We start from the raw sequence: 57,671 nt of genomic DNA on the forward strand, positions 1-57,671 counted from the left end.
CTGAACTTTTCCATGAGGGATACTCGGTCGCGTCTCAGACAAAAAGCCGGGGTGGTGAACCCCGGCCTTGTAGCTACAGCAACTGGCACGGTGCCTTGTGTGCACTGTCATTTGCTGTAGCCAAGCTGCTATCAATTCAGAACCGGCTTGCCGCTGGCATCGGTAATCTGCTTCCAGCTGGTGCGAATGACCGTCTTGACGTTGTCCGGCATCGGGATGTAATCCAGATCCAGCGCAGTCTTGTCGCCATTCTTGTAAGCCCAATCAAAGAACTTCAGTACTTCGGTGCCTTGTGCCGGCTTGTCCTGTTTCTTGTGCATCAGGATAAAGGTGGCACCAGCAATAGGCCAGCTGTCTTTGCCCGGCTGGTTGGTAAGCAACAGATAGAAGCCCGGTGCCTTCTTCCAGTCGGCATTGGCTGCAGCGGCACGGAAGGACTTGTCGCTAGGGGCTACAAAGCTGCCGGCTTCATTCTTCAGGTCGCCATAGGCCAGCTTGTTCTGCTTGGCGTAGGCATACTCGACATAACCGATCGAACCCTTGATGCGGGTTACATAGTTGGCCACACCTTCGTTACCCTTGCCACCCACACCGGTCGGCCAGTTTACCGCGGTATTGGAGCCAACCTTGCTCGCCCACTCGCTGGAAACCTTGGACAGGTAGTTGGTGAAGATGAAGCTGGTGCCGGAACCATCGGAACGGCGAACCACAGTGATTTTCTGATCCGGCAGCTTGACGCCCGGGTTCAGGCTGGCAATGGCCGGGTCATTCCACTTGGAAACCTTGCCCAGGAAAATGTCAGCCAACAGCTGGCCGGTAAACTTGACCTGACCGGCTGCAATGCCCGGTACGTTGATAACCGGTACAACACCGCCGAGTACGGTCGGGAACTGGGTCAGACCGGATTTTTCCAGCTCTTCCGGCTTCAGCGGCATGTCGGAAGCACCGAAATCGACAGTCTTGGACTGGATCTGCTTGATGCCACCACCAGAGCCGATGGACTGGTAGTTCATGTTGTTGCTGGTTGTTGCCTTGTAGGAAGTGGCCCACTTCGCATACAGGGGGTAGGGGAAGGTAGCGCCGGCACCGGTAATATCGGCAGCCATGGCGGCACCAGCAACGAAGCCGGCGGACAAGGCCAGCGAGGCGACCAGACGTACAGACTGTTTCATGCTTGCTCCTGAGTATTGGGGTAAGGGCCTGCTTAAGTGTTGAGGCGCATCCTATTCCTCCTACTTTTCAGAAATATTACAAGTCGTCGAAAAGCCGTATGCGAAGTTTTGACGCCATCGAGAGTGGGGTATAATCCGCAGCTCTTAGTACGGAGATGACCCAACATGGCTGGCAAGCTGATTATCGGCAACTGGAAGATGAATACCCGCGCACAAAGTGCCCAATCCCTAGTAGCGGCATTGCTGGCCGATCCGGTCTGCAATCAGTCCTGGGTCGGTGTTGCTGCGCCTGCCGTTTATCTGGCAGCGCTGGGGGTACAGCTGTCCGCGCATGCATTGCAACTGTCGGCGCAGGATGTCAGCAGCTTTGCCGACGACGGTGCTTTCACCGGTGAAATCTCGGCAGCCATGCTGCGCGATGTCGGTTGCCGCTATGCGCTGGTTGGTCACTCCGAGCGCCGCCAGTATTTCGGTGAAGCCAATCCGGCCTTGCTCTCCAAGATGAACAACGCCATGGCTGCGGGCCTAGTGCCGGTGCTGTGTGTGGGTGAAACCCTGGATGAGCGCGAGTCCGGGCAGTACCTGGAGGTGATTTTCCGCCAGCTGGCCATTCTGGCTGAAGTGAACGACGGCGAGTACGTCATTGCTTATGAGCCCGTCTGGGCAATCGGTACCGGCAAAGTGGCTTCGCTGGAGCAGATTGCCGAGATTCACACGGCTATCAAAACGTGGTGCTTGCAAAATGCCAAGCCCTCGGCTAATATTCGCGTCCTCTACGGCGGCAGTGTAAAGGCAGAGAATGCCGAGTCAATTCTGAAGACAGAAAATGTCGACGGAGCCCTTGTTGGTGGGGCATCTCTGGACGCCGGATCATTCAGGATGATTTGCCAGGCCGCAGGAAAATTGATATAGTATGGAACTTATTAAGACGCTTATTTGGGTTATAAACCTCCTTTCCGCAGTGACGATCATCGTCCTTGTTCTCATGCAGCATGGCAAGGGTGCGGATATGGGTGCAGCTTTCGGCAGCGGCGCTTCCGGAAGTCTGTTCGGTGCGTCTGGTTCTGCGAATTTCTTGAGTAGAACCACTGCAATAGCAGCGGTTGTATTCTTCTCCACGAGTCTCACTCTTGTTTATCTGTCGGGGGGCGGAAAAACAGATCTGGGTGTGATGGGTGGCAAAGTTGAGCAAGTTGCGCCGCAAATCCCGGTCGGGGCAACCACTGGCAAAGCTTCGGGTACTACATCAAAAATTCCGGAGTGACAGTAAAGTTATATAGTGCCGACATGGTGAAATTGGTAGACACGCTATCTTGAGGGGGTAGTGGCCGTAGGCTGTGTGAGTTCGAGTCTCACTGTCGGCACCACCATTCAAAAATAGGCCACCGGGATTCCGGTGGCCTATTTTATTTGGAGCCAAGGAGGGTAATTCCTCCTTTTTTTGGGGGTGTTCGGGAAATGCTGCAAAATTATTTTCCCATTCTGTTGTTTGTCATCGTCGGTTTGCTGGTCGGCGTGGGTCCTATCGTTCTTGGTAAGGTCCTCGCACCCAATCGTCCCGACCCTGAGAAACTCTCTCCTTACGAGTGTGGATTCGAGGCCTTCGAAGACGCGCGCATGAAGTTTGACGTTCGCTACTACCTCATCGCCATTCTGTTCATCCTGTTCGATCTGGAAATTGCATTTCTGTTTCCCTGGGCTGTTGTCCTGAAAGAGCTGGGTGCCTATGGCTTTGGTGTAATGGTGGAGTTCCTGGCGGTGCTTACGCTGGGCTTCGTCTACATGTGGAAAAAGGGAGCGCTGGAATGGGAGTAGAAGGTATTCTGGAAAAAGGCTTCGTTACCACGACAGCCGACAAGCTCATCAACTACACCCGGACCGGTTCGCTGTGGCCCATGACCTTTGGCTTGGCCTGCTGTGCGGTGGAGATGATGCATGCCGGTGCCGCGCGTTACGACCTGGACCGTTTCGGCATCGTTTTCCGTCCCAGTCCCCGTCAGTCTGACCTGATGATCGTGGCTGGTACGCTGTGCAACAAGATGGCACCGGCGTTGCGCAAGGTGTATGACCAGATGGCAGAGCCGCGCTGGGTCATCTCCATGGGTTCCTGTGCCAACGGTGGTGGCTACTACCACTATTCCTATTCTGTCGTCCGTGGCTGTGACCGCATCGTGCCGGTCGATGTCTATGTGCCGGGCTGTCCGCCGACTGCCGAAGCACTGCTGTATGGCATCATTCAGCTGCAGAACAAGATCAAACGCACCTCTACCATCGCCCGATAAGGTAAGTACTTATGGCCTCCAAGAAAATGGAAGCACTGGGATCGGTCGTCGAGCGTGTGCTGGGCGACAAGCTTGTTTCAAGCACGCTGGCCCTCGATGAACTGACCATCGTTTGCAAGGCGGCAGATTTGACTGACGTGGCCGCCATGCTGCGCGATCATGCCGAACTTTCTTTCGAACAACTGATTGACCTGTGCGGTATGGACTACAGTGCCTACCGTGACGAGCCATGGGATGGTCCGCGCTTTGCCGCCGTCTATCACCTGCTGTCGCTCAAGCACAATGTCCGTATCCGTCTGCGCGTATTTGCCGAAGACGACAGCTTCCCGCTGCTCGCCTCGGTCAACCCGATCTGGAACGCAGCCAACTGGTTCGAGCGTGAAGCCTTCGACCTGTATGGCATCGTGTTCGAAGGTCACCCCGACCTGCGTCGCATCCTGACCGACTATGGCTTTGTCGGCCATCCGTTCCGCAAGGATTTCCCGCTGTCCGGTCACGTTGAAATGCGTTACGACCCGACCCAGCAGCGCGTGATCTACCAGCCGGTCACCATCGAACCGCGCGAAATCACTCCGCGCATCATTCGTGAGGAGAACTACGGTGGCTGAGATCCGTAACTACACGCTGAACTTTGGTCCTCAGCACCCGGCAGCGCACGGTGTATTGCGTCTGGTTCTGGAGCTGGATGGTGAAGTCATCCAGCGTGCCGACCCGCATATCGGCCTTTTGCACCGCGGTACCGAGAAACTGGCTGAAAGCAAGACTTTCATCCAGTCGCTGCCGTATATGGATCGTCTCGACTACGTATCCATGATGTGCAACGAGCACGCCTACTGCCTGGCCATCGAAAAGCTGCTGCATATCGAAGTGCCGCTGCGTGCGCAATACATCCGTGTGATGTTTGCTGAAATCACCCGTATCCTGAACCACCTGCTGTGGATTGGTGCACACGCCATCGACATCGGCGCGATGACCATGTTCCTGTATGCTTTCCGTGAGCGTGAGGATCTGATGGACTGCTACGAAGCCGTTTCCGGTGCCCGTATGCATGCTGCCTACTTCCGCCCGGGTGGCGTATACCGTGATCTGCCGGACTCCATGCCGCAGTACACCGTATCCAAGATCAAGAACGCCAAGGAACTGGCGCGCCTGAACGAAGGCCGCAAGGGTTCCATGCTGGACTTCATCGACGATTTCACCAAGCGTTTCCCGACCTATGTCGACGAATACGAAACCCTGCTGACCGATAACCGTATCTGGAAGCAGCGTACCGTGGGTATTGGCGTAGTCAGTGCCGAGCGTGCCAAAAACCTGGGCTTCTCCGGCCCGATGCTGCGTGGTTCCGGCATCGAGTGGGATCTGCGCAAGAAGCAGCCCTACGATGTATACGACCGTCTGGACTTCGATATTCCGGTGGGCAAGGGTGGCGACAGCTATGATCGTTACCTGGTGCGCGTGGAAGAAATGCGCCAGTCCAACCGCATCATCCAGCAATGTGTTGCCTGGCTGCGTGACAATCCCGGCCCGGTCATCACTGACAACCATAAAGTGGCTCCGCCTTCCCGCGAAGGCATGAAGTCGAATATGGAAGACCTGATTCACCACTTCAAGCTGTTTACCGAAGGCATGCATGTGCCGGAAGGTGAAGCCTACGCGGCTGTAGAACATCCGAAGGGTGAGTTCGGTATCTATCTGGTATCCGACGGTGCCAACAAACCGTACCGACTGAAAATCCGTGCCCCGGGTTTTGCCCATCTGGCAGCCCTGAATGAAATGGCTACGGGTCACATGATTGCCGACGTGGTCGCCATCATCGGTACCCAGGATATCGTGTTTGGGGAGATCGACCGCTAATGCTATCCGCACAATCACTCGCCGCCATCGACCGCGAAGTCGCCAAATATCCGGCAGACCAGGCCCGTTCGGCGGTTATGGGCGCGCTGCGCATTGCTCTGGTGGAGCGTCGGGAAACCGGCAAGACACCGGAAGAGCGCTGCCTGAATACCGAGGTGATCGAATTCGTTGCCAACTACCTGAATATTGCTCCGGTAGCTGCCTACGAAGTGGCCACCTTTTACAACATGTACGACATGAAGCCGGTTGGCCAGTACAAGATCACGGTCTGCACCAACCTGCCCTGTGCCCTGTCCGGTGGCGTCAATGCTGCCGAGTACATCTCCAAGAAGCTGGGCGTCGCCATTGGCGAAACCAGCGCTGACGGCAAGTACACCTTGCTCGAAGGGGAGTGCATGGGTGCCTGCGGCGATGCGCCGGTCTTGCTGGTGAACAACCACAAGATGTGCAGCTTCATGACGCCCGAAGCAATCGACAAGAAACTGGCGGAGCTGAACTAATGGCAATCTTCGTCAATGGTGTGATTTTCGACGGCGTCGACACCTCTGCGCAGGACTGCTGGAAGCTGGAGGCCTACGTGGCCCGTGGCGGCTACCAGGCCCTGCGTCGCATCATCGAATCCAAGATGGCGCAAGAAGACGTGATCGCCGAAGTGAAAAATTCCGGTCTGCGCGGCCGTGGTGGTGCGGGATTCCCCACCGGCCTGAAGTGGAGCTTCATGCCGCGCTCTTTCCCGGGCGACAAATACGTGGTGTGCAACACCGACGAGGGTGAACCGGGTACTTTCAAGGACCGCGACATCCTGCGCTTCAATCCGCACGCGCTAATCGAAGGCATGATCATCGCCGGCTACGCCATGGGGACCAAGGCTGGCTACAACTACATCCACGGTGAAATCTTCGAAGAGTACGAACTGTTCGAAGCCGCACTGGATGAAGCCCGTCAGGCTGGTTTCCTGGGTCAGAATATCCTCGGCAGCGATTTCAGCTTCGATTTGTTCGCCCATCATGGTTATGGTGCCTACATCTGCGGTGAAGAAACCGCGCTGCTGGAGTCGCTGGAAGGCAAAAAAGGCCAGCCGCGCTTCAAGCCGCCGTTCCCGGCCAGCTTCGGTCTGTACGGCAAGCCCACCACCATCAATAACACCGAGTCCTTCGCCTCCGTGCCTTTCATCATCCGTGATGGTGCACAGAAGTTCCTGGAAGCGGGCAAGCCCAATAACGGTGGCACCAAGCTGTTCTCGGTATCCGGTCATGTGAATCGTCCGGGCAACTACGAGATTCCGCTGGGCACCCCGTTCTCGGTACTGCTGGAAATGGCCGGTGGCATGCGCGATGGCAAAAAGCTGAAGGCTGTGATCCCGGGCGGTTCTTCCGCCCCGATCCTGCCCGGCGACGTCATGATGCAATGCACGATGGACTACGACAGCATCTCCAAGGCCGGCTCCATGCTGGGTTCGGGCGCTGTCATCGTGATGAACGAAGACGTGTGTATGGTGAAGGCGCTGGAGCGTCTGGCCTACTTCTATCACGAAGAGTCCTGCGGCCAGTGTACGCCGTGCCGTGAAGGCACCGGCTGGCTGTACAAGGTGATCCATCGCATCGCCAACGGCGAAGGCCGTCCGGGTGATCTGGAACTCCTGGATTCGGTAGGCAATAACATGGCCGGCCGTACCATCTGTGCACTGGCAGATGCTGCCGTGTTCCCGGTTCGCAGTTTCACCAAGCACTTCCGCAATGAGTTCGAGTATCTGATCGAACACAAGAAGCCCTTGGTGGACCACAAATGGTGTTGAGCGATGCTTGAAATCGAAATCGACGGTAAAAAACTGACTGTCCCGCAAGGCAGTACCGTGATGGATGCCGCCCATTCCGTGGGCACCCACATCCCTCACTTCTGCTACCACAAGAAACTGTCCATCGCGGCCAACTGCCGTATGTGTCTGGTTGAAGTGGAAAAGGCACCCAAGCCGCTGCCCGCCTGCGCTACACCGGTGACCGATGGCATGAAGGTGCATACCCATTCCGACATGGCCAAGAAGGCGCAAGCCGGCGTGATGGAATTCCTGCTGATCAACCACCCGCTGGATTGCCCGATCTGCGACCAGGGCGGCGAGTGCCAGCTGCAGGATCTGGCCGTGGGCTACGGTAACTCCTCTTCCCGATATCAGGAAGAAAAGCGCACCGTGGTGGGCAAGGACATGGGCCCGCTGGTATCGGCTGAAGAAATGGCGCGTTGCATTCACTGCACCCGCTGCGTGCGCTTCACCGAAGAAATCGGCGGTTTCCAGGAAATCGGCATGGCCAACCGCAGTGAATTCTCGGAAATCATGCCCTATCTGGGTAAGACCGTTAATTCGGAAATCTCCGGCAACGTCATCGACCTCTGCCCGGTCGGCGCGCTGACTTCCAAGCCTTTCCGCTACACCACCCGTGCCTGGGAGCTGTCCCGCCGCAAGTCGGTCAGCCCGCACGATGGCTTGGGTTCCAACCTGATCGTTCAGGTGAAATCCAATGAAGTGATGCGTGTACTGCCGCTGGAAAACGAAGCCATCAACGAATGCTGGATCGCCGACCGCGACCGTTTCTCGTATGAAGGCCTGAATTCTGCCGAGCGTCTGCAAAAGCCGATGATCAAGTTTGACGGCAAGTGGCACGAAACCGACTGGGAAACCGCACTGGCCTACGTGGTCAAGGGCCTGAACGGCGTATCCGCCGATCACGGCAAGGATGCCATCGGCTTCCTCACCAGTCCGCACTCCACCACCGAAGAACTGTATCTGGCGCAAAAGCTGGCTCGCGCCTTTGGTGTCAACAATATCGACTACCGTCTGCGTCGCAGTGACTTCTCGGCCGATGCCGCCCAGCAAGGCGCGCAATGGCTGGGTTCCAGCATTGTCGAGCTGACCACGGCCAAGTCCATCCTGGTGGTGGGTAGCACTCAGCGCAAGGAACAGCCGCTGCTGGCTTCGCGCCTGCGTCAGGCGGTGAAGAAGGGCAGTGCGCTCAACGTCATCCACGTGACTGACGATGCGCTGCTGACTGCACTTAATGCCAAGCTGATCGTATCGCCGCTGGCGCTGGTCAATGCACTGGCCCAGGTGCTGAAGGCTGTGGTTGAGATCAAGTCTGCCCAAACCGCCGTCGATCTGGCTGCCGTTACTGTTGGTGCCGAAGCGCAAGCCATTGCCGCCAGCCTGAGCGGAGCCGAATCGGCTGCCATCGTACTGGGCAATGTGGCGCAACATCATCCGGCCTTTGCCCAACTGCTGAAGCTGGCGCAGGAAATCTCCGCGCTGACCGGCGCACGTTTCGGCCTGCTGGCTGAAGCTGCCAACAGCACCGGTGCTGAACTGGTTGGTGCCTTGCCGCACCGTGCAGCCTTCGGTGCTGCGGCGACTGCCGGTCTGAACGCTGCTGCGATGATTGCCGCGCCGCGCAAGGCTTACGTTCTGCTCAACACCGAAGTCGAGTCCGACAGCTACAACCCGCAAGCCGCAGTTGCTGCCATGAAACAGGCTGCCACCGTGATTGCACTGACTGCCTACAAGGGCGCTGGTCTGCTGGGTTACGCCGATGTGCTGCTGCCGATCGCGCCCTTCTCCGAAACTGCCGGCTCCTTTGTCAACATGGAAGGCAAGCTACAGTCCTTCAACGGTGTAGTGCGTCCGCTGGGTGAGACTCGTCCGGCCTGGAAGGTACTGCGTGTACTGGGCAATATGCTGGGCCTGACCGGCTTCGAGCAGAACAGTGCCGAAGACGTGCGTGCCGAACTGCTGGCCAAGGGTTCCATCGAATCTGCCTTCAACAACGCGCTGGGCGATGTGGCCATCAATGCTGCGGTGAGCACCGGTCTGGTACGTATCGGCGAAGTGCCGCTGTATCAGGCTGATGCCATCTGCCGCCGCGCTCCGTCGCTGCAGAAGACTGCTGATGCAGCTGCACCGGTTGCCACCGCTCACTCCAGCCTGCTGGCCAGCCTGAACGTGGCTGCCGGTTCGCAAGCCCTGCTGCGTCAGGGTGGTGGCGAGCTGAAGGTGCTGCTTGAGGCCGACGACAGTCTGCCGGCTGACACGGTGCGTCTGGCAACGGCTCACCCGCTGACAGCTGGTCTGGGTGGCATGTTCGATTCCATCGCGCTTTCACAGGGGTAAAACATGGAGTTCTTGCAAAGCATTCTCGGTAATGAGGCGGGGCTCACGGTGTGGACCTTGCTGAAAATCATCGCCATCGTGGCTCCGATGATGATTGCCGTGGCCTATCTGACCTACTTCGAGCGTAAAGTCATCGGCTATATGCAGATCCGTATCGGCCCGAACCGGGTTGGTCCGCTGGGTCTGCTGCAGCCGCTGGCTGACGGCCTGAAGCTGTTGATGAAGGAAATCATTCTGCCGGCGCAGTCCAGCAAGGGCTTGTTCCTGCTGGCTCCGGTGCTGGCCATCGGCCCGGCGCTGGCTGCCTGGGCGGTGATCCCTTTCAGCGATACGCTGGTACTGGCCAACATCAACGCGTCCTTGCTGTACATCCTGGCGCTGTCCTCGATTGGTGTTTACGGCATCATCGTGGCCGGCTGGGCTGGTAACTCCAAGTACTCCTTCCTTGGTGCCATGCGCTCTGCCGCACAGATCGTTTCTTACGAACTGGCGATGGGCTTCGCCCTGGTTGGTGTACTGATGGTGTCCAGCAGCCTGAACCTGGTTGACATCGTCAAGCAGCAAGCGCATGGCATGGCAGGTGGTTCGCTGTTCTCCTGGAACTGGCTGCCGCTGTTCCCGCTGTTCATCGTCTACCTGATCTCTGGTGTGGCCGAAACCAACCGTGCTCCGTTTGACGTGGCTGAAGGTGAATCCGAAATCGTGGCCGGTTTCCACGTGGAATACTCCGGCATGGCATTCGCCGTATTCTTCCTCGCCGAATACGCCAACATGATTCTGGTTTCCGCCCTGACTTCCATCCTGTTCCTGGGTGGCTGGCTGTCGCCCTTCCCGGCAAGCTGGGGCCTGCTGGGTGCTGGTGGCTTCTTCTGGCTGGCTGCGAAGATGGCGTTTGTGCTGTTCTGCTTCCTGTGGTTCCGCGCGACATTCCCGCGTTATCGCTACGACCAGATCATGCGTCTGGGCTGGAAGGTGTTCATTCCGGTTACCTTGGTGTGGATCCTGGTCCTGGGTATCTGGATGATGACCCCGCTGTCGCTGTGGAACTGAGGGGATAGGTAAAGAACATGGATACGATTCGCAACTTTTTCAAAACCTTCCTGCTGGTGGAACTGGTCAAGGGCTTGATGCTGACCGGGCGTTATTTCTTCGCCCGCAAGATCACCGTCCAGTTTCCGGAAGAGAAGACGCCGATCTCCCCGCGCTTCCGCGGCCTGCATGCGCAGCGTCGCTACGCCAACGGTGAAGAGCGCTGCATTGCCTGTAAGTTGTGCGAGGCGGTGTGCCCGGCAATGGCGATTTCGATCGAGTCGGAACAGCGTGAAGACGGCACCCGCCGTACCTCGCGCTACGACATCGACCTGACCAAGTGCATCTTCTGCGGTTTCTGCGAGGAAGCATGCCCGGTCGACGCCATCGTCGAAACGCACATCTTCGAATACCACGGTGAAAAACGTGGCGACCTCTACTACACCAAGCCGATGCTGTTGGCTGTGGGTGACAAGTACGAGGCCGAAATCGCTGCCAACAAGGCAGCCGATGCCAAGTACCGTTAAGGGGGCCTCATGAGCATGACTACGGTTATTTTCTACATCCTGTCCGCCATTCTGCTGTTTGCGGCGGTCCGGGTGGTCACTGCCAAGAACCCGGTACACGCCGTGCTGTATCTGGTTCTGGCCTTCTTCACCAGCTCCGGACACTGGCTGCTACTGCAGTCCGAGTTCCTGGCCATTACCCTGGTACTGGTTTATGTGGGGGCGGTGATGGTGCTGTTCCTGTTTGTGGTGATGATGCTGGACATCAATATCGAGCAATTGCGTGAGGGTTTCTGGCGCAATTTGCCGGTGGCGGCAACTGTCGGCCTCATCATGGCTTTCGAAATGGTACTGATCCTGACCAACCCGCACACCGGCCTGGCTGATTACAAAGCCGGTGCCGCACTGGCAGCCGATGCCAGCAATGTGAAGGTACTGGGTCGTCAGCTATACACCACCTACCTGCTGCCGTTCGAGCTGGCTGCGGTTGTGTTGCTGGTGGCCATGGTGGCTGCCATCGGTCTGACCCAGCGTAGCCGCAAGGATACCAAAGTGGTGGATGCCGGCGATCAGGTCAAGGTTCGCAGTCAGGACCGTGTACGCATCGTGAAGATGCAAGCCGAGAAAAACGTGGAAGCGGCCGATACTGCCGAGTCCGGTGAGCAACAGGCCTGACGGCCGAACAACATAAGGGAGGAAATGTGCTGACACTAACTCACTTCCTGGTGCTGGCCGCAATCCTGTTTGCCATCAGCGTGCTGGGGATTTTCCTGAACCGGAAGAACCTGATCGTGCTGTTGATGGCCATCGAACTGATGCTGCTGGCAGTGAATTTCAACTTCATTGCCTTCTCGCATTACCTGTCCGATACAGCAGGCCAGATTTTCGTGTTCTTCATCCTGACGGTAGCAGCGGCAGAATCGGCCATTGGCTTGGCCATTCTGGTGGTGCTGTTCCGCAATATGCGGACCATCAACGTTGAAGACCTGGGCAGCCTCAAGGGCTAAGGCAAACCGGTTACCAAACTACAAAGCACACAAGCATGGATATGAAAAGCTTATACCTGCTGATTGCGCTCTCACCTCTGGTGGGGTCCATCATCGCAGGCTTGTTTGGATGGGCAATCGGCCGCCGCGCTTCCCACGTCGTGACGATTCTCGGCGTGGCAGTCTCGGCAGCCCTGTCCTTCAAGGTACTTTATGCCTTCCTCACGGGGCAGGCTGAAGTTTTCAACGCGCCGGTCTACACCTGGCTGACGGTGGGGGGCTATGAGTTCTCCGTCGGCTTCCTGGTGGACTCGCTGACGGCAATGATGCTGGTCGTGGTGACTTTCGTGTCGCTGATGGTGCATATCTACACCATCGGTTACATGCAGGAAGACCCGGGCTATCAGCGCTTCTTCAGCTACATCTCGCTGTTTACCTTCTCGATGCTGATGCTGGTGATGAGCAACAACTTCATCCAGCTGTTCTTCGGTTGGGAAGCGGTGGGCCTGGTGTCCTACCTGCTGATCGGCTTCTGGTTCAAGCGTCCGACCGCCATCTATGCCAACCTCAAGGCATTCCTGGTGAACCGTGTGGGTGACTTCGGTTTCCTGCTGGGTATCGGTCTGGTACTGGCCTACTTCGGTGGCTCGCTGAACTACAGCGACGTGTTTGCTGCTGCTCCGGCGCTGGCACACAAGACCATCCAGATCATTCCGGGTACCGAATGGTCGCTGCTGACCGTTACCTGCATCCTGCTGTTCATCGGCGCGATGGGTAAGTCGGCACAGTTCCCGCTGCACGTGTGGCTGCCGGATTCGATGGAAGGCCCGACCCCGATCTCCGCACTGATTCACGCGGCGACCATGGTGACCGCCGGTATCTTCATGGTATCGCGCATGAGCCCGCTGTTTGAAATGTCGGATACCGCGCTGAACGTGGTGCTGGTGGCTGGTTCCATCACCGCCTTGTTCATGGGCTTCCTTGGCATCGTGCAGAACGACATCAAGCGCGTGGTAGCGTATTCCACCCTGTCGCAGCTGGGTTACATGACGGTTGCTCTGGGTGCTTCGGCTTACCCGGTTGCCATGTTCCACGTGATGACCCACGCCTTTTTCAAGGCCCTGCTGTTCCTGGGCGCCGGTTCGGTGATCATGGGCATGCACCATGACCAGGACATGCGCAATATGGGTGGCCTGCGCAAGTACATGCCGATTACCTGGTTGACTTCGCTGCTGGGTTCGCTGGCGCTGATCGGTACGCCGTTCTTCTCCGGCTTCTACTCCAAGGACTCCATCATCGAAGCGGTACAGCTGTCGCACCTGCCGGCAGCCGGTTTTGCCTACTTCGCGGTGATTGCCGGTGTATTCGTGACCGCCTTCTACTCCTTCCGCATGTACTTCCTGGTTTTCCATGGCAAGGAACGCTGGATGGAGAAAAAGGACGACCATCACCACGGTCATGACGATCACGACCATCATCATGGTCTGGGTCCGAACGACAAGCCGCATGAGTCGCCATGGGTTGTGACCCTGCCGCTGGTATTGCTGGCCATTCCGTCTGTGCTGGTGGGCTTCTTTGCCATCGAGCCGCTGGTGTACGGTTCCTTCTTCAAGGGTGTGATTGCCATCAACAGCGAAGCTCACCCGGCACTGGAAGAACTGGCACATGAATTCCACGGCGCTGTTGCCATGGGTGTTCACTCCTTTACCTCGCTGCCTTTCCTGCTGGCACTGGCCGGTGTGGTAACCGCTTGGTTCTTCTACATGAAGGCTCCGCAGATTCCGGCTGCCATCAAGCAGAAGTTCAGCTTCGTGAACCAGATCCTGGAAAACAAGTACTACCTGGACGAACTGTATTTTGCAGTGTTTGCCAAGGGCTCGCGTGCTCTGGGTACCTTCTTCTGGAAGGTGGGTGACATGCTGCTGATCGACGGCCTGGTGGTGAATGGTGCAGCCAAGCTGGTGGGAACCTTCTCCAGAGTGGTACGCAAGCTGCAGACCGGCTTCATCTACAGTTATGCCACGACCATGATCATTGGCGTGCTGGCTCTGATGACGCTGTGGTTCTCGCAGATCATCCTGCGCTAAGGCCCAGACCTCTGGAATTGGAATAACTACTTAGGTTTTGACTATGTTCACAAATCAGTTAAGTCTGGTGATCTGGGCCCCGATCGTGGCCGGGTTGCTGGTACTGGCTACGGGAGGAGACCAACGGGCCACCTTGGCTCGCTGGGTCGCCGTAGCCGGTGCCCTGATCAGTTTCCTGTTGTCCCTGCCGTTGTTTACCGGCTTTGATAACCTGAACGGCGGTATGCAGTTCGAGGAAGTGAAGCCGTGGATTGCCTCCTTCGGTATCCAGTACCACCTGGGTGTTGATGGCATTTCCATGCTGTTTGTCATCCTCAACAGCTTCACCACCTTGATGGTGGTGCTGGCTGGCTGGGAAGTCATCAAGAAGCGCCAGTCCCAGTACATGGCCGCTTTCCTGATCATGTCCGGCCTGATCAACGGTGCATTTGCCGCGCTGGATGCCATCCTGTTCTATGTCTTCTTTGAAGGCATGCTGATCCCGATGTACCTGATCATCGGTGTCTGGGGTGGTCCGCGTCGTGTGTATGCGTCCTTCAAGTTCTTCCTGTACACCCTGCTCGGTTCGCTGCTGATGCTGGTGGCCTTGATCTACCTGTATTTCCAGGCTGGTAAGACCTTCGACATCCAAGCCTTCCAGGCGATTGCCAAGATTCCGCTGAACGTGCAGATCCTGCTGTTCATCGCCTTCTTCCTGTCTTTTGCCGTGAAGGTGCCGATGTGGCCGGTACATACCTGGTTGCCGGATGCCCACGTGGAAGCGCCGACAGGTGGCTCCATGGTGCTGGCAGCCATCACCCTGAAGATCGGTGCTTACGGCTTCCTGCGGTTTGCCCTGCCCATCCTGCCGGATGCTGCACGCGAACTGTCGTGGATCATGGTCGCCCTGTCGCTGGTTGCCGTGGTGTACATCGGTCTGGTGGCGCTGGTGCAAACCGACATGAAGAAACTGGTGGCTTACTCCTCCATTTCCCACATGGGTTTCGTTACCCTGGGCATGTTCATGTTCACCGGTTCGCACCTGAACCAGTGGGCGGTTGAAGGTGCACTGGTACAGATGGTGTCACACGGTTTCGTTTCTGCCGGCATGTTCTTCTGTATCGGTGTGATGTACGACCGCGTGCACAGCCGCAACATCGCCGACTACGGTGGTGTCGCCAACAAGATGCCGATCTTTGCTGCCTTCATGATGCTGTTTGCCATGGCCAACTCCGGTCTGCCGGCGACTTCCGGTTTTGCCGGTGAGTTCATGGTGATCATGGGTGCGGTACAGGTGAACTTCTGGTATGCCGCACTGGCTGCCACCACCCTGATCTTCGGCGCTGCTTACACCCTGTGGATGTACAAGCGGGTGATCTTTGGCGAGGTGAGCAATCACCACGTTGAAGAAATGGCTGACGTGAACAAACGCGAGTTCCTGGTGCTGGTCGTTCTGGCCATTGCGGTGCTGGGCATGGGTCTGTATCCGCAAGGCTTCGTCGAGAAGATGCACCTGTCGGTGAATGACCTGATTGCGCATGTTGCGCAGACCAAGCTCTAAGCTAAGGCCATAAGGAAAACATAATGAATTGGGCTGATCTGAACCTGATGCCTGCATTGCCCGAACTGTTCATGTCCGGGGCAATTCTGGTCATCCTCATGCTCGATGCCTTTATCTCGGACGCAAAGCGTGGCATGCATTACGGCCTCGCCTTGCTGACGTTGGCAGTCTGTGCCGTATTGCAGGTGCAAACCTACCCGGTGGTGCCGGTACATACCTTCTCTGGCATGTTTGTCAGTGATGCCTTGTCCAGTCTGGTAAAGCTGGCCATGTACGGCAGTACCGCCATCGTGCTGGTATACAGCCGCCAGTACATTGCTGACCGCGGCCTGTTGCGCGGCGAGTTCTTCTCCCTGGCACTGTTTGCCTTGCTGGGTATGAACTTCATGGTGTCCGCATCCAGCTTTGTGTCGCTGTACATGGGGCTGGAGCTGCTGTCGCTGTCGCTGTATTCGCTGATTGCGCTCCAACGCGATTCGGTGAAGGCAACTGAGTCGGCCATGAAGTACTTCGTCCTAGGCGCGCTGGCTTCCGGCTTGCTGCTGTACGGTATTTCCATGATTTACGGTGCTACCGGCACGCTGGATCTGGCGCTGGTTGCCAAGGCTGTCAAGGCGCATACCGCCAATGACATGCTGCTGGTATTCGGCTTGGTATTCATCGTGGCTGGCCTGTGCTTCAAACTGGGTACCGTGCCGTTCCACATGTGGGTGCCTGACGTTTATCAGGGCTCGGCCACTGCCGTTACCCTGATGATTGGCGCTGCGCCGAAGCTGGCTGCCTTCGTCTTTGTCCTGCGCATTCTGGTGCAAGGCCTGGAGGCCATGGTGGCTGACTGGCAAGCCATGCTGGCACTGGTTGCGGTTCTGTCGATGGCTATCGGTAACATCACCGCCATTGCACAGACCAACATCAAGCGCATGCTGGCTTACTCCACCATCTCGCACATGGGCTTCCTGCTGCTGGGCCTGCTGGCCGGTACGCCGGATGGCTATGCCGCAGCGCTGTTCTACTCCCTGATCTACGTGCTGATGTCCATGGTCAGCTTCGGCATCCTGATGGGCCTGTCCCGTGCCGGTTTCGAATGCGAAACCCTGGATGATCTGAAGGGCCTGAACAACCGTAACAGCTGGTATGCACTGCTGATGCTGCTGACCATGTTCTCCATGGCCGGTGTTCCGCCGCTGGCTGGCTTCTATGCCAAGTTTGCCGTGATCAAGGCCATCGTGGACATCCATCTGTACTGGCTGGCCATTGTTGCGGTGATGATGTCGCTGATTGGTGCCTTCTACTACCTGCGTGTTGTGAAGACCATCTACTTCGACGAAGCACAGGATAGCTCGGCCATCGTGATGCGCGCTGACATGAAGCTGGTGTTGTCGGTGAATGCCATCGCCCTGCTGGTGCTGGGTGTAGTGCCGGAACGTGTGATCGTGCTGTGCCTGCAGGCGATGAAGCAGTCGCTGGCAGCAATCTAAGCGAAAGCCCTGCATATGCAAGCCAGTGTTGCTACTTTGCTGATCGTTGCCTTTCTGGCGGCAAACCTGCCGTTCCTGACTTCGCGTCTGGTAGGGCTGCTGCCTGTGGCCAACAAGCATTTTGGTTGGCGTCTGCTGGAAATGGTGGTGTTGTTTTTGCTGGTTGGTCTGTTTGCCCGCTTTCTTGAGGCCAAGCAGATGCCGGTTCAGCAGCAGCACTGGCAGTTTTATGTCACGACAGTTGCCTTGTTTCTGGTGTTTGCTTTTCCCGGTTTCGTCTATCAGACGTTCTGGAAAAAGCGCAGTAGCTAAGCAACTTGGCAGTGCAAGAAAACCCGGCTCCGGCCGGGTTTTTTCATGCCTGAAATCCCTGCTTGACCCGGGGCTGAAGCCACTCGGCAACCCGGTATGGCCAGATACAAGCTTGTGGCAAGAGAATGGGAGGGGCCAGGGAAGGAGAGAGAGCCGGGAATGGGCGAGTAAGGGGCGAGGGCGGTGCCGGCATGGTTATGGCCGGCAGCCCTGATAAGTGGCTCGTTGCGACTGCAGACGGGATCAGGGATAAACAAAACCCGGCTTGTGCCGGGTCATGTTGCCAAGTGTGCCGCCTACCAGGTCAGTAGACGCGCGCTTCGCCTTCAGGACGGTTTTTGAAGCGCTTGTGCAGCCAGAAGTATTGCTCGGGAATCTCGCGGATGCGCTCTTCCAGAAAGGCATTCATGCGGCGGGTATCGGCCACGACATCCTCTGTTGGATAGTTTTCCCATGCCGGGTAGAACTCGAGCTCAAAGCGGTTACCCACTCTGCGGGCAATCAGCGGAACCACACGGGCACGTGCCAGTTTGCTGATGCGTGACAGCCCCGTAATGGTGGCGGCATCCTTCTCGAAGAATTTCACAAACACTGAATCACGCACCCCAAAGTCCTGATCGGGCAGGTAGAGGAAAGGGGTATGTTCCTTGCGCATGGCCTTGATGATGGAGCGCAGGCCTTCATTGCGCGGCACGATATAGCAATTGTTGTAGCGCTGGCGGCCAGCATAGATCTGGGCATCTAGCGTATCGTTCTTTTGCTGTGAATAGACGCTGACCAGCGGTAGTACCTGGTTCAGTGCGAAAACGCACATCTCGAAACCGACAAAGTGGGGATAGAACAGGATGACATCCTCGCCCTTAGCGCGCAGCTCCTCAACAATGTGCAGATTCTTGATGGTGACCAGCTTGCGGATGCGCTCGGCAGAACTCCACCATGCCACACCATACTCAAGTGCAAGACGGATCATGTAGCCAAAATTGGCCTTGATCAGCCGTTCGCGCTCTTTTTCTTTCATCTCCGGAAAGCAAAGCCGCAGATTGGTAAGGCCAACCTTGCGGCGATCGGCAGCCAGATGATAAGCAAGCAGGCCAATGGCATCAGCCAGCATGCCGATGGCCCACATGGGCAGCAGGCGAATCAGCCATAACAGGGCAAAAGCAATCTTCATGGGTTTCCTTGCTGATGGTCCGGCGGAGTGACGCCTGCCGGGCATTTGTAACGGTTGTAGCTCCACAGGTACTGGCTGGGGAAGCGGCGGATCAGGTCTTCCACTGTCTGGTTCAGCAGCGCACAGTCAGCGTCCTTGTCACCACTGAAAGGCTGGGGCATGGCTTCGATATGCACGACAAAGCCTTCACCGCGGGGCAGGCGCTCACCGACGAAAAACAACACTTCCACACCGGCAACCTGTGCCAGCCGCGGCACCAGGCTCATGGTGTAGGCGGGTTTGCCAAAAAATGGAGCCCACACCCCTTCGCCGTTGCCGGGAACCTGATCGGGCAGAATGATGGTGGCTTCACCTGATTTCAGTGCTTTCATCAGAATGCGCACACCTGCACCGGTTGCTGGTGCGGTCTTGCCCTTGCCACGGGCGCGGCCCGCCTGCATGACCGGCTCCAGCCAGGTGAGCTTGGGAGGACGGTACATGGCAGTCAATGGAAAGGGCAGACGCGAGCTGATATAACGACCAGCAATGTCATAGCTGCCCAGGTGCGGGGTGACAAAAACAATACCGTGACCTGCCTGTAAGGCATGTTCAACACGCTCCCAGCCGTGACAGGCTTTTACCAGCGCGGCGATGTCTTCGGGCTCCCGGCACCAGGCTATTGACAATTCCAATGCACCTTTACCGGTTTCCAGTGCAGATTGTTTGACTAGTCCTTGTAAAACCTGATAATTTTCACAGATTTTACTCGACGCCAGATTACTTCTCATCCGCTCTGCGTAGCGGGGCGATGAAAGGTAAGTAAGCCGCCCCAGAATGGCGCCGAGACATTGCAGCCAGGACAGCGGCAAACGCGCCAGCAAGGACAACACGAGTTGGACCAGCTTGGACATGGTTTAGTCAGTGGTGATCGTAAAGCGGCCTATTTTATCATCACACTGTTTTGCTTTATTCGGGAATCAACAAACAAATGAGCGAATATCTGTTTACGTCGGAATCGGTATCGGAAGGTCATCCGGACAAAGTAGCCGACCAAATCTCCGATGCCATCCTTGATGCCATCCTGCGCGAAGACAAATACGCTCGCGTGGCAGCCGAAACCCTGGTCAACACCGGCCTGGTGGTGCTGGCTGGTGAAATTACCACCTCGGCCAATATCGACTACATCAAAGTTGCACGCGAAACCATCAAGCGCATCGGTTATGACAGCTCCGAGCTGGGCTTCGACTACCACGGCTGCGCCGTCATGGCCTGCTACGACAAGCAATCGCAAGATATCGCCCAGGGCGTGAATGAAGGCGAAGGCCTGGACCTGAACCAGGGCGCAGGCGACCAGGGTTTGATGTTCGGCTATGCCTGCGACGAAACCCCGACGCTGATGCCTTTCCCCATCTACTATGCCCACCGTCTGGTACAGCGCCAGGCCGAGCTGCGCAAGGATGGCCGCCTGCCGTGGCTGCGTCCGGATGCCAAGAGCCAGATTACCTGCGTTTATGATGGCGAAACCGGCCTGCCCAAGCGTATCGACACCGTGGTGCTGTCCACCCAGCACAGCCCGGAAATCGACCACAAGACGCTGACCGAAGCCGTGATCGAAGACATCATCAAGCCGGTACTGCCGCCGGAAATGCTGACTGCCGAAACCAAGTATCTGGTTAACCCGACCGGTCGCTTCGTCATTGGCGGCCCGATGGGCGATTGCGGCCTGACCGGTCGCAAGATCATTGTCGATACCTACGGCGGAGCCGCCCCGCACGGTGGTGGTGCCTTCTCCGGCAAGGATCCGTCCAAGGTAGACCGCTCGGCAGCCTATGCCGGCCGTTACGTGGCCAAAAACATCGTGGCTGCGGGCCTGGCACGCCAGTGCCAGATCCAGGTTTCCTACGCCATCGGCGTGGCCGAGCCGACCTCGATTGCCGTGGATACCTTCGGCACCAACAAGATCCCGAACGAAAAGATCGTGGAACTGGTGAAGAAGCATTTTGACCTGCGCCCGAAAGGCATCATCCAGATGCTGGACCTGCTGCGCCCGATCTACGGCAAGACCGCTGCTTACGGACACTTCGGCCGTGAAGAGCCGGAATTCACCTGGGAACGTACCGACAAAGTGGAAGCCCTGCGCGCAGACGCTGGTCTGTAAGCCGGCAGAAGCTTAAAGCAAGGTAAAAGCACCGGGTGTGACCCCGGTGCTTTTTTTATGCACTGAAACCTAACATAGCCCTCGCGGCAGCCAAAAAAAGAGGGCGCCGAAGCGCCCCTAAGTCCCTTACCACAAAATCTGTCTAAGCGCGTGGCTTACTCCACACGTTCGCCGTGCAGTACCACGTCCAGGCCTTCGCGTTCTTCGTCTTCAGCCACACGCAGACCAACAACCACGTCAATGATCTTCAGCAGGATGAAGGTGATGATGCCGCAGTACACCACGGTGACTCCCACGCCGATAGCCTGAGTCGCCAGGCTGCCCTCAGCGCCGCCAATGCTCTTCACCGCGAGCACACCTGTCAGCAGGGCACCCACGATACCGCCCACACCATGTACACCGAATGCGTCCAGGGAATCATCATAGCCCAGCATGTGCTTCAGGCCAGTTGCACCCCAGAAGCAAACTACACCGGCAACGGCACCGATAATCAGCGCACCCTTTACATCCACAAAACCAGCAGCCGGCGTGATGGCAACCAGACCAGCGACTGCGCCGGAAGCAATACCCAGCACCGACGGCTTTTTCTTGTGAATCCACTCAGCAAAGGTCCAGGCAAGAGCTGCCAAGCCAGTTGCAACCTGTGTGGTGACCATCGCCATGCCGGCACGGCCATCGGCGGCAGCTGCGGAGCCAGCGTTAAAGCCGAACCAGCCAATCCACAGCATGGATGCACCGATCAGGGTCAGAATCAGGTTATGCGGCGGCATGGCTTCCTTGCCGAATCCAATACGCTTGCCCATTACCAGGGCGCAAACCAAACCAGCAATACCAGCATTGATGTGCACCACGGTGCCGCCAGCAAAGTCCAGCACGCCTTGACCACTCATCCAGCCGCCCGGACCCCATACCCAGTGGGCAACCGGTACATAAACCAGCAAAGACCACAGTGCAGTAAAGATCAGCAGCGCAGAGAATTTCATCCGTTCAGCAAATGCGCCGGTGATCAGTGCCGGGGTAATGATGGCAAAGGTCATCTGGAACATCATGAACACCGATTCCGGAATGGTACCGGCAGCAGGGTGAACCGCTACCTTCTTGGTATCGGCGATGTAGTCCATGCCATCCAGGAAGACACGGCTCAGATCACCCAAATAGGGATTACCAACGGTGAACGCCAGGCTGTAGCCAACAATGGCCCACAGCACAGTCACCAGTGCCGTGATGGCAAAGCTTTGCATCAGGGTTGCCAGCACGTTCTTCTTGCGAACCATGCCACCATAGAACAGTGCCAGGCCCGGGATGGTCATGAACAGCACCAATGCAGTGGAGGTCAGCATCCAGGCGGTATCGCCGGAGTTGATCACCTTGAAATCGGCCAGGGCCGGACCAGCTGGTGCATCCGCCAGTACCGGCAGTGCCAGTGCTAGCAGGCTGCCACCCAATGCAGCAAGTTTCTTCTTCATTTGATTTCCCCTGTATGGCAATGGCGTCGCTTAAACCGCGTCGATACCGGTTTCACCGGTCCGAATCCGTACGATTTGTTCCAGTTCGAAGACAAAAATCTTGCCGTCGCCAATTTTACCGGTACGTGCCGATTTTTCGATGGCCTCAACAACCTGGTCCAGCAGGCTGTCGTCAATGGCGATCTCCAGTTTTACCTTGGGCAGAAAGTCCACTACGTACTCAGCACCACGATACAGCTCGGTATGGCCCTTCTGACGGCCGAACCCTTTGACTTCCGTGACGGTAATCCCTTGTACGCCGATGGCGGATAGTGCTTCACGTACTTCATCAAGCTTAAATGGCTTGATCACGGCGGTGACCAGTTTCATGTTCACTCCTTTGCAATGGATCCAGATGTATGTTTGCGTTGCTGAAGTCACTAGTGCACAAACTGTGCCAGCTTGCTATCTGCTTGTTACATAAGAATTTTCCATATCAAAATCCGTATTTGCATGGTGAAACTACGTATCGGCACCATGACAGAGCATTTATGATGATTCCTTTGCACTGCATTGGTGCGGCGGGTGAAACTGCAGCTGCAAGGGGATTTTGCTAAACTCAATAAGGAATATTGTCCCCAATCCAAGGAGCATCGAAATGTTGAGCCAGAAAATTTTTGAAGAAATCAGCAGCAAGATCAGCGATACCATCGCCGCCAGTCCGGCCAAGGATATAGAGAAGAATATCAAGGCCATGATGGCTTCCACCTTTTCCCGCATGGATCTGGTCACCCGTGAAGAATTCGATGTGCAACAGGAAGTCCTGGTACGTACCCGCGAAAAGCTGACTGCTCTTGAAGCGCGTCTGGCCCGACTTGAGTCTCAGGTTTTCCCCGAGGAGGCGCAGGCAAAGTCTGAAGCACAGGCCGAGCTTGGCCATTCCTGATTACGCATGTCATTGGCTCTTGTTGCAAGTCGTGCCCTGGCCGGCTTGCACGCTCCAGAAGTGGCGGTGGAGGTCCATCTGGCCAATGGACTGCCGCAGTTCACCATCGTTGGCTTACCCGATACCGAGGTTAAAGAGAGCCGTGACCGGGTACGTGCCGCCATCATCAACTCCGGTTTTGAATTTCCGGCGCGCCGTATCACCGTCAATCTGGCTCCCGCTGATCTGCCTAAGGTGTGAGGTTTCGTGCTATATGAGACTGCGCCAAATTATTTGAGAATAGGACTTTAAAGGATGCAACCAAGCTCCTTGGAGCAACGCTCACTAATGCGGCTTGAAGGCTTGTGGAAAGTGGTTTACCACGGAAGCCTGCATGACTGCGTAGCTAAGGAGAAGGCCCCGAGGCTTTCAATTTTCTTTGGCAAGCTTGCAAACCAAGTTGCGCCATCGACGCCAGCTGATTTTAAAACAGTTGGGCAGCCTATCGAGATTCCCGTCCCTGTTGGCGAGTTGATGCGCTTGCCAATCAATGTCGTCGTGAATAATTGTCGTTTGGCGATCGATCCTAAACTCCCTCTACCTTCAGAAGAGATAGGCGATTTTAATGTTGAGCTTGAGGCTGCCAATATTCGGCTCATCGATCGCTTCTCCTTATCTGAGAATGGGAGCTTTCTTATTCCATTGCGTGAGGGTAAGACGCCTGCTCCTGGGAATGAAAATGCAAAGTCTTATTATGTTGCTATTCAAGCCCACGGAAATCCTTACTACTTGATGGTTCCGTGCAGTGAAGTGTTTCGTTTTTTCTACTGTACCTCCAGTAGGATGGCGAATACCATTCTTTCCACAAAGATTCTTGACCCCAATCGGTACATTATCAATCCAGCCCATACTAACGTGGATAAGAAAAATCCTCGGGTTGCGGCTGTATGGTTACGGCAATGGATGCTGAATCAAGATCGCCGCCATATAGCTCGGCTATTTTTTACCCCAGGGGCATTTGACGAAGCAGCCAATATTTTTCTAAGGGCCGCAGGCCGTTGCCCTGAGGATGGGAAGTATTTTGAGCGCGCATTAATAGCTTTTCCACCTGCTCATGGAAGGATGAATTTAAAACTTATCTACCGTACGAGCATGGTTGATGGCTATGTCAGCTACTTCGTTACTCGAATTCTTCGCTCGGACTGGGCAATGGACTTTGACGCGATTCATTTTGGCCGAGACAATGACAATGAGCGGGTTGCGTGTGATGAAGAGCGAGAGGGGTTAGAGGAGCAAAGTAGGTCTGGACCGCCAGCAGTGCCGGAGGTTGGTACGGAGATCACCTCGTTAGTTGATGAAGGTGCGGATGCTACGCTTACTCAGATGGAGCTGGCTGATGCTGATTTTGCCGCCCGCTTCCCAGAGCTGGAAAAAATCCCTTCACCCAAAATCCCAAAGCAAGATCAGGTCAGTAAAGGAAATGATGATCGCCGTCGCGTAGTGGTAGAAGGAGGATCATTGCTGGAATTTTGTGAGGAGACCGAAAAAAAACTGGTTTCTACTATCTTGGTCGCGATTAATAAGGGCGATGAGATCCAATCAGAGCAAGAGGCGAATTTGCCCCTGGAGAGCTTGTCCCCTGCTCCTCATACGAAGTTGGATGAAATTTTGCTTTTGCTAGACGAGGCTGAACGCGCTGGCAATGTAAAAGTTGATTACAAGTCTGTTCTAGGCAATCGTGTCATATACCGCTCAAGGATTCTTAATCGATTGCCACGTGAGCACGAGGGTAAGTCACCACAATGGCTTTTTTTAGATCCCTCTCGAAAAGAAACACGTCCCGTGCTGGTGGCTGCATTGCGCTATGGTGGTCAGCTGCGTTATTTAATTGACTTCATGCACCCCAAAGAAGCTAGTGGCTCCTCAATGCTTGTACTTTGGGATCCAGAGGGGTATCCCTTACCTAGGCGCTCCCTAAGCCTCGCGATTGATGGATGTATCAGTAACATCTCAGTCAGCCTGAAAAATTGCGTTCTTGTTACGCCTTGTTGTGGTTTTCGGATAAAACATAGTAAGGGTACTAGCACTGACTATAAATATCTCCTCGACAAGATATTTGAACCTGGTCGCGATGAGATGCATTTGCTGATTAATCCTCCTCCGAGGAAAAGGAAGCAAAAAAGGGTATAAACGTTAGGGCGTTTTGATAGAAGGTCAACTCACAATCCACCTAGGGTTGCAAAATTTTAATGTGCGAATATTACTTGTAGCAGGCCATAGTGTTGGTCAAGTCTGACCGGTTTTATCTTCAGAAGATGGGCTTAGTTAAATAAGCGAATCTCAACTGAATAAAATAGATTCTAGCGCTGTGCACATTCCTATCTTTTATGGTGAGGCTAGCTTGCCAGCCACTGGATGGGCACTACTCGAGTGGCTTCTCCTCGGCCTTGTGTGTACGAATGCGCAGGGCAATCCCGATGCCCGCTATCCACCAAGTGAGGCCCATCACCTGTTTGACCAATCTGCCAACCATTTTGATTTGTCTTTGGCATATCTGCGGCTTAATATTGATGTATTCATGATCGCAGTGCGCCGCATTTGAAGAAACGCTGTGGAAACTGTGCGGATTCGCAAGCTTCAGAGAGCCGGCTGCCTGCATCACGGTGAAGGCTTCTCCCGATTGGTCAAAACATGCAAAAGAAGATGGTTGTTTGGGATGTGGCAAGGACACTTACAAAGCTGGAAGAGCTGGTCGAGCCTGGTGTTGTCGGGTTCTATCGCAGTGTCGAGGTCACTGAGATACTCGGGGTTCAAGATAAAACATTCACAAACTTTCTGACACTTGCGGTTGCTGAACCGCTTGAAGCGCCTTCGGAGATTGATTGGCGGTCAGTTCTTCTAAACGGAAGAAAGCGACATAGGCTGCAAGGAACAGGGTGGGACGTTGGTATAGTGCAGTATCGCCTCCCGCTCGCGGTATTCCTGGCGAAAGTCGCTGAATTTGGGGCATCTGGTCAATGGAAGCCCACACCTGCTCAAGTCCAGACGGGCACCCTGGTCGCAGTTCCCCCTCAGTTTGTGCCATCCGACGGGCAAGACCATCACCCGTGGAACGGGGTTCTCAAGAACAACTTCTTCGAAGGTTCCCATGTACTGGAACTGTTTGATACCACTAAGCCGTACTTGCGGTCCTTGTTTGATGACTCGCGCAGGCTGACCAACCTTGCGAAGATTGTTGAAGGGTATCTGCCGATAAAGGTTGATGGGATGTCGGACCGTCTTGGTAACGTCATCATCCAACTACCCGTGACGGTGATGTCCACCGGGGTACGTGGCTCTTCCGAAGGCGACCATTCGGTGGTCGCTGCGTGGCATCCTGATGTCCCCCCTCGCAGCCTTCGGATTGCTGCAGAGATTTGGAAGGACGCTACAGTGACTAGCTTCGATTCGGCTGTAATTTCTGCAGGCGAAGCGAAACTTCAACTCAACGCGCCGGGTGGTGGGGCGCGCACGCACATCTGGGATGAGGAAAAGCGCATTCTTCTGAGCGCTACACCTCCAGTAACCTTCCTCACGAATATGAACTTTTCTGTGTCAATCGAGCATCAGGGAAACACAGAGGTCAGACGCGAATTCTTCCTACTAGACTCCACAGGCAAGCAGGTTGCCCAGTCTCTAGAACTTATAAAAACTGTCGAGCCACAAAGAGTCATCGGAAGTACCCCTGAGAACCCTCGGGAGCCGTGGGTTTCACAACGTGTTTTCGGCGAATCTGTGTCTAGCCTCAAAGCGCGTAAAGAATTTGTCCAGTACGGCCTCGACGAAACCAAGAAGCAAGAGGCTGCAAACCCCCAAGCCAGTGAGGTAAACACAGACGAGGGCGAGGTTGCTGATAGCGAGGACACGACACCGGAGGTGATGTCGCGAAAACTCGCAAGGCGTATGGCGGCACTTGAAGACCTACGGTGGCTGATGGAGAAACACGGTAAAGAAGGCGTCTGGTTGTGGGACCCGTTCCTGAGCGCCGACGATGTTTTGCGCACGCTGTTCTTCTGCCCCCACAACGGTGTGCCGCTCAGGGCGTTGACCGCTGGCAAGAAGCCTCCAGGAACTGAACAGAAACTCAATATTCAAGAAGGAACATCTGCGCGCGAAATTAACCGGCTAGCACGCGAGCGAGCAAAAAAGGAAAGGAAGGAACAGGCTGAACAGCTCACGGCGGCAAAGGGGAACTGCCATGGCCTGCAGCTCGAATTTCGCATACGTGAAGGAAGCGCTGGATGGGGATTCCACGACCGATTCATCATCTTTCCAAGAGCACAAGGCTCTGCGCTGGCGTGGTCTCTTGGCACGTCGATAAATAGCTTCGGCGACGAACATCACATTCTTCAGAAGGTATCACATGGTGAGCCTATCGCTCAGGCCTTCCTGGACCTGTGGGGACAGCTCGAAGGGAAAAGGTACCTAATCTGGAAGACCCCGGGAGATGAGGGGCAGGAGCAATAATGAGCGATATGTTGGACGAGGTGTTGAGCGGGACAGTCGAAATGCCTGCCGCTGTGGCCAGAGCTTTGGATTCCATGCAGGAGCTCTACGCTCAGTCGGAGCCTTTCAACTCAGAGGAGTTATGGTATGAGCTTGATGAGACGCTTTGGCGGGGGGCAGAAGCGGGAGGTCAGGAGGAGGAAAGGCAAAACCAGCAGCGGCAGCGTGCCCTGACCTGGGCGTGGCAGGAGCTTAATACCTGGGCCCCTGAGCCTCCTTACGGGTTGTACCGCTTGCAGATAATTCTAACGACCTTATTGATATCATCACCCTCCGACAAGGAGGCGGTGGAGGCGATACCGCAGGAAATTATTCACCCCCCACTTTTGGATGGTCTGGTAATGCTCTTGAAGGCTACATCCATGGGTAACCAAAATCATCGCAACCATCCCGATGAGAAGCTGTTGCGCGATGAAACGCTGGCCGCAGGCCGTATCGGTGACTATAGCAAGCTTGGAAATTTGATTCGTCATCTAACAACGGAGCTGCCTCCCGATTTTCATCTAGCCGTTATGCTCCTCTGGAGGTTTGTTCCCGAGAGGCTCGCCCGCCATATCGAAGAGAGACATGATGTATTCTTCTCTGTTGCGGTTAGAGACGTACTCGAAGAAGATGCCCTCCAGTTTGCTCTCGCGGTTAACGATGTCACCTTTAAATTCGTTTGCACTTTCCAGCTGGCCAATGAGCGAGTCACGGATGCACCAGAAGGCTCAGTAGATGATATCTGCGCGCTGTTGCTTCAAGTTGCAGACACTGACTTGTGGGGGGCGTGGCTACGTGACTTTGCTCGTTATCCGCATGCGGATACCCTTGCTGAGGTGGCCCTCTCTAAGGCTCTTGTGCAGTTGACCCCGGTTCACTGGTCAGCATATGTGGACGCGGTTGAGCTTTGGGCCTTTGCAGGGACTGCAGTTCCTGTCGCCAAGATTCTAGTCCCCTTCTTTCATCAGTTAGGAGAAGAGAAATCCGCGGATATGTGGAGACTCGCGTTCGAACGATGGAACAAATGGGACTACGACAGTGATAAGCAAGAAAAGCATCTGTTCGCCCCTTCCGCATGCTCATTTGATTTTCCGGTTGCAGTGTATTACGCGTTTCTTCCCTTGGATGAAAACCTGGCTGAAGAGGCCCGGCTGAAAGAGGAGATTGCGGCCATTGAGCAAAAATGGTTCACCGATTTTTCCACGCTTGTGACCGTTCGTAATCGTCTCTCCTCTCGGTTGCGCTTGGTTCAACATGGCTTAGCCATTCGAAACCCACCGGCTGATGGTGCTTCCCCACTACCTCCTGGCATCGAACCGGAAAGTACGTTTGCAGAAGTTCGCTACCGATTCTTAGACGTAAGCGGCCCAAGGAGACGCGGAAGCTAGAAGCGATGCGATTTACAGTTACCACTTGCCCGCACTTAGCAGATTGCTAGCTTTTGCTTGAGGCTGCAACAAAGGCAAGCCCCATAGCGACGTCAATCTTGTCTATCGGCGATGGAGGTTGCGTATGTTAATTTTTCTCGATACCGAATTTGCCGACTTCGCCGACCGTGAACCGATCAGCATCGGAATGGTGTCCGAGGATGGTCAGCATGTTTTTTACGCAGAACTGCAAGATTTTGATCGTGATCGCTGCAGTGCTTTTGTGCGTTCGACTGTGTGGCCCCTGCTGGGCCAAACTCATGGTGCTATGGTCAAGAAAATCGATCTACCAGATAGGTTGCGTACATGGTTTGCCACCTTGCCCAGAAAAGTGATGATCGCGTGCGATAGCGATTTCGACCGCGATGTATTAGGGACTGTGATGGGTGGGCAGTGGCCGGGCAATCTGGTTGGATGGTTTGACCTGCGCCCATTGATCGATACCACCGTTTTTGACCAAGCGGTGAACGCTTTCCATACCCGAGCCGATAGGCCCTGGCATCATGCACTACATGATGCTCATGCTCATCGCGTTGGCTGGCAAGCATGGATGGATAAACGCCGACGCGACAATCTCAGGCAGGGGTGAAAGGCTGCGGACTTTCTCAAGTTTGTATATCCCCCTACCAGGGATATTCGAGCGAGATGACTTACTGGCTAGTCATGCCCAGTAAGACTACAAATGCTGTAAAAGGAGTTTATACTTGGCCGTAGTCCATTGTATTTCGCTTGACTCGCTCGAATAAATCTTGTGTCCACAATCGATCAGCGAAAGACTCCGAAATCACAACCCCCTTCGTATTTGATTACTTTTTGAGATGATTTCCTACAACAATCTTGGATTGGGTAGATTGAGTGCGTCCCGATCTTTTTCTATTTTCAAATTTTCTCCTGATCTCTAGTTGATAAATGCAAACTACATTCAACGATAATTTATTGTTCGCATTAATCTCATTGCAGTATCCCCAAAAGCTTCGACTAGATAGTCCCTTCCTGCAATGTCAGCGTCTATTTGGCGAGCCGGAGAAGTTCTCCATCACACAGATCCATCGATTGGAGGTGGTGGCGCACTCATCCTGGCCGCTCCGTTGGGTCAAAGCATACCGTTTAGAAATCGATGTTCAGCTAAATAAAGAGCAGCGAATTACATATTTGACTTTAAATGGAAGTAAGGCGCAGTTAGAGGCTATTGGGGAGGTAATCGGTGCTGCGTTTCAACTGCTGGGGCAGAGGGCGCTTGAGTCTCTTAAAAAGACTATAGATACGGTGCTAAAGAGTGGGCGCGAGCTTTTTCAAGAGGGGTGCTATTGCCGAGGCTCTACGATGGCAGCTTGGCAGGCTTTGCATAAGGCTACATGGCCGAAACAGGCAAATCTGATCATTGAACGACTTCAGAGTAATGCATTGTTCAAAGACCAAGATTTGGTATGGGCTCTAAAAATACAAACCGAAGCAGCTAGAGATTTAGTGTTCACAGAGTTGCCTGCTGAATTGAAGGCACACAATAAGGCCTTCATCGACGAGGCCATCAAAACCTACGGGCCAGTCCTGTTCTCAAAGCTGGAACAAGGGCTTTCCGACGAGCAGATGCGGGCAGCTTTGATTTTTGATGATGCAAACGTTTCAATTGCCGCCGCAGGCTCGGGGAAGACCTCGGTGATGGTCGGTAAAATTGGTTATGCCTTGATGTCAAGGCTCTTTAACGATAATGAAATTCTGGCACTGGCATACAACCGTAAAGCTGCCGACGAGCTTCAGGAGCGTATCGACGAACAGCTGGGGGAGGTGTTAGGGCGCAGGGTTCGAGTAAAGGCGGATACCTTCCATGCGGTGGGCAAAGCGATTTACCAAGCATCTTTGCCGGAGGGTATTCGTCCTGAGGTAATACCGTTGGATGCGAAGCGTCAAGCTGATGGAGAGGAAGATGATCAGCCGGGGCGAAGGCTATTTCGTAAGGCGCTTGATGGACTGATCGCTGCAGACTCTACTTTTGTTGAGTTGCTGGTTGAGTGGGTAGCGTATTACCGACATCCAGAGCCGGTAATGGAGGCGTTCGGTGAGGCTGAGGTTGCAGAGAATGAAGCCCGTTACGAAAAGGTATGCAAGAAAGCAATTCGCGCAAAAGTTGCTAAAAATAAAAGCTGGGCTCCTTCTATTCCAACGTTGAATCCAGCTTTAAGTGTTCGTTCGGGCGAAGAGGCTAAAATTGCTAATTGGTTATACCTGCACGATGTTCCTTTTAGGTATGAGCCAGAATTTAGAAAAGATTGGCCGGAACTAATGGATATGCCACTTACTAGCACTGGGGGGCGTCGCCCTTACTTGCCAGACTTCGTATATACATCAACAGAGCATTCTTATCCAATCTTTCATGAACATTTTGGTCAGGATAAGAACAGGAAGGCTCCCACTTGGATGGGGGGTGAAAAATACGATAGGCGGGCTGACTTTAAGCGAGGTGTTTTCGAGGAAAAATATGGATGGCTGCGTCGACAAAGTAAGCTCATGCCGTTTCTCGAGACGTCTAGCGCGCAGTTCCATGATGGAACCATTTTTGAGCATCTTGAGAATGCGTTGACAAAGCGCAAGGTGCCAGTGCAGCCGGTTACGGCAGAAAAACGCCAGAAGGTTCTCGCCCAGTTCCGAGAAAGCAACGAGCTGGAGGATCTTTTATTGAAGTTTGTTTCTTTGTTCCGAGATTCAGGCCTAAGCTTTGCGGAATTAGAGGAGAAGGCTGGAGATGAGCCCCATCGTGTTCGGTTATTCCTGAAGCTCATTCAGCCCTTGGTGCAAGCCGTGGAGCAGACATATCAGGATGCAGGGGCGATCGATTTTCCCGATATGATCAACAAAGCCGTTCATATTCTTCGCACGACCCCTGAAAGCGTTCCATTTAACTATAAATTCATTCTGGTCGACGAATTTCAGGATATCGCTAAGCTGCGCTCAGATCTTGTTCAAGCCTTACTAGACAGATTCCCGGTAGAGTCGATTCTCTTTTGTGTCGGAGATGACTGGCAGGCTATCAACCGTTTCGCCGGAGCCGACATTCGAACCTTTTTGTCTTATATTCCTGACGAAATGCGTAAGCGTGATGGGGCGGTTAGCCATAGGTCGGATCTGCCTGTGAAGCCAACAAGATCTACACATGTCAAAAAGCTTTCCAAAACCTTCCGTTGTGCACAGGGGATCGCTGACGTATCGAAGCAATTGGTGCTGCGCAATCTCGCGCAGATTGATAAAGAAGTCTGCGCCGAAATTTATAAGAGAATCGAGGGCGCGGTACGGGTGGTTGGCCACGATGATTCGGGCGATGCAAGAACGGCGGCTCTGGTGAGTGAGCTAGAACGAATTGCATCTTTGCCGTCCTTGATTGATAAGGATGGCCAGGCTCGGCCAACGGGGGTGTTCATTCTTACGCGTAATCGCAAGGAAACTATGCGCCCGGATGGTTGTGATTCCAAGACCTTGAAAGCATTGGCGGAGCGGTTTACGCCTCTTCTTCATATTGAGCATGAAACAATGCATGGCTCGAAAGGGCTCGGGCGGGATTTCGTAATCATCGTGGGGATGGAGAGCGGCTATAAGGGGTTTCCTGGCGAGTTTTTGCCGGATCCCCTTTTCGAAATGTTACTTCCTGCTTTGGAAAATACCTTGGAGGAAGAGCGGCGGCTACTTTATGTAGCGCTGACCCGAGCCAAGCAGCAAGTGGTTTTGCTAACAGTTAAATCTCGCCCTAGCGAGTTCATTGTGGAACTGGAGGGGATGGATCATCTCTCAACTCGCTTTGAGTGGGTGGGCATGGATGGACCTCGAGAGCTGTGTTCTTGTTGTAAAAGAGGGTGGGTAGTGCTGAATAAGTGGGGAAAGAGAGGATGCACTCGTTACCCGTACTGTGGATATCAACGAATAGAGACGAACGTTTTGCCGGTTCAAACTGACCAGTGTAATGTCGAACATTGACCATAGGGTAACTGATATCGCAGTGGTCATTGTGAGCAGGGCTGATATGTGACCTTTACTCTGGGGCTGTACGTGACTACGTGGTGGTCAGACTTGGCTGGCGCCGCGGTGCGACATACTAAGCACAAGCAGTTTCTGGAGAAGGTAAAATATGGATTTGACGTACGAGCAGGCTGTCAACTTCTACAGACGCAACTATCGGGGGGCATGTGCTTACCACCTGTCAGACGATAGCGAAAAAATCATTCTAGTGGACGCGGTCAAGCACCGATGCCGGTTCTGCGGGCGGTCGGCTCCCGATGTTAGTTTCAGGCTTGTGGCACATGCTCTCCCTGAGTTGCTTGGCAACAAGAAGCTGTTTAGTCGTTACGAGTGCGACACTTGTAACACATTTTTTGGGGAGGGCATCGAGAACGACTATGGTAATTGGTCGAAGCCAATGCGTACACTCACGGGACGAAAAGGAAAAAATGGCATTCCTACCCACAAGGGTGGTGGCGAAACCGGTTGGCGGATTGAGAGGAAAAATAACCACTTCTATATTAATGCAGGAGAAGACGAACACAATCGGCCATTTGTCGCGAGAGAGAATCATCGTGTGATCGATTTCGCCCTGAAATGCGATCCTTATCGACCGATGTCCGTTCACAAGGCTTTCGTCAAGATGGCCCTGTCAATTTTGCCCGAAGCTGAGTTGCCGAATTTTCGACAAGCTCTTGCCTGGATTATGAACTTCGACCATCTGGAGGAGGTGCCGATCCTTGCTCCGGTGTTAGTGAGCTTCACTCCGGGGCCTGCTCGGATAGATGGGATCACGGTTGGTGTGATCTGCCGAAAGGAGGATGCGCCGGACATCGCCCCTTACGCATTTCTCATACTGACTTACGGCCATGAGAGCTTCCAAGTCATCTTACCGTCGCCGGAGCGCGACGCGGCCATCGAAGGCGAGGAACTCATTTTGCCACCGTTTCCCCAGCAGCCATCACAGGATGGTCTTCTCCAAGTCTTTTCACATGACCTTCGCGATACCGAGCTCGTGACAGAAGCTGTGGTCCAATGCACGTTCGAATTTGAGTCTGCCCAAATCTCTAGCTCTCCCTAGCTACGCCGGATAAGGATCGTAAGCGAATGCCTGCAGCCATGCCGGCCTGCGCCAGCTTCGGCCGAATTGTTCGCGTATCTGATGGAAGCTTCCCTTCGGATGCCTGGTCCGCAGAAACGGTGACGGCCGTACCACGCTGGCTTGCACGCCCTGATGTGAGAGACTCGCATCGCCCCGTTGTTGTAAGACATGTAAGTAGTGGTTCTGAGGTAGTTGTTAGAGTGGAGCTGTTGTTGAGGTCGTCTGTCTACCGTCGGCAGGTCAGTGAAAGTGGAAGCCATGCCTATGTGCTAGCATGACTGCTATCAACCTGGAGCGATCGGTCGAGGGGTGAGCTGGCCTCAAAATGCCGAAGAGGGCGAACAACGTCTTGATCAAACTATCGCTAAACGTCCAAGAAGACTCATGTCATCCAGAACATATACCGAAGAAGAAGTTCAAGACCTTACTGACCGTGTCTTTCTCCTGAAGGAACAGTTGGAAGCGGGCAAGGTGCAATTCGTCAACCAAGAGCTAGCAGACGGATTTCGTCGTAGCTATGAGGCCATTCGGCTTCGCCCCGATGGCAAGGTCGACCCTACATCCCTCGATGGACGCATCCGCGCATCAACCCTTGCGTTGATCGCGATGAAGCAGCGAGAAGATGCCAAGAAATGCTTTAGCTTGGCCCAAGTTCAAGAAGAGTATTTCGCCTTCCTCTTCCGGGAGTTCGGCTGGCTGTATGACCAGATGAAGAAGGCCCAGGTAACACCGTCGGCCGCAGCCGAAATCACCGCGCGGCACGACGACATGATGCAGAACCTTTCCGAGGTGTTGCCAGAGATGGTCGATGCCGTTCGGGAGTTCTGGTCTTCAGTAGGCGAAGTGGCTGGCTATCACCTTCAAGATAGCCGGCAGCTCAAGGCCGTCTTTGCAGGGGACATTTTCCCTGCCCATTGGGAAAACGCTGTATCAACGGCAGGACTCTATGTCGATACGATCATCCTGCCATGCCCCATTACTCGATTGGGCACGATGCTGAAGGCTGCTCCCTCTAATCGGATAGTGGAGATGGTCATCAAGCACGTCCTCACAGCGATGACGTACAGAGACATTGCGCTTGCTGATGTTGACCCTCCAATTGCGATGATCGTCCCCAATCCTGATGACGCTGACGATGAAGATCGCAATGGGTTGATCCTTCGTACCACTCCCGCCATATGCGCCCACGCAAAATACCTCTTCGAGCGAACCTTTGAAGGTCTCGAAGAATTTCGGGAATTCTGTGTCCATCTCAAGACGGTAGATCAGGTGATGAAGGAGCTGAAGGGCCCAGATCGCTTGGTCTTCGATACGGAGTGGGGGAAAGACCCCGTTCAGCAGCTTTCGATGTCGCTCAAAGAAAATTTCCATTTTCTAGGGATGGATGGGGCGAACGCGGGTCTCCACGTCTTCGCTTCAAGTATCGGGAGAATGCCGCAGGCAATGGGAGCACAGCAGGCAGCTAACCACTTCGGTGGGTCGCCTTTTATCAACGCAGAGACCTCTTGGTTGCACTTTACCTGGCTGATGGAATATCAAGGAGTGCCCCGAGAAGACGACCTGACCAACCGTCATAGCATGCACGTGGTGCGCGCATTAGTGTCTGAGGCGGCCAACAATCTCGAATGGCTTGGCAATGTTCCTCCCGAAACCGTGTTGGAGATCCGCAAGCGCGGCTTGGCTGATGAATTGCGTGAATTGCTAGGGAACGGCGTATCGAATCTTATCGGCATTAATCCGGATAACTATTTCCGCACAGCCGATCAAGTCGTGGACAATCTGGACTCAGCATTCCGCAAGCATCAGCAGGTGCTGATGGAGTCGCGGAAGAAGAAGCTGAAGCTCTATGGCATTGACGTGGGCGCATGCGCAGCGAGTGGTGCCGTGGCCGTTGCAGCTGCATTGACGGGAAACGCGACCTTGGGTGCGATCTCTGGTGTTCTCGGTATTGCCGGTCTTCCAAATATCAAGGGCATCAAGACGAAGTTCAAGCAGATCTCGGCTGAAGACAAGGCTCGCCGAGAATCACCCACGGGCCTACTGTTCAGACACGTCAAACGTCGTTGAGTAACGCCAAGTCGATATCCGATCGTAGTTGCATGCCGCGCCCAGCTGGTATGCTTCTGCGATGGTGAGGTCCTTGCTTGGTTAAGATAAGGTATCTGGGCGTTCAGTCTGGATTTTGATTCTCACCCTCCCAAACAGACGAATAGCCATGACAAATCATTCGATTGCTTCTAGCGGCGTAAAAGTAACGCATGTTCGTGTTTCCAATTTCCGGTCGCTGACTAATATTGAAGTCGCTCTTGAAGATCTGACAGTACTTGTTGGTGCAAATAATGCAGGGAAAACCAGTTTCCTTGATGCAATGTATGCAGCAATCGGCGCAGGACGAAAGTCACTTGGGCAGGATGATATCCATGTGGCTACTGGTGAGGCATTGCCTCCGTTAGAACGCCAAGTTGTGATCGATATACGGGTTCGGCCTGTTGATGGGGCTGGTAACGAGGTCGATAATTTCCCAGCGGGTAGCTACTGGGTAGGCTTATGGGGGCCTGGCATTTCCCAGGATGAGGAATTCCGCGATGTGATGGCATTTAGAACAACTCTTTCATGGAGTTTGGTCAAGGGTGATTACGTTCTAGATCGGAAGTTTCTCAAAGAATGGAAGCCTGCCTTAGAGTGGTTAGCGTCTGAGATGAGCGATAAAACGGTCACTACAGCGCAAATAGAGCCACTGGCACTTCATTACATTGATGCAAAAAGAGATCTGGATGACGATCTGCGCAGGCAGGGGTCCTTCTGGCGGCGTTTAACGGACAACTTAGGCCTCTCTGCAGCTGACGTTGCGGAGTTTGAGTCCGTGCTCTCCAGTCTGAATCAGGAAATTGTGAGTAGAAGCGAGGTGCTCAAGCATCTCAAGGATAATCTGGTCGGGATGAGTTCAGTGGTTTCAGCCGATAGTGCCGGAGTAGAAATTGCCCCTGTTGCTCGACGCTTACGCGATTTGTCAAAGGGTGTCGACGTCACATTTGCCACTATGGGGGCCCAAGCATTTCCGTTGACTCGGCACGGGATGGGAACACGCAGTTTAGCCTCTTTGCTTGTATTCAGAGCATTTTCTTCTTGGCGCTATCATTTAGCCGCTAAGGATGGTGACCATATTCATACCTTGTTGGCGCTAGAAGAGCCAGAGTCACATTTACACCCACAGGCGCAGCGAGCACTTTTCTCGCATATCAAATCTATTCCTGGGCAAAGGATTGTAAGTACGCACTCACCATACTTTGCGGGGCAAGCCAAGCTGGAGGATATCCGCCTATTTACGAAGCATGCTGGCATCACATCTGTAGCTAAGCTGGACCTGTCGCAAATAAAAGTCGACGATCGCAGGAAGTTGGAGAGGGAAGTGATTGCTTCTCGTGGAGATCTTCTCTTCGCGCGTGCGCTGGTACTATTTGAAGGGGAAACGGAAGAGCAAGCTTTGCCGCTTTGGGCAGAAACTTATTGGGGAGCTAGCGTTCACGAGCTCGGTTTCAGCTTTGTAAGCGTTGGTGGGCAGAATTATTTCCCATTTATTTGGCTGGCAAATAGTTTTGGTATTCCTTGGTTCGTATTTTCTGATGGCGAGGCTAAAACGATTGCTGCGCTTCGTGGTGAAGCAGGGAGAGCAAAAATTGCTGACATTGCTGCAGTTCGTAATATTTTTGTACTTCCGAATGGCAATGATTTTGAAGCGCAGCTTTTAAGTGACGGGTATCTTCCAGAAATTGAAGCGGTATTCAATGATATTGGTGGTGCTAATGCCTTAGATGAATATATTTCTGATCTACATGGTAAGCCGGGAAAAAAGGTAGATGGCGTTCAGCCGATCCGTGACTATCACAGTGATGGAGGACGTACACGTGCGGCGTTAGACATGATGAGGGACAAAAAAACCCGACATGCAGCACCTATCGCGTCTAAGATTGCCGCGCTTCCGGATAAGCAGCGGCGTATACCTCCAAAGGTATCTGAGTTTTTCGATGTGATTACCCTACATTTTGGTTTGGCATGCGCCATTCGACATTAGGATTACGGTATGAGTAAAGCTCGACTTTCTGACTCACAGCAACGCGTGGTTGATCACCAAGATGGGGCATTATTAGTCGTCGCGGGCCCAGGTTCGGGTAAAACGCGGGTGTTGACGGAACGCGTGCGGCGTCTCTTAACGAAAACTGCTGGTCACTTCCGCATCCTAGCATTGACGTTTACCAATAAAGCCGCCAACGAGATGACCGAACGTCTCAACGATCTCGGGGCATCACGCCAGCGAGCTTTTATTGGGACATTGCATGGCTTTTGTCTTGATGTTCTGGCTGATCGAGGCAAGCTCGTGGGCGTCGAAGTATTGCCGCAAATTTTTGAGCAATACCAAGATCGTAAGCAAATTTTGGTACAAGCAGTTGAGGCTGACCCTCTGCTGTCTGCCGAGCTTGATCTCTTAGATAGCAAAGGCAGAAATCAGCTGATTGACCAGTGGTTAAAAGCTATTTCGACGATCAAAGCACAGCCCATCACCTATGCAGATACTATCGAGCCACTGATGGAGCGGATCGTAGAGGCATATAACGCTGGATTGCGAGCTTGTGGGGCGTATGATTTTGACGACCTTTTGCTATTAACGTACCGGCTATTCACAGACTTCCCTAAGGTCGCTGATTTTTATCGCCGGCTTTATCAATACATTTGCATTGATGAGGCCCAGGATCTTAATGAGGCTCAATACGCAGTTATCAAAGCATTGTGTGGGGATGGTTTTAGAAACGTCATGATGGTTGGTGATCCAAAACAATCCATCTATGGGTTCAATGCATCGAGCCCTGAATACCTAAGTATGTTCAAAACAGATTTTGACGCTGAAGAGGTCGAATTAGCGGAGAATTTTAGGTCGTCACAGGCCGTCGTACGTGTCGCTCAATCATTGGACCCCCGATACATGATCGCCGCACAGCTGCCTATCGCCGGGGTTGCTAAGCTGTTGGTTGGTCAAAACGAAGAGGACGAGGCGAAGCAGGTGGTCGATACCATTGTGAGCTTGTTGAAAACGGGGCACCCCGACGTTGAGGCCCCCATTGTTCCGGCAAGTTGTGCTATTTTGGGACGAACACGCTTTGCTCTGCTTGCAATCGAGCGTGAGTTAAAAGCTCAGAATGTTCCATTCTTTAAACGATTGTCATCCTCCCATGAGAACGAGTCAAAGACAGTGGAGGAGTTTCAGCTTGCTTTGCGCGTTTTTGCAAATCCGAAAGACGCGCTGCATCTAGCCGCTTTGGCAAAGAAGTGGAGTTGCTCTTTTCCTGCTGGAAGCACTCCTACATCGCAGGCAGAAGTCGTTGATTTATTAGTGCGTGTAGCAACTGTGGCGAGTGAGCCGCGATGCAGAGCAGTAGCAGATGCTTTGCGTGTGGTTTATGAACAGGCACAAAGACTGGACCTCATGCCGGGTGTACGGGCTTTGAAATCGTTTGCAGATAACTTGCCTGAAGACGATCGAAGATCCATCTATGAAGACCTAGTCGTTTTAACGCAAGAGTGGGATCAGTACCTGCGGTCGGATAATGGAGGAGCTCGGTCGATTGGTGGATTCATGAGCAATATGGCTTTGGGCAGCACTCGGCAAAACAACCAGAACGGGGTAGCTCTGCTGACCGTGCATTCTTCAAAAGGCTTGGAGTTTGATGTGGTGTTTGTAGTTTGCATGGCGGATGGTGTCTTTCCTGACTATCGGGCACGAGGAAAGATTAAAGAAACTGAGGAGGAAAAGCGCAATGCATTTGTTGCTGTCACTCGATCTAAACGGCTTCTATATTTCTCTTATCCTCGCCAGCGAGTGATGCCTTGGGGTGATACTAAGCTCCAATTCCCATCACCTTATTTGCGAGCGGCAGGGCTGCAAGTGTAACCACAACCTGGCCTTACCAGGGGTCATTATTTTGCGTACCAACATACCACCGGCCGAGCCAGCGGTTGACCTGATTTGGGTTGGCCGGCCAGTGTCGTTTTTCTAAGTAAGCTCGAACGCTGGCTTTTTCCTGTTGTGAAATTGGCATGTGTTTATGATCTTTCAGAAGATATAGGTGCTGATCGATCCAGAAGGGAATGAGTCGACCTCCATAATTTTTTAGGTAGGAGTAGTGCAGCTTTGCGGTTCGTAACGCCCAGATGAGCCGGTCTGGCCATTCCTGAAGGAGCCAGTGCAGCAACCTTAAGATATAAATTCGATCAGCCAGCCTGAGTGTGCTGAAGGTGTATTGCGGAGATTTGCTGTTTGGTGGGAGGTCGAGTAAGCCCATTGTGGAGGCCACTATCTGGTGCAGCCTCTTATTCGGCCGATCCGCGAGTAGATGAGCCAGCAAAAAATTCAATCCGGAGTAGTAGCTTAAAGCCCAAATGGGTTGCTGGTTGTGCAATACCCATTTGTTACTTACGCCTATGGCCAGATCCTTCAGCCAAGATAGTAGGTCATCATCCAGTAAGGTCGTTGCTGGGCGGCTCTGTCGCCAGTCTGCCCCGCAGTAAGAACAAAAGGAGGTTGGGGCCCTGACTGGTAGAAGCAGTTGCCCTGCATCCGCCAGATGTATCACGATAGGTCTGCGGCAGTCTGGACAACTCTCATGAAGCACGCAGTTGTGAATTGGGCACACCGTTACGTAACTGATACGCCACGTAAGGCGAAAATATGGGGAGGTTTGTTCTCTCAGGCAGGCTGGGCAAAACTGCAGAGCGTACCCCTTAACCTGCCGGCCACGCGACAGGGAGCTTAGTAGACCATGGGCGATACCGCCGGTGCCTGGCTTTTCAAACAAGATGCCGGTGAATGCTGTTAGTCGGTGTGCCTCGATTTCTTCTCCGGGTCGTCCTGTCAGTTGAGACAAAGCATGAAGAACACCAGAAGGAAAGATCAAGTCAATGTTTCTTCCCCAGGGGCTACCGGGGAATTTCCAAAATCGTCTTTTGAACGTGTGCAACTTTTCGGCATTCATCCACGCCATGCGTACCAGCCAAGAACTCAGTAGTTCGTCTGGATAGGGCGAGACTTGAATCGGTAGGTGGTGTCCAGGGTTCTTATAAAAAGGTCCTTCTTCGTCAGCGAACGTACCGGTTTCGAACGGAAGGGGCATGCCATCCAATGGCTTGGATCTGCTCATGGCTCACCATGTCTTCAGAGATGCGTTCGGAACCGGTGCGTATGGCCTTCTCGCTGAGCTTGTGCAGCAGCTTCATCAATTCGCCGATGGTTCCCTCGCTCTCATCGTAAAGCCGAGTAGCGATCTTGGGAACATGCAGTTGACTGGCGTTGGCCAGCCCGAGTTTCGGCTCAATCGTCGCCAGTAGCCGTAAGTAATCCTCATCGAGTGACCATTTGGGTAGGAATCGCGGTTCAAAGCGGTTGGCGACCTGAGGATCAGATTGCAACACGTTGAGTGTTTCCGGTGTGCCGGCAACGATGATGGGGATTTGCAGCTCGTTACCCAGATATTTGATACTGTTTAGGAAGCGACGCAAACGACGTCCAGTGCCGGCGAGTGTGTGCTGGAACTCGTCCAAAATGATCATGCGGGTGTCAAGGTTGGAGAGCAGAAGGCGGATCCGCTGCAGCATGGATTCGGCAGGTTCACGTGTGCCCGCTTTTGAAAACAGCTTTGCCAGTATGTCGGCGTATAGACGACCCTCGTCAGGCTCAGGGGGCGATTGGAGCATCAGAATCGGCAGCGTGGGTTTGGCCAGGAAATTGGCCTCATCGGGCTGGTGGCGCCGGTAGAAGGTTTTGAGCAGCATGGTTTTGCCGTTATTAGTTTCGCCAATCACGGCTAGGTTGGGCATCCTGTGCATCTTCGGATGCTGGAACACGTCTTCCATTTGCTGGAGGATGGATTGGGCACGAGGGTAGCCAATCCAGAAGGGTCGTTTGAGTTGAGCGAGCCGCTCGTCAAGCGTCAGTGGTGGCGTGTTCTCCAAGATCAAAACTCCTCTACATCGTCGTAAGGCTTAATCTGGCCGATATCCAAGGACGGCAAAACAGGCGTCAGTGCAGCTTCTTCGCTGTGGCTTGTGGTCTTCGCCAGCGCCTTTTGACGGGCGGTGCGTTTGGCTTGAGCGATTCGCGAGCTCTTGGTCTGGCTGCGGGCCTCCTCTTCGATACGCTGCATCTCGTCAAATGCGGTAAAAATTACGTCCTGATCTTCGGCTTTCTTTCCCTGGTCCTTTAGGTAGCGTTTAATGGCGCGTAGCTCCCACAGACTAATTGAGGGGAAGCGTGGGTTTTGGTAAGGGATGCGGAAATAGCGTTTGGCTTCCGGGTCAAAGAACAACACGTAGCTAATGTCGCGCGGGTCGCGTCGGATAATGAATTTGCGCGCTTCTCGTGTTTTTTTCGGATCCGATGAGCCAATCCATCGAGAGAGCACATCAGCCTGGTAATAGATGCCATCCCACGATACGCCGTAAGGCTGCACACTCCGCAGTTCATGTGGCAGAAAATCGATGCGCAGTTGCTCCGCATCGCTTGGTAGTGGTGGGAGGCCGGTACCAGGCTGTTGGCCATTGCCATAGAGTCCTTCTTCAAAACGGGTAACGGGCGGCATACCCAGTTCGCTATGAATCCTATGGTGATAGGCGCCAAGCACCATATTGGCGAACCATTTTTCAAACTCGCTCAAGGTCATGGCGGCGTTCTGCTCGGGTTTGTATTCTCTCAGCTCTGCGACGTGTGAACGTGTTGTGCCTGGCAAGGCGTGAATTTCTGCCATTAACGTTCCCATAAGGCGCTCGATGTGCCCCCCATAATTGGGTTGTCTGACTGGGCGAAATTGCAGGTCAATCTCGTATTCGTTGCAGGCCATTTTGAGCGTGTTGCCGCGGAACTCCTTCGCGTTGTCTACGTGAATTACTCGCGGCAAGCCCTGACATGGCCATGCGTACGATAGGCCGTAATGGTCCAAGAAGGCCTGCTTCCCAAGCACCGCGTTCGCTATACAAAGACCGGTACCAAGGGTTCCAGGCGGGTCAAAAGAGATGTAATAACCGGCAACCATGCGACTGAATACATCGATGGCCACCGTGATGTAAGGTCGCCGGATCGGTAAGCGGTGAGCATCATCCACTAAGATGATGTCCACCAGCGTATGGTCAATTTGCAGCACCGCATATGGGTAGTCCGCACCTGGAAAGCGGCCCTTGATTGACCGGAATTTCCGCGCACTTTGCTTGCCTTCCCGGGCCGCAGCTAACGTTGCAGGCGTGAGCTCCTTTAACCGGCGGCGGAAGGTGCTGAGATGCGGAGTTGTCACGCCGGCTTTGCGGCATGCCGTCGTTACCTTTCGGTAGGCTTGGGTGGGTGTTAACGCCTGCTCAGTCAGGAACACATCACGGATCACCGTCTTCATGATGGCTTCGGCTTGGCCGGTTGTGCGAGTTTGGCCTTGATCTGATCGTTCTTTCCGTACCAGAGATGAGATGGTGCCGGTTTGATTGAAACGGCTGATCCAGCGGTACAGCGTGGCAGGGCTAATGCCCGCCGCTTGTCCGGCAGCGCTGACATCTGCCTTGGTGCATCTTTCTCGCGCGAGCAGCGGGGCAATCACCTTGTAGTGATGCATAGCTTGGCTCCAGTCTTCCTCATCCAAAATCGCGAGATCAGTGCGCGGTTGGAGCTGACTTACGCGGATTACATCAGTAAGGTCTTTTAGAGATAGTTGGCAGGTTTCGTTGCTTTGGATATCTACGGCCTCTATTTGTTGGCGGCTGAGCATGCGCCGCACGCACAAGGTCCGGCCGCCAGTCTTGATGATGGTGCCACTTTGTAATTGGTCAATTACCATGAGGGCAGCTCCACCTGGTTGGCTGTAAGGATGCTTTGGATTCGGCTCTTGTAGGAGCCCGTCAGTGTCATGGCTAAATGCATGCCGTCTTCTCGTGCCCAAATTGGGCTGTACATGGAGAGTGGGAGGCTGAGATCAACACCGATGCTATTGCAGCGTACTAGGTGCCAAAGATAGGGAATCAGCTCTGCTTGTGCTTGCCTGCCATTCGTAATGTTATCCAAAAGGCCCTGTGGGGTAGTACGGCCTAGTTCAAATAAGTGGGTCCGCAGCAGTGCATGCTTTTGCCCCATGACGCTCCGATCGATGAATTTAAAGCGCTCCTCTTTGAACTGCAGCAGGAATTTGATGTTGTTCAGGTATGGTGTCTGAATGTATCGTTCGGTCACAATACGGAAGCGGCAGTCATATTCACGGCACCATCGAATAGCAGCTTTGAAGCGTGGCTTCAGCAGGGGCCAGTCTCTTCTGAGCACTGCTTCCGGTTTGACCTCAAATAACGTGGGCTTTAAGTGCGGATGACGAGCCATCATGGGCGTGGTGTACTCCACCAAAACATCGGGCGTGTAGCGCCGTTGTTTCCCATGGTCCTGCCAGCGGATCGTAATTGGCTGACTTGCAAAACGGTTAATGCCCCAATCGAACTCCAGCATCAACAGAAAGTCCTGTTCCAGCGTGGACTCAAACGCTTGTGGGCCTACCCCTTTGGAAGACGCGACACGTCCGCTGAGATAGCGGTGACGCGGCGTAATATTGCGTGCAGGCATTATCGAGCTCCAGTCAAAGAACTCGGCCAACCCAGTACGTATGTAGTCCATAGGAAGAGTATAGGTGGCCTGATTCTCAATTTCTGTGAAGTTATTCGCAATTACAGTGAAACCTCACATAAGGGCTCTGGCCGTTTTGACCTTCCCATTGCCATTGGCATACTGGCTGCAGCAGGTCAGATCCAATGTCCCCAGCTGACTGATTATGAATTCGCAGGAGAATTGGCATTAAGCGGGCAACTGCGTGCCATTCGTGGTGCACTGGCGATGTCCTGCCAAGCCAGTCGTGCCGGGAAGTTCTTCATTCTTCCTCGCGCAAGCGCAGCAGAGGCGGCATTGGTCAGGTCTGGCCAGGTTTATGCTGCCGATAGCCTGCTGCAGGTATGCGCCCACCTGAATGGTGTGCAGCCTTGCGATATGGCCGTGGTCAACCTGGCAGATAACTCAGCCGTTTATCCGGATCTGGCAGATGTCAAAGGGCAGATGGCAGCACGCCATGCGCTAGAGGTTGCAGCTGCCGGCGGACACAGCCTGCTTTTCATCGGTCCTCCCGGTACAGGTAAATCCATGCTTGCGTCCCGCTTGCCCGGAATACTTCCTGAGATGAGTGAGGACGAGGCGCTTGCTGCCGCAACGATACAGTCGCTGGGAACGCAGGGTTTCAGGCCGGAGCAATGGCGGCAGCGCCCATTCCGGTCACCGCACCATACGGCCTCTGCTGTTGCCTTGGTGGGTGGCGGCTCTGATCCGCGCCCCGGTGAAGTCAGTCTGGCTCATCATGGCGTACTGTTTCTGGATGAATTGCCAGAGTTTGAACGCAAGGTACTGGAAGTATTGCGTGAACCTTTGGAGTCGCGAGTAATCAATATTTCCCGAGCCAGCAGGCAAGCCTGCTTTCCTGCAGATTTTCAGCTGGTTGCCGCAATGAACCCATGTCCTTGTGGTTATCTGGGGCATGCTTCCGGCAGGTGCCAATGTACACCGGAGCAAATAGCCCGCTATGCGGGGAAGTTATCAGGTCCGCTGCTTGACCGGATTGATATGCACGTACAGGTCCCAGCCCTGGCGGCAGGGGATTTGGCCACGGCGTTGCCAGGGGAGGGTAGTCAGCAGATTCGGCTTCGTGTCCAGCAGGCAAGGGATAGGCAGTTGCAGCGGCAGGGTTGTTGTAATGCCAGGCTGTCTGGGGCCGAGCTAGAGCAGCATGCCGCAGCTGATCAGACTTCGTTGGTGTTGTTGGGAGAGGCGCTGGACCGTCTTGGACTATCAGCAAGAAGTTATCATCGTATCTTGCGTATTGCCCGTACCATTGCAGATATGGATGGTGAGCACCGTTTAGGTCGGCAGCACATGCTACAAGCCATTCAGTTAAGACGTAGCGGTTTGGCTTTGTGATTTTGTGAAATATATTTTCGTCTGAATTTAATAGATAATGATCGGATTGATTGAATGGAAATGGTAGTGGTACATGGCTAATCGTGATGTTAAAAATTCGTCCCGCTCGTCCTCGTCCGGGCGTACGCGCGCAGCCGGTAAGAGCGGTGGCGGTGGCATGGTAGCGGGCATTGTCATCGGCCTGATTGTAGGCGTGGCAGTTGCGGTTGGTCTTGCGATGTATCTCAATCGTTCGGCAACTCCGTTTTCCAATCTTGAAAAGCTGGATCGCAAGACGGTACAGGCTTCATCTCCATCGACCGAACTGCTGGAGCCGGGTACCAAGATTGCGGATGTTCAGGCTCCGGCCCCGGTGGCATCGGCACCCGCAAAAGTGGAGGTTCCTGCTGCACCTGTCATGCCGCCAGAACCCTCTGTCGTGCCAGCACCCCCTGCCAAGGCCAAGCCGGCAGCGGCTCCGGCAGGTAATGGCAGTAAGGATGAGCAGCGCTTTGATTTCTACAAGATTTTGCCTGGCCAAGTTGATGCCGTGCCTGCCGATGGCAAGACGGTAGCTAAAGATCGGGAACCTTCTGCCGCCGCACCAGCCAAAAAAGTCTTTCTGCAACTGGGTGCATTCCAGAATGAAAATGAGGCAGATAACCTTAAAGCCAAGCTAGCTTTGCTGGGTGTAGAAGCCAAGATCCAATCTGTCATGATCCCGGACAAGGGGATGGTGCACCGTGTTCGTGTGGGGCCATTGAGCAGGCAGGAGGATGTTGACCGGGTTCGTGCCCAGTTGAAGCAGGATGGAATCAATGCTGCTGTAGTCAAGGCAGAGTGAACAAAACACGTTTAGAGGACAAGAAATGAAAAAATGGCTGTTGATGGCATTGCTGATGGTGAGTGGTTTGGCAAATGCAGCATCTGAACTGGGCAAGGATTATGTGCTGATGGGCAAGCCGCAGCCAGTTGCCAATCCGAAAAAAGTGGAAGTGATCGAATTCTTCTCTTACACCTGCATTCACTGCTTTCATCTTGATCCGCTGATTACGGCTTGGGAGAAGAAAAAACCTGCTTATGTCGCTTTCCATCGTGAGCAGATTGTCTGGCAGAAGCCGATGGAAGGTTTCGCCCGCTTGTTTGCTACGCTGAACGTGACTGGTTACATGGAGAAGCTGAATACACCGGTATTTGATGCGGTGATGCAGCAAAAGATCAATCTGGCTGATCCCGCGGTATTGAGCGACTGGTTGAAGAAACAGCCTGGTGTGAATTTGGCCAAATTCATGCAGACCTACAATTCCTTTGGGATCAATAGTCAGGTTGCGCGTGCCAGCCAGATTACCCGTGCCTACAATATTGAAGGAACGCCGACTATCGTGGTGAATGGTAAGTATGCACTGGCTCCGGCTACCCCAGAGCGGCTGATCGAGGTGCTCAATGATGTTGTTGCCAAAGCAAAGGCGGAAAGCAATATCAAGTAATTGTCTTACGGAGATGCCAGCAGTTGGAGCAGACATCTCCTATTTTTGCTATGGCGGTTGACAGCTGGGTTGGTATCGGATAATATACGTTTCTCTGACGCGGGGTGGAGCAGTCTGGTAGCTCGTCGGGCTCATAACCCGAAGGTCGTAGGTTCGAATCCTGCCCCCGCAACCAAGTTTTCAAGAAAAGACCACTCATCTGAGTGGTCTTTTCTTGTGTGTGCGTCAGCACGGCTGTTATACGTTCAGTTTGCTGTTCGGGAGCGTATTCCCTCGAGTCATATTTTCGGGCCACCTTCTTCGGAAGCTGGCCCATTTCTTTTTCCAGAGCCATATTTTGATGTAATAAAAAAACCGCCCTTATTCAGGGCGGTTTAGTTCTGCTGAACTAGATAGTTCAGATACGTCTTGCCAGCTCGGCAGCCTTGCCTACGTAGGCAATCGGGGTCAGCTCCAGCAGGCGGGTCTTTTCAGCTTCTGGGATTTCCAGGCCTTTGATGAAGGCCGAAAGAGTCTCGCGGGTAATACCATCCTTGCCACGGGTCAGCTCTTTCAGCTGCTCGTAGGGGTTGGGTACACCGTAGCGGCGCATCACGGTCTGGATCGGTTCTGCCAACAACTCCCAGCTACGGCCCAATTCTTCGGTAATGGCTGTCGGGTTGATTTCCAGCTTGTTCAGGCCCTTCAGGCAGGCTTTGAAGCCCAGCATGGTGTAACCGAAGCCAACGCCCATATTGCGCAGCACGGTGGAGTCGGTCAGGTCACGCTGCCAGCGGGATAGCGGTAGTTTTTCTGCCAAGTGCTGCAGGATGGCATTGGCCATGCCCAGATTGCCTTCGGAGTTTTCAAAGTCAATCGGATTAACCTTGTGCGGCATGGTGGAACTGCCCACTTCATCCTTCTTCACTTTTTGCTTGAAGTAGCCCAGCGAGATGTAGCCCCAGATGTCGCGGTTGAGGTCGATCAGGATGGTATTGATACGGCCAACAACCTGATACAGCTCCGCCATGTAATCATGCGGCTCGATCTGGATGGTGTAGGGGTTGAAGGTGAGGCCCAGTCCAGAGACAAAGCGACCACAAACGCTTTCCCAGTCAATTTGTGGGTAGGCGACCAAGTGTGCATTGTAGTTGCCGACCGCCCCGTTGATTTTGCCCAGAATCTCCTGAGAAACCAGTTGTTCGCGCTGGCGTTTCAGGCGGTAAACGGTGTTGGCCAGTTCCTTGCCCATGGTGGAGGGGGTGGCCGGTTGGCCGTGGGTACGGCACATCATCGGCAGGTCGGCCAATTCATGTGCCAGTTGCTGCAGCTTGTGGATGACCTCGTCCAGTGCCGGCAATACCACGGTGTTGCGTGCCGTTTTCAGCATCAGGGCATGAGACAGATTGTTGATGTCTTCGGATGTGCAGGCAAAGTGAATGAACTCACTGGCTGCCATGACTTCGGCATTGCCGGACAAGCGCTCTTTCAGCCAGTATTCAATAGCTTTGACATCGTGGTTGGTGCGAGCCTCGATTGCCTTGACTTCTTCGCCATGCTGTACGGTGAAGTTAGCGATGACATCATCGACTTCGCGGATGGTCGCTTCGGAAAATGGCTTCACTTCCTCAATGCCCGGCTCGGCGGCCAGCATCTTCAGCCATTCCAGTTCAACCTTGATACGGAACTTCATCAGGCCATATTCGGAGAACAGGTTGCGCAAGCCTTCAACCTGGGCAGCATAGCGGCCATCCAGAGGACTCAGAGCGATCAGCGGGTTCAGATTCATGACGAGGTATTTCCAAACGTGTTTTGCCAGCCTGGCTGGCAGGTTTCAGTACATAACAAATCGTTGTTTACAGCTGGGCCAGTCGGCATATCAATCCGCTGGCCAGGTTGTCGGCGGCTTCGGGCTTATAGCGGAAAAACAGTTCCGGCTCAATCATTTCCAGCTCCATGATGGCCAGCTGGCCGGCATTGTCGCGAATGATGTCGACACGTGCGTACAGCACATCAAACGGAACCGCAGCCACAGCTTGTTCGGCAAATTGCTGTTCTTCGATGGTGGCGGTGTGAGGGTGCACGCTGCCACCATGATCATCCTGTGCCCGGAAGTCACCTGCTTGGGGTGTCTTGCGGATGGCATGGCTGAACTGACCGTCAATCACCATCAGCGATATCTCGCCCTGGTGCAGGATGGCGTGCTGGAATGGCTGTAACAGCATGGCTTCCTGTTGAATCAGTTCGGCAAAAATACATTCCAGTTGCTGAGTATTCTCTGGCCGGGTTCGATAAGTATGTCGTGCAGACCCAGAAATGACCGGTTTGAGGATGGCGTCAGCCCAACTGCTCTCCGCCAGGCATTGTGCCAGTGTGCGGGCGTCACCTTTTTCAATGTAGTGGGTATTCACTACATTGATGCCTTTTTCTTCAATCCACTGCAGATAATGTTTGTCGATGTTCCAATCGATGAGCCCGGCACTATTGAACAATACGATCTGGCCGGCAACCTTTTTCAGCCAGAGACTGAATTCGGCATAGCGATCAAAATAATCCCAAGTCGTGCGAAACAATATGCTGCGGGTTTGTTGCCAGTCGAAATCCGGGTCATCCCAGGCTTTGCGCGTTACATGTAGTCCCTGCTTTTGCAGGGCCGCAACGACCAGCCCGTCTTCCTGGTGAACCTGCTTGCTGTACCAATCGGTAGGATCTAGATCCAGTAGCGTTTGCTTGGTTAAAACGACTACATCAAAGTGCATGCATTTCCTTCATATCAAGAAAAACGGGTGACTCGCACCCGTTTTGCTTACATTCCCGGCATCATGCCTTTCATGCCACGCATCATCTTCATCAACCCGCCCTTGGCGGAGAACTGCTTCATCATTTTCTGGGTTTGCTCAAACTGATTCAGCAGGCGGTTGACCTCTTGCACCGTTACGCCGGAGCCGGCAGCAATGCGGCGCTTGCGACTGGCCTTGAGCAGTTCCGGTTTGCGGCGTTCTTCCATCGTCATCGAGTTGATGATGCCTTCGATGCGGCGCATGGATTTTTCGGCTTCGGCACCCTGAATACCCTTGGCCATCTGGCCAAGCTGGCCCGGCATTTTTTCCAGCAGGTTGGACATACCGCCCATTTTCTTCATCTGCTGCATCTGTGCCTTGAAATCCTCTAGGTCAAAGCCCTTGCCGGATTTCAGCTTCTTGGCCATGGCCGCGGCTTCATCCTGATCGATGCCCTTCTGGACTTCTTCGATCAGGGACAGCACATCACCCATGCCTAGAATGCGGCTGGCAATACGGTCTGGGTGGAAGGGCTCAAGACCGCTGACTTTTTCACCGACACCAATGAATTTGATCGGCTTGCCGGTGATGTGGCGCACCGACAGTGCAGCACCACCGCGCGAGTCACCATCCATCTTGGTCAGGATGACACCGGTCAGCGGCAGGGCTTCATTGAAGGCCTGCGCAGTATTGACTGCATCCTGGCCTTGCATGGCATCCACCACAAACAGCGTTTCGACCGGATTGATGGCAGAGTGCACCGCCTTGATTTCCGCCATCATCGCTTCATCAATGGCCAGGCGACCCGCAGTGTCCACCATCAGTACATCGAAAAAGTGGCGCTTTGCATGATCAACAGCGGCACGAGCTATATCCACCGGCTTTTGTGTGCCATCGGAAGGGAACCACTCAACACCTACCTGTTCAGCCAGCAATTTCAGCTGCTCGATGGCAGCTGGGCGGTAAACGTCGGCAGAAACAACCAGCACTTTTTTCTTCTGAGTTTCTTTCAGCAGTTTGGCCAGTTTGCCAACCGTGGTGGTTTTACCTGCACCTTGCAGGCCAGCCATTAGAACAATGGCTGGTGGTACTGCGGCCAGATTGAGGGCGTCGTTTTTTTCACCCATCAATTTGACAAGTTCTTCATTGACCACGCCGACCAGCGCCTGACCCGGAGTCAGGCTACCCATGACCTCCTGGCCCAGAGCACGCACCTTGATCTGGGCAATGAATGATTTCACGACGGGCAGAGCCACATCGGCTTCCAGCAGTGCCATCCGCACTTCGCGCAGGGCATCCTGGATATTGGTTTCTGTCAGGCGGGCATTGCCGCGCAGGTTCTTGATGACGCCGGACAGGCGGTTGGTCAGGTTGTCTAGCATGCTGAGTCCTTCTGTCTGCCAACAAGGGACAGGTTGGTGTAGACTTTCAAACTATCGATTTTACCACGAGCTGCCGGGTTGACGCCCGCAAATGATGGCGCTAACACCATGACTGCCTTTCTCTTCGTTCTGACAATACTCCTGATCCTCGCTTATGGCGGCCTTTCATGGCATTTCATCGGCAACTGGAAAGGTGTTGCCAGTTTGCCGCGCAATCCACGCTTTGAGCACACAATGCTGGGTGTGCTGCTGCTGCTGCATGCCTACGCGGTCATGTCGCCGCTGAGTGAAGGGACGATGATTTCCCTCGGCGTCGGGCGTGCCTTATCCGTAGTGGTGTGGATGATGCTGGTGATCTACTGGACATGCAGCTTCTTCTATCGCGTAGAAGGTCTGCAGCTGTTCATGATGCCACTGGCCATGCTGACGCTGGCCTTTGCACTGGCTTTTCCGGGTGAGCACATCATGCACGATCTGGGCAACCCTGCTTTTGCCCTGCATGTTTTAGTCTCGATTGTGGCTTACAGTCTGTTTGCCATCGCTGCGTTGCTGGCTGTCCTCATGTTATTTCTGGAGAAGGCCTTGCACGATAAGCGCTGGCTGGCGCTGGTGCGTCAGCTGCCACCTTTGTTGTCACTGGAAAAGATGATGTTTCAAGTGATTGGCTTTGGCTTCATGCTGCTGACGGTATCCTTGTTCACTGGTGTCGTGTTTTCCGAGGAGGTATTTGGCAAGGCCGTAGCCATTAGTCACAAGACTGTATTCTCAGTGATTTCATGGCTGCTGTTTGCAGCCTTGCTGTTGGGACGCCATTTCAAGGGCTGGCGTGGCAAGGTGGCAATACGCTGGACCCTGGCGGGTTTTGGTGCCTTGTTGCTTGCCTATATAGGTAGCAAGGTTGTGCTGGAGTTGTTGTTGCATCGTACTTGACGTACTTGTCTTGTTTTATTAACGCCTGGACATTAAGGAGCTGCTACATGAAAAAACTGTTTGCCTTGCTTGTGGGTATGTTTTTTGTCTGCGCATCGGCACTGGCCGCCATCAATATCAATACTGCAACCCAGCAGCAACTGGAGACGCTGAATGGTATCGGTCCGGTCAAGGCCAAGGCCATCATCGACTACCGTAGTAAGAATGGTGCTTTCAAGTCGGTTGATGATTTGAAGAAGGTTTCAGGTATTGGTGACAAAACGCTGGAAAAACTGAAGAAGGACATCAGTATCAGTGGTGCCAGCTCTGTCGCTCCGGCCGCCACCGCTCCGGCAGCCAAGCCCGCGGTTCCTGCTGGTAAGCCGATGGCGGCCAAGAAAGAGGCCTCCAAGCCGGTTGCCAAGAAGTAAGGTTGGCATCATGCATGTGAAAAAAGCGCCTGCGGGCGCTTTTTTATTGATGCTGGCATCAATTTTTGCCAAACAGAGCCAGTGCCTTTTGTCGCTGCACTGCATGATCAACTAATGGTTGTGGATAGTCACGCCCGAGCTGAAAGCCCATGGGCAGATTTTTTGCCAACCACGGTGCATGGATATCCTTATTGTTTAGTGGTGACAGTTCCGGCACGTAGCGACGAATGAACTTGGCTTCCGGGTCAAATTTTTCTGATTGTGTTACCGGGTTGAAGATGCGGAAGTAAGGTTGGGCATCGCAGCCGGTTGATGCTGCCCATTGCCAGCCACCGTTATTGGCTGCGAGATCGAAATCAAGCAACTTTTCAGCAAAGTAGGCCTCGCCCTTGCGCCAATCAATCAGCAAGTCTTTCACCAGAAAACTGGCAGCAATCATGCGCAGCCGGTTGTGCATGTAGCCGCTGTGGTTCAGTTGACGCATGGCAGCATCGACAATCGGGAATCCGGTTCGTCCCTCTTGCCAGGCTTGCAGCCAATCCTCACGGTTTTCAAATACCAGTTGCCGATATTCTTCCTTGAAGCTGGCATGGGCGGCTGCTGGGAAATGCCATAGCAGCTGCTGGTAAAAATCGCGCCAGATCAGCTCGCCGAGCCAGCATTCGGCTCCTTCTCCTCCTTGTTGCCAGGCAAACTGTGCCAGCTTGCGGACCGAGATGGTGCCAAAACGCAGATGAGTGGAAAGATAGGATACGCCCTTGCTTGCCGGGAAGTCGCGCCATTGCTTGTAGTAAACAATGCGGGACATGAAATCGGCAAACAACTGTTCAGCGGCCATACTGCCGCCTCTCAGGCTGCTGATGCCTTCTGTGAAGCCCAGTTCCTCAAGTGAGTGGCTTGCAGGTGTTTGCCAGTGCTCAAGTTGATGCAGGTAGCGCTGGGTTGGGTAGCTTTGCAGAAAGAAACTGTCCATTTTTTTCAGCCAAGCATTCTTGTAAGGCGTGAACACCGTGTATGGGCGGCGTGTGCTGGTCAGCACTTCGTCGCTCTCAAAAATGACTTGGTCCTTGAAGAGCTGCAATGTGCATGAATCTTGTTCCAGTGCTCGTAAGACCTCCGCATCCCTTAGGGTGGCTTGTGGCTCGTAATCCCGATTGGCAAAAACGGCAGCGGTTTGCCATTGACGTGCCAGGGCAGGTACCACTTCCCGTGCTGAGCCATGTGCCACATACAGATCGCTGCCCGCTGCTTGCAGTGCGTGTTGCAGTGCGTCCACGGACTGCCAGATGAAATCAATACGTCTGTCCGATGCAGGAAGGCTCGCGAGAATATCAGTATCGAACACAAACAGACAGCGGACTGGATGGCCAGATTTCAATGCATGATACAGACCTGCATTGTCTTCAATGCGCAGGTCGCGACGGAACCAGAAGATGATGGGTGTGGGCATGGTGGCAGGTGTGGTCTCTGTGGTTTCGCTAAGGTTGTTCAGGCAATTATTAGCATTTTTGCAACACTTTGCCGGGCTTGTTGTATTTTTGGTTTGGTTAATTTTTATGTGATATTTTGCATTAATATCAATTAAATCAATTGTTTACATGTTTGTTTTGTTATTTTTGTGGTGCTGTTGGACTGTAGTCTCGCTGCGATGTTTTGTATTTTTGCAACGAGCGCTTTATATTTCAGCCAGCAACCAGCCGATCATTCGGCGGTGAAAAAATGTCCGGGAGCCTCAGTTGTAGCGAGGCAATCTAACAGGACTACATTAACTGACTTCGAAAGGAATTAGCGATGAACAAGAAGCTGATCGCCCTGGCTCTGGCCGCTCTGCCGGTAGCCCACGCAATGGCTGATGTAACCATTTACGGCACCATCGAAGCCGACATGGAAAGTAGCAAGACCTACGCTAACGGCGTTAAGGACGCAAACGGCAAGCCGAAGGCTGTTACCCGTATCGATGACACCGGTTCCCTGATCGGTTTCAAGGGTAACGAAGACCTGGGCAATGGTCTGAAGGCAATCTGGCAGGTTGAGCAAGGCCTGAACATCGACGGCACCACCGGTTCCACTTCCGGTAACGGTTACGGTAACACCTTCGCTTCCCGCGATTCTTTCGTTGGTCTGCAAGGCGCTTTCGGTAAGGTGCGTCTGGGTAAACTGAGCACCTTCCTGAACTCCGATGCCGGTACTCCGGATAGCTGGATCTACGGCAACAAGGGTGTTAACGGCCAGTCCTACAGCTCCATCAACCAACTGGATGGCCGCGTTACCAACGCTATCCGTTACGACATTCCGGAATTTGTTGCCGGTCTGAGTGGTGCTGTTGTTTACGGTGTTGATGAAACCAGTACTACCAACAAGCAAAATACCTTCAGCATTGGTGCTAGCTACACCAATTCCGGTTACTTCGGTACCTTTGGTTATCAGCGTTACAACAACAACTACCAGACTACTGGTGGCGAATGGAAGCCGGGTAACTACTGGCGCCTGGAAGCTGGCTACAATGCCAACAACATCCTGGCTGCTGCTTACTACGGTCAATCCAAGTTGGCTGTGGCTAATGCTGCTGGTACTACTGGTACTGATGCTACAGCCACTGCATTCCTGGGTGATACCTTTGCTGGTCAAGAGCTGAAGAAGAAAGAAGCTGGTCTGACTCTGGGTTACACTTTGGGTGCCATCACTCCGAAATTCTCCTACGGTCGCGTATGGGGTGCTTCGCTTAACGGTACCGACCTTAAGGGCCACCTGAACCAGTACGTACTGGGTGCTGACTACGCTATCAGCAAGCGTACTACTGCTTACGCTTCCTACGGTTTCGTTCAGAATGCATATCGTGATACCAACGATAACAAGTTCTCCAACGAGCACACTGTTGCTGTTGGCGTTCAGCACAAGTTCTAATTCTCGCTTAGAGAGTTAAACTTAGGAAAAAGGACTGCTTCGGCAGTCCTTTTTTTATGCGCCTACATTATGCTGACTGAGTTGGCTTGCTACCGATGGTGCTGCCACTTTGTCTATGCAGCGCATATAATGGCGATCATGCCGCATGCTTGGGTGGATGGCGGGAATATGCAAAGGGATCGTATGGAAGCTTCTGCGGGGATATCCGGCCTTGGGCGCGCGCTGGTTCAAAACAATGCACTGCTGCTGCAGGACGCCGAGGCTATCCAGCGTCAGTCCCAGGCATCCAGCATCAGTTTTGTCGAGCAGCTGATTGCCAGCAAGAAAATGTCTGCAGGAGATGTGGCGGCGTTTGCTTCGCGCGTGTTTGGCTATCCCTTGCTGGACATGGGGTCGATTGATCCTTCCCAGCTACCCAAGGGCTTGGTGGATGACGAGCTGATTGGCAGCCGCCGCCTAGTCCCCTTGTTCAAGCGTGGCAACAAGCTGTTTATCGGTACTTCTGATCCGACGCAGACCTCGGCCTTTCACGCGATTACCTTCAAGACCGGGTTGACAGTTGAGGTCGTGGTTGTCGAGGATGACAAGCTTTCAAAAGTCATCGGCAAATATACGGAAGATGCTTCTGCAGCCATCAAGGCGCTAGAAAACGAAGATTTTGGTGATCTGGAGTTTGTCGATCCGGATGCGCAGACACCGCATAGTGAAACCAACCAGCCGGATGTGGACGATGCTCCCGTCGTCAAGTTCATCCACAAGGTGTTGCTGGATGCCATCAATGGTGGTGCTTCCGACGTACATTTCGAACCGTATGAGAAGTTTTACCGTATCCGTTACCGGGTGGATGGCCAGCTCAAGGAAATTGCCCAGCCGCCATTGCTGCTGAAGGAAAAGATTGCCTCCCGGATCAAGGTTATTTCCCGGCTGGATATTTCTGAAAAACGAGTGCCACAAGATGGTCGCCTGAAACTGGTGTTATCCAAGTCGCATTCCATCGATTTCCGTGTCAGTACCTTGCCGACCTTGTATGGCGAGAAGATTGTGATGCGTATTCTGGACTCCTCGGCAGCATCGCTGGATATTGAACAGCTTGGTTTCGAGCCTGAGCAGAAACAGATGTTGCTGGCTGCCATCGGTCGACCGTACGGAATGGTGCTGGTAACCGGGCCGACGGGTAGTGGTAAAACGGTATCCTTGTATACCTGTCTGAATATTCTGAATAAGCCGGATATCAATATCTCTACGGCGGAAGATCCGGTCGAAATCAATTTGCCCGGTATCAATCAGGTTAACGTCAACGAGAAGGCTGGTCTTACCTTCTCGTCTGCCTTGAAAGCCTTCTTGCGTCAGGATCCGGATGTCATCATGGTGGGTGAAATTCGCGACTTCGAAACTGCCGATATTTCCATCAAGGCAGCTCAGACCGGGCATATGGTTTTTTCCACCCTTCATACCAATAACGCACCTGCAACCCTCACCCGTTTGCTGAATATGGGGGTGGCACCATTCAATGTCGCCAGCTCGGTACTGTTGATCATGGCCCAGCGTCTGGCGCGCCGCTTGTGCAGTCATTGTAAGGCACCCGTCGATATTCCCGAGCCCGCCTTGCTGCGCGCTGGTTTCCGGGCCGAGGAGCTGGATGGCAGCTGGAAGCCATACGGCCCGGTTGGCTGTGATG

The 57,671-nt window shown here is 53.8% G+C and carries 49 protein-coding genes, 2 tRNA genes and 1 pseudogene (1 of these 52 running past the window's edge); 38 read left to right on the top strand and 14 right to left on the bottom strand.

Annotation, left to right across the window (positions count from 1 at the left end; all coding sequences use genetic code 11):
- Positions 1-131 precede the first annotated feature (131 nt).
- On the bottom strand, positions 132-1,172 hold the full coding sequence (gene pstS / locus QVF59_RS07470) for a phosphate ABC transporter substrate-binding protein PstS (protein WP_159879590.1): 1,041 nt from the start codon (positions 1,170-1,172) through the stop codon (positions 132-134).
- Between the two features lie 165 nt (positions 1,173-1,337).
- On the opposite strand from pstS, the gene tpiA reads away from it, so the two are divergent.
- The 18 genes from tpiA to QVF59_RS07560 all read left to right on the top strand — a co-directional run bounded on the left by tpiA (position 1,338) and on the right by QVF59_RS07560 (position 17,399).
- On the top strand, positions 1,338-2,084 hold the full coding sequence (gene tpiA / locus QVF59_RS07475) for a triose-phosphate isomerase (protein ID WP_159879588.1): 747 nt from the start codon (positions 1,338-1,340) through the stop codon (positions 2,082-2,084).
- 1 nt (position 2,085) lies between these two features.
- Positions 2,086-2,436 (top strand): preprotein translocase subunit SecG, encoded by a 351-nt coding sequence (gene secG, locus QVF59_RS07480; RefSeq protein ID WP_045847653.1) that lies wholly within the window; start codon positions 2,086-2,088, stop codon positions 2,434-2,436.
- Positions 2,437-2,453: 17 nt separating this feature from the next.
- Positions 2,454-2,539: transfer RNA gene (locus QVF59_RS07485), tRNA-Leu, on the top strand.
- A 91-nt stretch (positions 2,540-2,630) separates the two neighbouring features.
- Entirely contained in the window at positions 2,631-2,987 is a 357-nt protein-coding gene (locus QVF59_RS07490; protein WP_045847652.1) for an NADH-quinone oxidoreductase subunit A, read from the top strand.
- Positions 2,978-3,454 carry a NuoB/complex I 20 kDa subunit family protein gene (locus QVF59_RS07495; RefSeq protein WP_045847651.1) on the top strand — a complete coding sequence of 159 codons (477 nt, stop codon included), beginning with the start codon at positions 2,978-2,980 and terminating at the stop codon, positions 3,452-3,454. Before QVF59_RS07490 ends, QVF59_RS07495 begins: the two co-directional genes overlap by 10 nt.
- 11 nt (positions 3,455-3,465) lie before the next feature.
- Positions 3,466-4,062 (top strand): NADH-quinone oxidoreductase subunit C, encoded by a 597-nt coding sequence (locus QVF59_RS07500; RefSeq protein ID WP_287878505.1) that lies wholly within the window; start codon positions 3,466-3,468, stop codon positions 4,060-4,062.
- On the top strand, positions 4,055-5,308 hold the full coding sequence (locus QVF59_RS07505) for an NADH-quinone oxidoreductase subunit D (protein ID WP_287878508.1): 1,254 nt from the start codon (positions 4,055-4,057) through the stop codon (positions 5,306-5,308). Before QVF59_RS07500 ends, QVF59_RS07505 begins: the two co-directional genes overlap by 8 nt.
- A complete protein-coding gene (nuoE, locus tag QVF59_RS07510; protein WP_159879582.1) occupies positions 5,308-5,808 on the top strand; it encodes an NADH-quinone oxidoreductase subunit NuoE in 501 nt (166 codons plus the stop codon). The genes QVF59_RS07505 and nuoE overlap by 1 nt, the downstream gene beginning before the upstream one ends.
- The gene (gene nuoF, locus QVF59_RS07515; protein WP_287878511.1) at positions 5,808-7,103 is read left to right on the top strand and encodes an NADH-quinone oxidoreductase subunit NuoF; all 1,296 of its coding nucleotides are present in this window, start codon (positions 5,808-5,810) and stop codon (positions 7,101-7,103) included. Before nuoE ends, nuoF begins: the two co-directional genes overlap by 1 nt.
- 3 nt (positions 7,104-7,106) lie before the next feature.
- Positions 7,107-9,461, top strand: coding sequence for an NADH-quinone oxidoreductase subunit NuoG (gene nuoG, locus QVF59_RS07520; RefSeq protein ID WP_287878514.1), 2,355 nt, complete (start codon positions 7,107-7,109; stop codon positions 9,459-9,461).
- A gap of 3 nt (positions 9,462-9,464) precedes the next feature.
- Positions 9,465-10,511 carry an NADH-quinone oxidoreductase subunit NuoH gene (gene nuoH, locus QVF59_RS07525; protein ID WP_287878532.1) on the top strand — a complete coding sequence of 349 codons (1,047 nt, stop codon included), beginning with the start codon at positions 9,465-9,467 and terminating at the stop codon, positions 10,509-10,511.
- 26 nt (positions 10,512-10,537) lie between these two features.
- On the top strand, positions 10,538-11,017 hold the full coding sequence (nuoI, locus tag QVF59_RS07530) for an NADH-quinone oxidoreductase subunit NuoI (RefSeq protein WP_197077215.1): 480 nt from the start codon (positions 10,538-10,540) through the stop codon (positions 11,015-11,017).
- 9 nt (positions 11,018-11,026) lie between these two features.
- The gene (locus QVF59_RS07535; RefSeq protein ID WP_159879574.1) at positions 11,027-11,671 is read left to right on the top strand and encodes an NADH-quinone oxidoreductase subunit J; all 645 of its coding nucleotides are present in this window, start codon (positions 11,027-11,029) and stop codon (positions 11,669-11,671) included.
- A 26-nt stretch (positions 11,672-11,697) separates the two neighbouring features.
- Complete coding sequence (gene nuoK, locus QVF59_RS07540; protein ID WP_045847642.1) at positions 11,698-12,003, top strand: NADH-quinone oxidoreductase subunit NuoK; 306 nt, start codon at positions 11,698-11,700, stop codon at positions 12,001-12,003.
- A gap of 35 nt (positions 12,004-12,038) precedes the next feature.
- Entirely contained in the window at positions 12,039-14,069 is a 2,031-nt protein-coding gene (gene nuoL / locus QVF59_RS07545) for an NADH-quinone oxidoreductase subunit L (protein ID WP_159879572.1), read from the top strand.
- Between the two features lie 43 nt (positions 14,070-14,112).
- Entirely contained in the window at positions 14,113-15,609 is a 1,497-nt protein-coding gene (locus QVF59_RS07550) for an NADH-quinone oxidoreductase subunit M (RefSeq protein ID WP_287878537.1), read from the top strand.
- A gap of 23 nt (positions 15,610-15,632) precedes the next feature.
- Positions 15,633-17,087, top strand: a complete 1,455-nt coding sequence (nuoN, locus tag QVF59_RS07555) for an NADH-quinone oxidoreductase subunit NuoN (protein WP_287878540.1) — start codon at positions 15,633-15,635, stop codon at positions 17,085-17,087.
- 15 nt (positions 17,088-17,102) lie between these two features.
- Positions 17,103-17,399 carry a DUF2818 family protein gene (locus QVF59_RS07560; RefSeq protein WP_159879566.1) on the top strand — a complete coding sequence of 99 codons (297 nt, stop codon included), beginning with the start codon at positions 17,103-17,105 and terminating at the stop codon, positions 17,397-17,399.
- 304 nt (positions 17,400-17,703) lie between these two features.
- Here the strand turns inward: QVF59_RS07560 and QVF59_RS07565 are convergent, their stop codons facing one another.
- Together QVF59_RS07565 and QVF59_RS07570 are read right to left on the bottom strand one after the other, a co-directional pair.
- On the bottom strand, positions 17,704-18,570 hold the full coding sequence (locus tag QVF59_RS07565; protein WP_287878543.1) for a lipid A biosynthesis lauroyl acyltransferase: 867 nt from the start codon (positions 18,568-18,570) through the stop codon (positions 17,704-17,706).
- On the bottom strand, positions 18,567-19,460 hold the full coding sequence (locus QVF59_RS07570; RefSeq protein ID WP_159879562.1) for a lysophospholipid acyltransferase family protein: 894 nt from the start codon (positions 19,458-19,460) through the stop codon (positions 18,567-18,569). Before QVF59_RS07570 ends, QVF59_RS07565 begins: the two co-directional genes overlap by 4 nt.
- Positions 19,461-19,537: 77 nt before the next feature.
- Between QVF59_RS07570 and metK the strand changes: the two genes are divergently transcribed.
- On the top strand, positions 19,538-20,707 hold the full coding sequence (metK, locus tag QVF59_RS07575; protein ID WP_159879560.1) for a methionine adenosyltransferase: 1,170 nt from the start codon (positions 19,538-19,540) through the stop codon (positions 20,705-20,707).
- A gap of 155 nt (positions 20,708-20,862) precedes the next feature.
- Here metK and QVF59_RS07580 read toward each other — a convergent pair whose 3' ends face one another.
- On the bottom strand, positions 20,863-22,173 hold the full coding sequence (locus tag QVF59_RS07580; protein WP_287878546.1) for an ammonium transporter: 1,311 nt from the start codon (positions 22,171-22,173) through the stop codon (positions 20,863-20,865).
- A 30-nt stretch (positions 22,174-22,203) separates the two neighbouring features.
- A complete protein-coding gene (gene glnK / locus QVF59_RS07585) occupies positions 22,204-22,542 on the bottom strand; it encodes a P-II family nitrogen regulator (RefSeq protein WP_089083799.1) in 339 nt (112 codons plus the stop codon).
- A gap of 268 nt (positions 22,543-22,810) precedes the next feature.
- Here glnK and QVF59_RS07590 point away from each other — a divergent pair, with 268 nt between their 5' ends.
- From QVF59_RS07590 to QVF59_RS07600, 3 genes and pseudogenes are all read left to right on the top strand, one after another.
- On the top strand, positions 22,811-23,098 hold the full coding sequence (locus tag QVF59_RS07590; protein ID WP_287878548.1) for an accessory factor UbiK family protein: 288 nt from the start codon (positions 22,811-22,813) through the stop codon (positions 23,096-23,098).
- A gap of 6 nt (positions 23,099-23,104) precedes the next feature.
- Positions 23,105-23,332 (top strand): annotated as a pseudogene (locus QVF59_RS07595) (magnesium chelatase domain-containing protein); the annotation flags it as partial.
- Positions 23,333-23,392: 60 nt separating this feature from the next.
- Complete coding sequence (locus QVF59_RS07600) at positions 23,393-25,267, top strand: hypothetical protein (RefSeq protein ID WP_287878549.1); 1,875 nt, start codon at positions 23,393-23,395, stop codon at positions 25,265-25,267.
- 232 nt (positions 25,268-25,499) lie between these two features.
- On the opposite strand, the gene QVF59_RS07605 is transcribed toward QVF59_RS07600, so the two are convergent.
- The gene (locus tag QVF59_RS07605) at positions 25,500-25,739 is read right to left on the bottom strand and encodes a hypothetical protein (protein WP_287878550.1); all 240 of its coding nucleotides are present in this window, start codon (positions 25,737-25,739) and stop codon (positions 25,500-25,502) included.
- 29 nt (positions 25,740-25,768) lie between these two features.
- On the opposite strand from QVF59_RS07605, the gene QVF59_RS07610 reads away from it, so the two are divergent.
- The 8 genes from QVF59_RS07610 to QVF59_RS07645 all read left to right on the top strand — a co-directional run bounded on the left by QVF59_RS07610 (position 25,769) and on the right by QVF59_RS07645 (position 40,061).
- Positions 25,769-27,583, top strand: coding sequence for a VPA1262 family N-terminal domain-containing protein (locus QVF59_RS07610; RefSeq protein WP_287878551.1), 1,815 nt, complete (start codon positions 25,769-25,771; stop codon positions 27,581-27,583).
- The gene (locus tag QVF59_RS07615; protein WP_287878552.1) at positions 27,583-28,992 is read left to right on the top strand and encodes a hypothetical protein; all 1,410 of its coding nucleotides are present in this window, start codon (positions 27,583-27,585) and stop codon (positions 28,990-28,992) included. Before QVF59_RS07610 ends, QVF59_RS07615 begins: the two co-directional genes overlap by 1 nt.
- Positions 28,993-29,116: 124 nt before the next feature.
- Positions 29,117-29,620, top strand: a complete 504-nt coding sequence (locus tag QVF59_RS07620) for a 3'-5' exoribonuclease (protein WP_287878555.1) — start codon at positions 29,117-29,119, stop codon at positions 29,618-29,620.
- 320 nt (positions 29,621-29,940) lie between these two features.
- Positions 29,941-32,994 (top strand): UvrD-helicase domain-containing protein, encoded by a 3,054-nt coding sequence (locus tag QVF59_RS07625; protein WP_287878556.1) that lies wholly within the window; start codon positions 29,941-29,943, stop codon positions 32,992-32,994.
- Between the two features lie 151 nt (positions 32,995-33,145).
- The gene (locus QVF59_RS07630; protein ID WP_287878558.1) at positions 33,146-34,096 is read left to right on the top strand and encodes an HNH endonuclease; all 951 of its coding nucleotides are present in this window, start codon (positions 33,146-33,148) and stop codon (positions 34,094-34,096) included.
- Between the two features lie 405 nt (positions 34,097-34,501).
- Positions 34,502-36,184, top strand: coding sequence for a hypothetical protein (locus tag QVF59_RS07635; RefSeq protein ID WP_287878559.1), 1,683 nt, complete (start codon positions 34,502-34,504; stop codon positions 36,182-36,184).
- Between the two features lie 148 nt (positions 36,185-36,332).
- A complete protein-coding gene (locus QVF59_RS07640) occupies positions 36,333-38,189 on the top strand; it encodes an ATP-dependent nuclease (RefSeq protein ID WP_287878561.1) in 1,857 nt (618 codons plus the stop codon).
- Between the two features lie 9 nt (positions 38,190-38,198).
- On the top strand, positions 38,199-40,061 hold the full coding sequence (locus QVF59_RS07645) for an ATP-dependent helicase (protein ID WP_287878564.1): 1,863 nt from the start codon (positions 38,199-38,201) through the stop codon (positions 40,059-40,061).
- Positions 40,062-40,074: 13 nt separating this feature from the next.
- Here the strand turns inward: QVF59_RS07645 and QVF59_RS07650 are convergent, their stop codons facing one another.
- Genes QVF59_RS07650 through QVF59_RS07665 form a run of 4 tightly spaced genes read right to left on the bottom strand, consistent with a single transcriptional unit; the run spans position 40,075 to position 44,747 of the window.
- Complete coding sequence (locus tag QVF59_RS07650; RefSeq protein ID WP_287878567.1) at positions 40,075-41,307, bottom strand: TniQ family protein; 1,233 nt, start codon at positions 41,305-41,307, stop codon at positions 40,075-40,077.
- Positions 41,246-42,118 carry a TniB family NTP-binding protein gene (locus QVF59_RS07655; RefSeq protein WP_287878569.1) on the bottom strand — a complete coding sequence of 291 codons (873 nt, stop codon included), beginning with the start codon at positions 42,116-42,118 and terminating at the stop codon, positions 41,246-41,248. The genes QVF59_RS07650 and QVF59_RS07655 overlap by 62 nt, the downstream gene beginning before the upstream one ends.
- A 2-nt stretch (positions 42,119-42,120) precedes the next feature.
- Positions 42,121-43,980: a TnsB C-terminal domain-containing protein gene (locus QVF59_RS07660; RefSeq protein WP_287878570.1), complete on the bottom strand. Its 1,860-nt coding sequence runs from the start codon at positions 43,978-43,980 to the stop codon at positions 42,121-42,123.
- The gene (locus QVF59_RS07665) at positions 43,974-44,747 is read right to left on the bottom strand and encodes a TnsA endonuclease N-terminal domain-containing protein (protein ID WP_287878573.1); all 774 of its coding nucleotides are present in this window, start codon (positions 44,745-44,747) and stop codon (positions 43,974-43,976) included. Before QVF59_RS07665 ends, QVF59_RS07660 begins: the two co-directional genes overlap by 7 nt.
- Here QVF59_RS07665 and QVF59_RS07670 point away from each other — a divergent pair.
- The 4 genes from QVF59_RS07670 to QVF59_RS07685 all read left to right on the top strand — a co-directional run bounded on the left by QVF59_RS07670 (position 44,718) and on the right by QVF59_RS07685 (position 47,783).
- On the top strand, positions 44,718-46,142 hold the full coding sequence (locus tag QVF59_RS07670) for a YifB family Mg chelatase-like AAA ATPase (RefSeq protein WP_287878575.1): 1,425 nt from the start codon (positions 44,718-44,720) through the stop codon (positions 46,140-46,142). The two genes, QVF59_RS07665 and QVF59_RS07670, sit on opposite strands and share 30 nt — an antisense overlap.
- A gap of 73 nt (positions 46,143-46,215) precedes the next feature.
- Positions 46,216-46,965, top strand: a complete 750-nt coding sequence (locus tag QVF59_RS07675) for an SPOR domain-containing protein (protein ID WP_287878577.1) — start codon at positions 46,216-46,218, stop codon at positions 46,963-46,965.
- Between the two features lie 25 nt (positions 46,966-46,990).
- Positions 46,991-47,608: a thiol:disulfide interchange protein DsbA/DsbL gene (locus QVF59_RS07680; protein ID WP_287878579.1), complete on the top strand. Its 618-nt coding sequence runs from the start codon at positions 46,991-46,993 to the stop codon at positions 47,606-47,608.
- A 98-nt stretch (positions 47,609-47,706) separates the two neighbouring features.
- Positions 47,707-47,783: transfer RNA gene (locus tag QVF59_RS07685), tRNA-Met, on the top strand.
- Positions 47,784-48,005: 222 nt separating this feature from the next.
- Here the strand turns inward: QVF59_RS07685 and purB are convergent.
- The 3 genes from purB to ffh form a co-directional block, all read right to left on the bottom strand.
- Positions 48,006-49,376, bottom strand: coding sequence for an adenylosuccinate lyase (gene purB, locus QVF59_RS07690; RefSeq protein ID WP_287878582.1), 1,371 nt, complete (start codon positions 49,374-49,376; stop codon positions 48,006-48,008).
- 67 nt (positions 49,377-49,443) lie between these two features.
- Entirely contained in the window at positions 49,444-50,346 is a 903-nt protein-coding gene (locus QVF59_RS07695) for an ATP-grasp domain-containing protein (protein ID WP_287878585.1), read from the bottom strand.
- 47 nt (positions 50,347-50,393) lie between these two features.
- Positions 50,394-51,749 (bottom strand): signal recognition particle protein, encoded by a 1,356-nt coding sequence (ffh, locus tag QVF59_RS07700; protein ID WP_287878588.1) that lies wholly within the window; start codon positions 51,747-51,749, stop codon positions 50,394-50,396.
- Positions 51,750-51,857: 108 nt separating this feature from the next.
- On the opposite strand from ffh, the gene QVF59_RS07705 reads away from it, so the two are divergent.
- Both QVF59_RS07705 and QVF59_RS07710 read left to right on the top strand, forming a co-directional pair.
- On the top strand, positions 51,858-52,679 hold the full coding sequence (locus tag QVF59_RS07705) for a cytochrome C assembly family protein (protein ID WP_159879542.1): 822 nt from the start codon (positions 51,858-51,860) through the stop codon (positions 52,677-52,679).
- Positions 52,680-52,726: 47 nt separating this feature from the next.
- Positions 52,727-53,089 carry a ComEA family DNA-binding protein gene (locus QVF59_RS07710; RefSeq protein WP_287878591.1) on the top strand — a complete coding sequence of 121 codons (363 nt, stop codon included), beginning with the start codon at positions 52,727-52,729 and terminating at the stop codon, positions 53,087-53,089.
- A 58-nt stretch (positions 53,090-53,147) separates the two neighbouring features.
- On the opposite strand, the gene QVF59_RS07715 is transcribed toward QVF59_RS07710, so the two are convergent.
- Positions 53,148-54,539: a cryptochrome/photolyase family protein gene (locus tag QVF59_RS07715; protein ID WP_287878592.1), complete on the bottom strand. Its 1,392-nt coding sequence runs from the start codon at positions 54,537-54,539 to the stop codon at positions 53,148-53,150.
- A 341-nt stretch (positions 54,540-54,880) separates the two neighbouring features.
- On the opposite strand from QVF59_RS07715, the gene QVF59_RS07720 reads away from it, so the two are divergent.
- Complete coding sequence (locus QVF59_RS07720) at positions 54,881-55,993, top strand: porin (protein ID WP_287878593.1); 1,113 nt, start codon at positions 54,881-54,883, stop codon at positions 55,991-55,993.
- 183 nt (positions 55,994-56,176) lie between these two features.
- A protein-coding gene (pilB, locus tag QVF59_RS07725; protein WP_502866800.1) for a type IV-A pilus assembly ATPase PilB crosses the window boundary here: on the top strand, positions 56,177-57,671 show its 5' portion. The gene runs 218 nt beyond the window's last position; the window shows 1,495 of its 1,713 coding nt (coding positions 1-1,495); it begins with the start codon at positions 56,177-56,179; the stop codon falls past the right edge of the window.

Origin of the sequence: Aquitalea sp., from assembly GCF_030150775.1 — a bacterium.
GTDB lineage: Bacteria > Pseudomonadota > Gammaproteobacteria > Burkholderiales > Chromobacteriaceae > Aquitalea > Aquitalea denitrificans.

Excerpts from the sequence above, each read along its gene's own strand:
- pstS (WP_159879590.1), bottom strand. The coding sequence starts at position 1,172 with ATGAAACAGTCTGTACGTCTGGTCGCCTCGCTGGCCTTGTCCGCCGGC.
- tpiA (WP_159879588.1), top strand. The coding sequence starts at position 1,338 with ATGGCTGGCAAGCTGATTATCGGCAACTGGAAGATGAATACCCGCGCA.
- secG (WP_045847653.1), top strand. The coding sequence starts at position 2,086 with ATGGAACTTATTAAGACGCTTATTTGGGTTATAAACCTCCTTTCCGCA.
- QVF59_RS07490 (WP_045847652.1), top strand. The coding sequence starts at position 2,631 with ATGCTGCAAAATTATTTTCCCATTCTGTTGTTTGTCATCGTCGGTTTG.
- QVF59_RS07495 (WP_045847651.1), top strand. The coding sequence starts at position 2,978 with ATGGGAGTAGAAGGTATTCTGGAAAAAGGCTTCGTTACCACGACAGCC.
- QVF59_RS07500 (WP_287878505.1), top strand. The coding sequence starts at position 3,466 with ATGGCCTCCAAGAAAATGGAAGCACTGGGATCGGTCGTCGAGCGTGTG.
- nuoE (WP_159879582.1), top strand. The coding sequence starts at position 5,308 with ATGCTATCCGCACAATCACTCGCCGCCATCGACCGCGAAGTCGCCAAA.
- nuoF (WP_287878511.1), top strand. The coding sequence starts at position 5,808 with ATGGCAATCTTCGTCAATGGTGTGATTTTCGACGGCGTCGACACCTCT.
- nuoG (WP_287878514.1), top strand. The coding sequence starts at position 7,107 with ATGCTTGAAATCGAAATCGACGGTAAAAAACTGACTGTCCCGCAAGGC.
- nuoH (WP_287878532.1), top strand. The coding sequence starts at position 9,465 with ATGGAGTTCTTGCAAAGCATTCTCGGTAATGAGGCGGGGCTCACGGTG.
- QVF59_RS07535 (WP_159879574.1), top strand. The coding sequence starts at position 11,027 with ATGAGCATGACTACGGTTATTTTCTACATCCTGTCCGCCATTCTGCTG.
- nuoL (WP_159879572.1), top strand. The coding sequence starts at position 12,039 with ATGGATATGAAAAGCTTATACCTGCTGATTGCGCTCTCACCTCTGGTG.
- QVF59_RS07550 (WP_287878537.1), top strand. The coding sequence starts at position 14,113 with ATGTTCACAAATCAGTTAAGTCTGGTGATCTGGGCCCCGATCGTGGCC.
- nuoN (WP_287878540.1), top strand. The coding sequence starts at position 15,633 with ATGAATTGGGCTGATCTGAACCTGATGCCTGCATTGCCCGAACTGTTC.
- QVF59_RS07560 (WP_159879566.1), top strand. The coding sequence starts at position 17,103 with ATGCAAGCCAGTGTTGCTACTTTGCTGATCGTTGCCTTTCTGGCGGCA.
- QVF59_RS07565 (WP_287878543.1), bottom strand. The coding sequence starts at position 18,570 with ATGAAGATTGCTTTTGCCCTGTTATGGCTGATTCGCCTGCTGCCCATG.
- QVF59_RS07570 (WP_159879562.1), bottom strand. The coding sequence starts at position 19,460 with ATGTCCAAGCTGGTCCAACTCGTGTTGTCCTTGCTGGCGCGTTTGCCG.
- metK (WP_159879560.1), top strand. The coding sequence starts at position 19,538 with ATGAGCGAATATCTGTTTACGTCGGAATCGGTATCGGAAGGTCATCCG.
- QVF59_RS07580 (WP_287878546.1), bottom strand. The coding sequence starts at position 22,173 with ATGAAGAAGAAACTTGCTGCATTGGGTGGCAGCCTGCTAGCACTGGCA.
- glnK (WP_089083799.1), bottom strand. The coding sequence starts at position 22,542 with ATGAAACTGGTCACCGCCGTGATCAAGCCATTTAAGCTTGATGAAGTA.
- QVF59_RS07590 (WP_287878548.1), top strand. The coding sequence starts at position 22,811 with ATGTTGAGCCAGAAAATTTTTGAAGAAATCAGCAGCAAGATCAGCGAT.
- QVF59_RS07600 (WP_287878549.1), top strand. The coding sequence starts at position 23,393 with ATGCAACCAAGCTCCTTGGAGCAACGCTCACTAATGCGGCTTGAAGGC.
- QVF59_RS07610 (WP_287878551.1), top strand. The coding sequence starts at position 25,769 with ATGCAAAAGAAGATGGTTGTTTGGGATGTGGCAAGGACACTTACAAAG.
- QVF59_RS07615 (WP_287878552.1), top strand. The coding sequence starts at position 27,583 with ATGAGCGATATGTTGGACGAGGTGTTGAGCGGGACAGTCGAAATGCCT.
- QVF59_RS07620 (WP_287878555.1), top strand. The coding sequence starts at position 29,117 with ATGTTAATTTTTCTCGATACCGAATTTGCCGACTTCGCCGACCGTGAA.
- QVF59_RS07625 (WP_287878556.1), top strand. The coding sequence starts at position 29,941 with ATGCAAACTACATTCAACGATAATTTATTGTTCGCATTAATCTCATTG.
- QVF59_RS07630 (WP_287878558.1), top strand. The coding sequence starts at position 33,146 with ATGGATTTGACGTACGAGCAGGCTGTCAACTTCTACAGACGCAACTAT.
- QVF59_RS07635 (WP_287878559.1), top strand. The coding sequence starts at position 34,502 with ATGTCATCCAGAACATATACCGAAGAAGAAGTTCAAGACCTTACTGAC.
- QVF59_RS07640 (WP_287878561.1), top strand. The coding sequence starts at position 36,333 with ATGACAAATCATTCGATTGCTTCTAGCGGCGTAAAAGTAACGCATGTT.
- QVF59_RS07645 (WP_287878564.1), top strand. The coding sequence starts at position 38,199 with ATGAGTAAAGCTCGACTTTCTGACTCACAGCAACGCGTGGTTGATCAC.
- QVF59_RS07650 (WP_287878567.1), bottom strand. The coding sequence starts at position 41,307 with ATGAGCAGATCCAAGCCATTGGATGGCATGCCCCTTCCGTTCGAAACC.
- QVF59_RS07660 (WP_287878570.1), bottom strand. The coding sequence starts at position 43,980 with ATGGTAATTGACCAATTACAAAGTGGCACCATCATCAAGACTGGCGGC.
- QVF59_RS07665 (WP_287878573.1), bottom strand. The coding sequence starts at position 44,747 with ATGCCTGCACGCAATATTACGCCGCGTCACCGCTATCTCAGCGGACGT.
- QVF59_RS07675 (WP_287878577.1), top strand. The coding sequence starts at position 46,216 with ATGGCTAATCGTGATGTTAAAAATTCGTCCCGCTCGTCCTCGTCCGGG.
- QVF59_RS07680 (WP_287878579.1), top strand. The coding sequence starts at position 46,991 with ATGAAAAAATGGCTGTTGATGGCATTGCTGATGGTGAGTGGTTTGGCA.
- purB (WP_287878582.1), bottom strand. The coding sequence starts at position 49,376 with ATGAATCTGAACCCGCTGATCGCTCTGAGTCCTCTGGATGGCCGCTAT.
- QVF59_RS07695 (WP_287878585.1), bottom strand. The coding sequence starts at position 50,346 with ATGCACTTTGATGTAGTCGTTTTAACCAAGCAAACGCTACTGGATCTA.
- ffh (WP_287878588.1), bottom strand. The coding sequence starts at position 51,749 with ATGCTAGACAACCTGACCAACCGCCTGTCCGGCGTCATCAAGAACCTG.
- QVF59_RS07705 (WP_159879542.1), top strand. The coding sequence starts at position 51,858 with ATGACTGCCTTTCTCTTCGTTCTGACAATACTCCTGATCCTCGCTTAT.
- QVF59_RS07710 (WP_287878591.1), top strand. The coding sequence starts at position 52,727 with ATGAAAAAACTGTTTGCCTTGCTTGTGGGTATGTTTTTTGTCTGCGCA.
- QVF59_RS07715 (WP_287878592.1), bottom strand. The coding sequence starts at position 54,539 with ATGCCCACACCCATCATCTTCTGGTTCCGTCGCGACCTGCGCATTGAA.
- QVF59_RS07720 (WP_287878593.1), top strand. The coding sequence starts at position 54,881 with ATGAACAAGAAGCTGATCGCCCTGGCTCTGGCCGCTCTGCCGGTAGCC.